Annotated in this window: 47 protein-coding genes and 2 pseudogenes (1 of these 49 running past the window's edge); 26 read left to right on the plus strand and 23 right to left on the minus strand. The window is 69.1% G+C overall.

The genetic code is table 11. The features are described from left to right. Window positions 1-88 precede the first annotated feature (88 nt). Window positions 89-970, minus strand: a pseudogene (locus ABZX12_RS34580) (IS256 family transposase); the annotation flags it as partial. Between the two features lie 222 nt (window positions 971-1,192). Further along, window positions 1,193-2,797 carry a DUF222 domain-containing protein gene (locus tag ABZX12_RS34585; RefSeq protein WP_355699650.1) on the minus strand — a complete coding sequence of 535 codons (1,605 nt, stop codon included), beginning with the start codon at window positions 2,795-2,797 and terminating at the stop codon, window positions 1,193-1,195. A gap of 409 nt (window positions 2,798-3,206) precedes the next feature. Here ABZX12_RS34585 and ABZX12_RS34590 point away from each other — a divergent pair, with 409 nt between their 5' ends. Further along, entirely contained in the window at window positions 3,207-3,626 is a 420-nt protein-coding gene (locus ABZX12_RS34590; RefSeq protein ID WP_355699651.1) for an ester cyclase, read from the plus strand. 239 nt (window positions 3,627-3,865) lie between these two features. On the opposite strand, the gene ABZX12_RS34595 is transcribed toward ABZX12_RS34590, so the two are convergent. Further along, window positions 3,866-5,260, minus strand: coding sequence for an FAD-binding oxidoreductase (locus tag ABZX12_RS34595; RefSeq protein WP_355699652.1), 1,395 nt, complete (start codon window positions 5,258-5,260; stop codon window positions 3,866-3,868). A gap of 192 nt (window positions 5,261-5,452) precedes the next feature. On the opposite strand from ABZX12_RS34595, the gene ABZX12_RS34600 reads away from it, so the two are divergent. Both ABZX12_RS34600 and ABZX12_RS34605 read left to right on the plus strand, forming a co-directional pair. Further along, window positions 5,453-6,658: a DUF2786 domain-containing protein gene (locus tag ABZX12_RS34600; RefSeq protein ID WP_355699653.1), complete on the plus strand. Its 1,206-nt coding sequence runs from the start codon at window positions 5,453-5,455 to the stop codon at window positions 6,656-6,658. Then, window positions 6,655-7,173 carry a dTDP-4-dehydrorhamnose 3,5-epimerase family protein gene (locus tag ABZX12_RS34605; RefSeq protein ID WP_355699654.1) on the plus strand — a complete coding sequence of 173 codons (519 nt, stop codon included), beginning with the start codon at window positions 6,655-6,657 and terminating at the stop codon, window positions 7,171-7,173. The genes ABZX12_RS34600 and ABZX12_RS34605 overlap by 4 nt, the downstream gene beginning before the upstream one ends. Here the strand turns inward: ABZX12_RS34605 and ABZX12_RS34610 are convergent. Continuing rightward, the gene (locus ABZX12_RS34610) at window positions 7,133-7,732 is read right to left on the minus strand and encodes a helix-turn-helix domain-containing protein (protein ID WP_355699655.1); all 600 of its coding nucleotides are present in this window, start codon (window positions 7,730-7,732) and stop codon (window positions 7,133-7,135) included. The genes ABZX12_RS34605 and ABZX12_RS34610 overlap by 41 nt on opposite strands. 125 nt (window positions 7,733-7,857) lie before the next feature. Here ABZX12_RS34610 and ABZX12_RS34615 point away from each other — a divergent pair, with 125 nt between their 5' ends. Beyond that, window positions 7,858-9,336 (plus strand): MFS transporter, encoded by a 1,479-nt coding sequence (locus ABZX12_RS34615; RefSeq protein ID WP_355699656.1) that lies wholly within the window; start codon window positions 7,858-7,860, stop codon window positions 9,334-9,336. On the opposite strand, the gene ABZX12_RS34620 is transcribed toward ABZX12_RS34615, so the two are convergent. The 4 genes from ABZX12_RS34620 to ABZX12_RS34635 all read right to left on the minus strand — a co-directional run bounded on the left by ABZX12_RS34620 (window position 9,325) and on the right by ABZX12_RS34635 (window position 15,256). Beyond that, entirely contained in the window at window positions 9,325-10,305 is a 981-nt protein-coding gene (locus ABZX12_RS34620) for a GNAT family N-acetyltransferase (RefSeq protein ID WP_355699657.1), read from the minus strand. The two genes, ABZX12_RS34615 and ABZX12_RS34620, sit on opposite strands and share 12 nt — an antisense overlap. Before the next feature lie 40 nt (window positions 10,306-10,345). Beyond that, window positions 10,346-11,383 (minus strand): alpha/beta hydrolase-fold protein, encoded by a 1,038-nt coding sequence (locus ABZX12_RS34625; protein ID WP_355699658.1) that lies wholly within the window; start codon window positions 11,381-11,383, stop codon window positions 10,346-10,348. Between the two features lie 11 nt (window positions 11,384-11,394). Then, window positions 11,395-13,059, minus strand: a complete 1,665-nt coding sequence (argS, locus tag ABZX12_RS34630) for an arginine--tRNA ligase (RefSeq protein ID WP_355699919.1) — start codon at window positions 13,057-13,059, stop codon at window positions 11,395-11,397. Between the two features lie 133 nt (window positions 13,060-13,192). After that, a complete protein-coding gene (locus ABZX12_RS34635) occupies window positions 13,193-15,256 on the minus strand; it encodes a CDP-glycerol glycerophosphotransferase family protein (protein WP_355699659.1) in 2,064 nt (687 codons plus the stop codon). Window positions 15,257-15,447: 191 nt separating this feature from the next. Between ABZX12_RS34635 and ABZX12_RS34640 the strand changes: the two genes are divergently transcribed. Continuing rightward, window positions 15,448-16,221, plus strand: coding sequence for a cell filamentation protein Fic (locus ABZX12_RS34640; RefSeq protein WP_355699660.1), 774 nt, complete (start codon window positions 15,448-15,450; stop codon window positions 16,219-16,221). Window positions 16,222-16,514: 293 nt separating this feature from the next. On the opposite strand, the gene ABZX12_RS34645 is transcribed toward ABZX12_RS34640, so the two are convergent. Further along, window positions 16,515-17,312, minus strand: a complete 798-nt coding sequence (locus tag ABZX12_RS34645; protein ID WP_355699661.1) for an HAD-IB family hydrolase — start codon at window positions 17,310-17,312, stop codon at window positions 16,515-16,517. Window positions 17,313-17,728: 416 nt separating this feature from the next. Here ABZX12_RS34645 and ABZX12_RS34650 point away from each other — a divergent pair, with 416 nt between their 5' ends. Together ABZX12_RS34650 and ABZX12_RS34655 are read left to right on the plus strand one after the other, a co-directional pair. Then, window positions 17,729-19,402: a glycoside hydrolase family 18 protein gene (locus ABZX12_RS34650; RefSeq protein WP_355699662.1), complete on the plus strand. Its 1,674-nt coding sequence runs from the start codon at window positions 17,729-17,731 to the stop codon at window positions 19,400-19,402. Window positions 19,403-19,404: 2 nt separating this feature from the next. Then, a complete protein-coding gene (locus ABZX12_RS34655) occupies window positions 19,405-20,307 on the plus strand; it encodes a helix-turn-helix domain-containing protein (RefSeq protein ID WP_355699663.1) in 903 nt (300 codons plus the stop codon). On the opposite strand, the gene ABZX12_RS34660 is transcribed toward ABZX12_RS34655, so the two are convergent. Both ABZX12_RS34660 and ABZX12_RS34665 read right to left on the minus strand, forming a co-directional pair. Then, complete coding sequence (locus ABZX12_RS34660; protein ID WP_355699664.1) at window positions 20,304-20,753, minus strand: YbaK/EbsC family protein; 450 nt, start codon at window positions 20,751-20,753, stop codon at window positions 20,304-20,306. The two genes, ABZX12_RS34655 and ABZX12_RS34660, sit on opposite strands and share 4 nt — an antisense overlap. A gap of 4 nt (window positions 20,754-20,757) precedes the next feature. Further along, a complete protein-coding gene (locus ABZX12_RS34665; protein ID WP_355699665.1) occupies window positions 20,758-21,969 on the minus strand; it encodes an MFS transporter in 1,212 nt (403 codons plus the stop codon). Between the two features lie 71 nt (window positions 21,970-22,040). Here ABZX12_RS34665 and ABZX12_RS34670 point away from each other — a divergent pair, with 71 nt between their 5' ends. Then, window positions 22,041-22,928, plus strand: a complete 888-nt coding sequence (locus tag ABZX12_RS34670; RefSeq protein WP_355699666.1) for a LysR family transcriptional regulator — start codon at window positions 22,041-22,043, stop codon at window positions 22,926-22,928. Window positions 22,929-23,007: 79 nt separating this feature from the next. Next, entirely contained in the window at window positions 23,008-23,781 is a 774-nt protein-coding gene (locus ABZX12_RS34675) for a hypothetical protein (RefSeq protein ID WP_355699667.1), read from the plus strand. A gap of 32 nt (window positions 23,782-23,813) precedes the next feature. Here the strand turns inward: ABZX12_RS34675 and ABZX12_RS34680 are convergent, their stop codons facing one another. After that, a complete protein-coding gene (locus ABZX12_RS34680; protein WP_355699668.1) occupies window positions 23,814-25,355 on the minus strand; it encodes a cellulose binding domain-containing protein in 1,542 nt (513 codons plus the stop codon). A 28-nt stretch (window positions 25,356-25,383) separates the two neighbouring features. Beyond that, the gene (locus ABZX12_RS34685; protein WP_355699669.1) at window positions 25,384-27,123 is read right to left on the minus strand and encodes a glycosyl hydrolase family 18 protein; all 1,740 of its coding nucleotides are present in this window, start codon (window positions 27,121-27,123) and stop codon (window positions 25,384-25,386) included. Window positions 27,124-27,326: 203 nt separating this feature from the next. Between ABZX12_RS34685 and ssd the strand changes: the two genes are divergently transcribed. From ssd to ABZX12_RS34710, 5 genes are all read left to right on the plus strand, one after another. Further along, the gene (gene ssd, locus ABZX12_RS34690) at window positions 27,327-28,421 is read left to right on the plus strand and encodes a septum site-determining protein Ssd (RefSeq protein ID WP_355699670.1); all 1,095 of its coding nucleotides are present in this window, start codon (window positions 27,327-27,329) and stop codon (window positions 28,419-28,421) included. Further along, window positions 28,418-29,770, plus strand: a complete 1,353-nt coding sequence (locus ABZX12_RS34695) for a TadA family conjugal transfer-associated ATPase (RefSeq protein ID WP_355699671.1) — start codon at window positions 28,418-28,420, stop codon at window positions 29,768-29,770. The genes ssd and ABZX12_RS34695 overlap by 4 nt, the downstream gene beginning before the upstream one ends. Before the next feature lie 230 nt (window positions 29,771-30,000). Then, window positions 30,001-30,669, plus strand: a complete 669-nt coding sequence (locus ABZX12_RS34700) for a type II secretion system F family protein (RefSeq protein ID WP_355699672.1) — start codon at window positions 30,001-30,003, stop codon at window positions 30,667-30,669. A gap of 130 nt (window positions 30,670-30,799) precedes the next feature. Continuing rightward, entirely contained in the window at window positions 30,800-31,516 is a 717-nt protein-coding gene (locus tag ABZX12_RS34705; RefSeq protein WP_355699673.1) for a type II secretion system F family protein, read from the plus strand. Between the two features lie 116 nt (window positions 31,517-31,632). Beyond that, entirely contained in the window at window positions 31,633-32,034 is a 402-nt protein-coding gene (locus ABZX12_RS34710; protein WP_355699674.1) for a DUF4244 domain-containing protein, read from the plus strand. 227 nt (window positions 32,035-32,261) lie between these two features. On the opposite strand, the gene ABZX12_RS34715 is transcribed toward ABZX12_RS34710, so the two are convergent. Beyond that, window positions 32,262-32,702: a hypothetical protein gene (locus tag ABZX12_RS34715; protein ID WP_355699675.1), complete on the minus strand. Its 441-nt coding sequence runs from the start codon at window positions 32,700-32,702 to the stop codon at window positions 32,262-32,264. Between the two features lie 297 nt (window positions 32,703-32,999). On the opposite strand from ABZX12_RS34715, the gene ABZX12_RS34720 reads away from it, so the two are divergent. The 4 genes from ABZX12_RS34720 (at window position 33,000) to ABZX12_RS34735 (ending at window position 34,996) form a co-directional block, all read left to right on the plus strand. After that, window positions 33,000-33,332 carry a TadE family type IV pilus minor pilin gene (locus ABZX12_RS34720; RefSeq protein WP_355699676.1) on the plus strand — a complete coding sequence of 111 codons (333 nt, stop codon included), beginning with the start codon at window positions 33,000-33,002 and terminating at the stop codon, window positions 33,330-33,332. Then, complete coding sequence (locus ABZX12_RS34725; protein WP_355699677.1) at window positions 33,329-33,733, plus strand: flp pilus-assembly TadE/G-like family protein; 405 nt, start codon at window positions 33,329-33,331, stop codon at window positions 33,731-33,733. The genes ABZX12_RS34720 and ABZX12_RS34725 overlap by 4 nt, the downstream gene beginning before the upstream one ends. A gap of 185 nt (window positions 33,734-33,918) precedes the next feature. Further along, a complete protein-coding gene (locus ABZX12_RS34730; protein WP_355699678.1) occupies window positions 33,919-34,539 on the plus strand; it encodes a response regulator transcription factor in 621 nt (206 codons plus the stop codon). A gap of 10 nt (window positions 34,540-34,549) precedes the next feature. Beyond that, a complete protein-coding gene (locus ABZX12_RS34735) occupies window positions 34,550-34,996 on the plus strand; it encodes an NYN domain-containing protein (protein ID WP_355699679.1) in 447 nt (148 codons plus the stop codon). Window positions 34,997-35,978: 982 nt separating this feature from the next. On the opposite strand, the gene ABZX12_RS34740 is transcribed toward ABZX12_RS34735, so the two are convergent. The 8 genes from ABZX12_RS34740 to ABZX12_RS34775 form a co-directional block, all read right to left on the minus strand. Further along, a complete protein-coding gene (locus ABZX12_RS34740) occupies window positions 35,979-37,226 on the minus strand; it encodes a CehA/McbA family metallohydrolase (protein WP_355699680.1) in 1,248 nt (415 codons plus the stop codon). A gap of 40 nt (window positions 37,227-37,266) precedes the next feature. Next, a complete protein-coding gene (locus tag ABZX12_RS34745; protein WP_355699681.1) occupies window positions 37,267-38,358 on the minus strand; it encodes an ABC transporter ATP-binding protein in 1,092 nt (363 codons plus the stop codon). After that, the gene (locus tag ABZX12_RS34750) at window positions 38,358-39,179 is read right to left on the minus strand and encodes a carbohydrate ABC transporter permease (RefSeq protein ID WP_355474981.1); all 822 of its coding nucleotides are present in this window, start codon (window positions 39,177-39,179) and stop codon (window positions 38,358-38,360) included. The genes ABZX12_RS34745 and ABZX12_RS34750 overlap by 1 nt, the downstream gene beginning before the upstream one ends. After that, entirely contained in the window at window positions 39,176-40,132 is a 957-nt protein-coding gene (locus ABZX12_RS34755; RefSeq protein WP_355699682.1) for a sugar ABC transporter permease, read from the minus strand. Before ABZX12_RS34755 ends, ABZX12_RS34750 begins: the two co-directional genes overlap by 4 nt. Then, the gene (locus ABZX12_RS34760) at window positions 40,132-41,559 is read right to left on the minus strand and encodes an extracellular solute-binding protein (RefSeq protein WP_355699683.1); all 1,428 of its coding nucleotides are present in this window, start codon (window positions 41,557-41,559) and stop codon (window positions 40,132-40,134) included. Before ABZX12_RS34760 ends, ABZX12_RS34755 begins: the two co-directional genes overlap by 1 nt. Window positions 41,560-42,108: 549 nt before the next feature. Beyond that, window positions 42,109-42,876: a hypothetical protein gene (locus ABZX12_RS34765; protein WP_355699684.1), complete on the minus strand. Its 768-nt coding sequence runs from the start codon at window positions 42,874-42,876 to the stop codon at window positions 42,109-42,111. 318 nt (window positions 42,877-43,194) lie between these two features. After that, a complete protein-coding gene (locus ABZX12_RS34770) occupies window positions 43,195-43,605 on the minus strand; it encodes a hypothetical protein (RefSeq protein WP_355699685.1) in 411 nt (136 codons plus the stop codon). Window positions 43,606-43,642: 37 nt separating this feature from the next. Further along, window positions 43,643-45,952 (minus strand): DEAD/DEAH box helicase, encoded by a 2,310-nt coding sequence (locus ABZX12_RS34775; RefSeq protein ID WP_355699686.1) that lies wholly within the window; start codon window positions 45,950-45,952, stop codon window positions 43,643-43,645. Window positions 45,953-46,145: 193 nt separating this feature from the next. On the opposite strand from ABZX12_RS34775, the gene ABZX12_RS34780 reads away from it, so the two are divergent. From ABZX12_RS34780 to ABZX12_RS34815, 8 genes and pseudogenes are all read left to right on the plus strand, one after another. Then, entirely contained in the window at window positions 46,146-46,475 is a 330-nt protein-coding gene (locus ABZX12_RS34780; RefSeq protein WP_355475853.1) for an STAS domain-containing protein, read from the plus strand. A gap of 237 nt (window positions 46,476-46,712) precedes the next feature. After that, window positions 46,713-49,016 (plus strand): sodium-translocating pyrophosphatase, encoded by a 2,304-nt coding sequence (locus ABZX12_RS34785; RefSeq protein ID WP_355699687.1) that lies wholly within the window; start codon window positions 46,713-46,715, stop codon window positions 49,014-49,016. Window positions 49,017-49,109: 93 nt separating this feature from the next. Continuing rightward, window positions 49,110-50,318 carry a DUF4142 domain-containing protein gene (locus ABZX12_RS34790; protein ID WP_355699688.1) on the plus strand — a complete coding sequence of 403 codons (1,209 nt, stop codon included), beginning with the start codon at window positions 49,110-49,112 and terminating at the stop codon, window positions 50,316-50,318. Between the two features lie 282 nt (window positions 50,319-50,600). Then, on the plus strand, window positions 50,601-51,593 hold the full coding sequence (locus tag ABZX12_RS34795; protein WP_355699689.1) for an ABC transporter ATP-binding protein: 993 nt from the start codon (window positions 50,601-50,603) through the stop codon (window positions 51,591-51,593). Between the two features lies 1 nt (window position 51,594). After that, complete coding sequence (locus ABZX12_RS34800; protein ID WP_355699690.1) at window positions 51,595-52,359, plus strand: ABC transporter permease; 765 nt, start codon at window positions 51,595-51,597, stop codon at window positions 52,357-52,359. Between the two features lie 188 nt (window positions 52,360-52,547). Beyond that, window positions 52,548-53,342, plus strand: a complete 795-nt coding sequence (locus ABZX12_RS34805) for a DUF2785 domain-containing protein (protein WP_355699691.1) — start codon at window positions 52,548-52,550, stop codon at window positions 53,340-53,342. Window positions 53,343-53,637: 295 nt separating this feature from the next. After that, window positions 53,638-54,942 (plus strand): cytochrome P450, encoded by a 1,305-nt coding sequence (locus ABZX12_RS34810; protein ID WP_355699692.1) that lies wholly within the window; start codon window positions 53,638-53,640, stop codon window positions 54,940-54,942. Window positions 54,943-54,958: 16 nt separating this feature from the next. Then, window positions 54,959-55,414, plus strand: a pseudogene (locus tag ABZX12_RS34815) (NUDIX hydrolase); the annotation flags it as partial. Here the strand turns inward: ABZX12_RS34815 and ABZX12_RS34820 are convergent. Beyond that, window positions 55,407-57,671, minus strand: partial view of a hypothetical protein gene (locus tag ABZX12_RS34820; protein ID WP_355699693.1) — the 3' portion only. 561 nt of this gene lie beyond the right edge of the window; 2,265 of the gene's 2,826 nt are visible here — the last part of the coding sequence; the start codon falls outside the window, past its right edge; the stop codon is at window positions 55,407-55,409. The pseudogene ABZX12_RS34815 and the gene ABZX12_RS34820 sit on opposite strands and share 8 nt — an antisense overlap.

The raw sequence follows: 57,671 nt of genomic DNA on the forward strand, positions 1-57,671 counted from the left end.
CAGTCGACAGATCAAACACAAGGCACCCAAGGGCCAGTCGTAACGCGGGTCAGACCACGATCCGGGGCGGCACCACCTCATCCTCACAGTCGTACTGGGTGTGCACGCCGGTGGCGTCGATCTGGTCGAACACCGAGTGCAGCATCGCTTTGACCCCGCCCAGGCGTGTTTGGGGCAGGTGGCCATGAGATTGGCGGTGTAGTGAGTGCGGCAACGCTGCCACGACCCGCCGGGCAGGTTGGCTCCGATCGCGTCGACCAGCCCCGCATGGGCATCGGAAGTCACCAACGCGACGCCGTTAAGGCCCGGGCGACCAGGTCCTTGAAGAAGCTGTTCCAGCCCGCCCCGGACTCCGCGGCCGAGGTGGCGACGCCGAGGATCTCGCGGAGCCTGTCGGCGTTGACGGCGGTAGCGACCATGACCGCGATCTTGATCACCCGGCCGCCCTCGCGGACCTTCATTGTCAACGCGTCCGCGGCCAGGAACGTGTAGGGCCCTTCGTTGAGGGGTCGTTCCCGAAAGTCCCGCACCAACTCGTCGAGGTCGCGGGCCATCACGCTGACCTGGGACCGGGACAGGCCGGTGATGCCCAGGGATTGCACCAGCCGGTCCATCCACCGCGTGGACACCCCGAGCAGGTAACACGTCGCCACCACGCTCGTGAGTGCCGCCTCCGCCCGCCGGCGACGTTCCAGCAGCCAGTCCGGGAAGTAGCTGCCCTCCCGGAGCTTCGGCACGGCCACGTCCAGGGTGCCGATCCGGGTATCGAGTTCACGGTGGCGGTAGCCGTTGCGGGAGTTCACCCGGCCCGGGTCACGCGTCCCGAACGCGGCACCGCACACGCTGTCGGCGTCCGCGGACAGCAGCGTAGTGATGAAGCCTTCCATCAACTCGCGCAGCAGATCGGGCTGGCCTGCTCGAGATGTTCGTGCAAGAACTCGGCAAGGTCGATACTGCAGCCAACGGTCATCGCGGTTGCCTTCTTCGAGTCGGTTGTGAGAGCTCACTCGAAGGATCACCCGACGACCGCGTTCACGTTCCCCGCGACGCTCCGGGCTCTCGCCGTACGCCACTCTGCTGGACTCGACTGTCGGAGGAGGCTGGAATCATTTGCCCTCTCCCGACCTACCGCAGCACAACAGCCTCCTGCCCGCATGCCGCGGGTAGGAGGTTGTTGTGTTGTTGGCCAGCCTCAACCGGTGGCGGCAAACGCGGCCGCCTGCTGGAGCACATCCTCGTCGGCCCGCCATCGCGACCGGTCGACGACGGTCGCCACCGCGACGCCCTCGGCCGCACGCAGGCCGACGTCGGCGGGCTCGGCGGGCTGGGTGGGCTGGGTGGGCTCGGACTCGCGTGGGTCTGGCCCGCTGCCTGGTGGCCGTGCGCGCGGAGGCGCGGTGCGTCGGGCTGTGGCGGGGGTGGGTGCGGGTTCGGCCCAGCTGGGGCGGGCGACGCGGACGATGCCGTCGAGGATGGTGAGGTGCCAGCGGCCTCTGTGGAGGTCGGTGTGGTGACGGCGGCACAGCAGGGCCAGGTTCGAGACTTTGGTGTCGCCGCCGTCGATCCAGGAGATCAGGTGGTGGGCGTCGCACATGACTGGTGGCGCCCCACAGACCACGCAGCCACGGTCACGCGCCTCCAGGGCGCGGCGCATCGCCTTGGTGACCAGCCGCACCCGGCGGCCCACATCCAGCGGCTCCGAATTCGACCCCAGTACCAGCGGGATGATGTTCGCGTCGCAGGCCAGCCGCCGGATCGTGGCCGCGGACAGCCCGCCGCTGTAGACGGTGCGCCCGACCGCGTCCGCGGTCGCGGCTTTGAGGTCGTCGAAGTCGATCGTGACCGTGATGGTCGCCTTCGCGCCGAACCCGGCCACCCGACCACCGGTCCCCGCGGCGCCCGCGGCACTGGCTGTGTCCTCGGCGCTCTCAGCCGCCGAAGCCGCGGCACCCGCGGCACCCGCGGTGCCCGTGGCGGGGCCGGTGGTGGGGCCGGTGGTGGGGCTGGGTGTGGGGCCGGTGGTGTCCCACGCGGCGGCGGCGATGCCCAGGGCGGTGGACAGGGCGTCGGCCTGGCGCTTGTCGCGTGGCCGCGGGTCGTGTTCGCCGTCGACAGTCTTGTGCGGGCGGGCGCCGGCATGCACGACTGCCCGCAACAGCTCGGCGTTCTCGTTGGCCAGGAACCCCCGGAACTTCACGCCGTTGTCCGCGGCCGACAGCGTCAACGACTCCCGTTCATACGCCTTGTGTTCTTCGGGTTCGGGGCCGTCGGAGTCCAGCAGGTCGGCGATCTCCTTCGCGGCCGTCCGCAGCTCGCCGGGCGACAGGTGACCGGCGAGCCCGACCAGTTGCTCCGCGGCCGCGTCCAGGTGCTCCACAGGCACCCGTGAGCGGACCCGGTCCAGCCCGAACACGATCGCGGCCGCCTGCGCCGGCCGCAGCAACCAGCCAGCATCAGCACCAGCACCAGCACCGCCAGCACCGCCAGCACCGTCGTCGGTCTCCTCGCAGGAGGCGGTGTCCTCGAGGGCGGCCGCCACGGCCGGGTAGTGCGGGGCGGTTTGGGCCAGGCGGAGGGTGCGGCGGGCGGCTGGGGCGTCCAGCCGGTACCGGAAGCGTAGGAGTTCGGCGGTGTCGCGGGCCCCGAGTTCTTCGGCGTACCCGGTGGACTCGATCGCGGCGATCACGCTCAGCCGGTACGCCTCCCGGCGGGCCATCTCGGCCTCCAGCTCGTCGAGAGTGGACAGCAGTTCGCTGCCGCTCATCGACCACACCGGCCGCTCGCCCAGAAGTTCCATGGCATTGACTCTAGACGGCGCCACCGACAGTTTCCGAGCCGGAATCCCCTTGTTTTGTGGGCTTTTCGTGGGCCCACACCAGCAAACACCCCAGCAGAAGGCCCCGGGCCCCCGCTCAGGGCTGGCCGAGAGAGGAGAACTCCAGCGACTGGTGAGGCGAACGAGTTCGGTGAGCCGAGAGCGGTCCGAACGGCGATAGACATCGGCGCGCGTCACCGGCCCACAAACCTGGCCACGGACGCGAACTCCCGGTCTCTCTCCTTCTTCAGCCGAGGGCTTCTAGTACTCCAGGCCGGTCTGCACGAAGACATGCTCCGGCGGCGCGACCACCGTGGCTGGGTCGGCCGGACGAGCCTGCGCCACTGCCGGGCGCTTCCCCGCTGTACGGACGAGTGGTATCGAGAGGGGCATGAACCTCTCTGAGAACAAGGCGGTCGTACAGGAGTTGGACGAGCTCGGCAACGGCACAGGTGACCTGTCCCGCCTCGACGCGCTCTGCACTCCGGACCTCGTCAACCACGCGCTTGCCCCACATATGCCGCCCGGGATCGAGGGCACCAGGCAGTTCTTGACCTCGGCTCGCCGTGACCGGCACCCAGGCCGTTGGGTGGAGTCGTTCGTCGTCGCCGAGGAGGACTTGGTCGTGCAGTTCGGCTCGCGCGAGCTGCACTGGCCCGGCGGCAGCTTCCGTGGCTTCGACCTGTCCGAGGGTGTCTGCACCAGGGACGTCGCGTTCGCGTACCGGCTGCGCGAGGGCCGGATCGCTGAGCGCTGGGCGATCCGGGACGACCTCGCGATGATCCTCCAGCTCGGTGGCCTCGGTCAGTAACCGCCCGACAGCGACGAACTGTGCCAGCGAATCCCCTAACACTCTCCGTCGCTGGACGTCGTGGCGACGCTGGACCGCACGAGCCGTTGTTCACCCGGCTCGTCAACCACGCCCGACACGGCATCCGACACCTGCTGCACTGGTCACGATGGCGACGCCGCCACCAAGACCGCGCACGCGACTGCCACCACCGCCATCAGACGGTCCAACCCGCCTGATCACGAACTACGGCCGGAGTACTAGGCGGGCTTGATGTTCGCGTTCCGGTGGAAGATGTTCTCCGGGTCGTACGTCGCCTTGATCGCGGCCAGTCGGTCGTACTTCGCGCCGTACGACGCGCGCACCCGGTCGTCCACGCCGGTGTCGCTGATCGCGTTCACGTAGCTCCCGATCCCGCGGCTCACCGGGATTGTTGCCGCCCACAACGAGCGGGCCCACTCCCGGTCGTGCTCGAGCAGTTCGGGCGTCGGGCAGACGGCGATGATGAAACCGGCGTACCCCGGCGCCCGGCTGCCGCTGAACGCGGTGGCGTCGTCGGGGACCTTCGAGTACGCGTTGTCGAGTCGGTAGAACAGCACCACCGAGCCCGGCGACTGCTTGCGCGGCACGTGCTCGGTGATCACCGCGATCGCCTCGTCGGTGAAGTCGTCGAGGTAGAAGCCCTTGTCGTAGGCGTGGAATCCCCAGCCGTTCGCCTCGTCGAGCATCTGCTGCAGCGCGAGGTACGGCATCGGGGCGGCGAACTCGAACAGCGGCGGCACCGTCGCGCGGATCTCGTCCAGGACGGCCGCGTGCTCCTCGGCCGACCCGAAGCTCGGGACGATCAGCGCGTACCCGGGCCGGAAGTGGTACTCGGCCGGCACGAACGGAGCCGGCGGTGCACTGACCGCGCCCACCACGATGTTCACCTCGGCGGGCAGCTTCGCGATCACCTCGCGGGCCATCCGCAGCACCTCGGCGCCCTGGTCGAGGTCCCAGAACATCATGCCGAACTGGATCATCGGCGCGACCTCGTGCAGCTGGAACTCGAACTGTGTCACGACGCCGAAGTTGCCGCCGCCGCCGCGGATCGCCCAGAACAGGTCGGGGTTCTCGTCGTCGGACGCGCGCAGAATGCGGCCGTCCGCGGTGACGACCTCGACCGACAGCAGGTTGTCGATACTGAGACCGAACTTCCGGCTCAGCCAGCCCATCCCGCCACCGAGCGTGAGTCCGGCGACACCGGTGTGGCTCACCATGCCGGCCGGCGTCGCCAGACCGTGCTCCTGTGCCGCCGCGTCGAGTTGACCGAGCAACGCGCCGCCGGCGGCCCGGGCCCGGCGCGCCTGCGGATCGATCGTGACCTCGTTGAACTCGCTCAGGTCGATCATCAGCCCGTCGTCGACCGAGCTCATGCCACTGATGCTGTGCGCGCCGCCACGGACCGCGATCTCCAGTCCGTGCTCACGCGCGAACAGCACAGCACGGCTGACGTCCGCCGCGCTCCGGCACCGGGCGATCACGGTCGGGTGCAGGTCCTGGTTCGCGTTCCACAGCCTGCGCGCGTCGTCGTACCCGCCGTCGTCCGGGCCGAGCACCGATCCTTCGAAGTTCTGTCGTAGATCGCCGATCCCACTGCCGGCAAGTTGAGTCATGACGAAGCCCCCCTGTGATGTCCCCTACAGGCAGGATCGTCCCGACGCGGGCTCAAAGCAACGGTCTGATGTTCTGATTCCGGTGGAACGCGTTGTCCGAATCGTCCTTCGCCTTGATCTACCGCCGGAGTTGTCCACAGATTCGGCGGACGTCGTTTGGGTCGACGGTGCGCGACTGTCAGACTCGTCCGCGTGACTGATCAGGAAATCCTCCGGCTGTTGCCGACCGCGGCGGCCGCCGTTGCCGGCGCCGACGACCGCGCGGACGCCCAGCTGGCCAGGCTGGGTGCGTACGACGAGCGCGACCAGGCGGCCGTTGATCGTTGCCTGCAAGGATTCCTGAATGCCTTGGTCCGCGGCGCCTGGGAGCGCGGCTGGGCGCCGGCGGATGTGGTCCAGCACGGCCGGCGGCAGTTGGAGGCAGCCGTCGAGCCGTTGTTGCTTGCCGCGATCTCGGCCGAGCACCAGCAGTATGCTCCCGCCGCCATCGATCCGCGCTGGCTCGACCAGCTCACCGATCTCGGCGTGCCGCAGCCGTTCGCCGAGCTGCGCCTGACCGCGTGGGCCGCGACCGCGCGGGTCGGCCGCTACCTGAGCCTGCATCACGCGCTCGCGCTTGCGGGCTTCCTGCAGACACTGCCGGTGATGGCCCGCCTGCTCCCGCTGCCCGGTGCGCCGGCCCGCCCGGCGCGCCCCGCCGTACCGGTGGACGCAAAGTTGCTGGCGCGGATCCGGGCCCTGCTCGCGAAGGCGGAAGCGACCGAGTTCCCGGACGAGGCGGAAGCGATGTCCGGGAAGGCGCAGGAGCTGATGGCCAAGTTCTCGCTGGACAGTGTGCTGGTGACGGCGGAGGAGGAGATTCCGGACGACTCGTCGGCGCGCCGGCTGTGGATCGACACGCCGTACGTCTCGGCGAAGGCGCAGCTGGTCGGCGCGGTCGCCGCGGCGAACCGCTGCCGGACCGTCGTGATCGAGGACCTGGCCGTCGTCACGATCGTCGGCGCCGAGCTCGATCTGCAGCTCACCGAGATCCTCAGCACCTCGCTGCTGGTCCAGGCGAACCGGGCGATGATTGCCGCCGGCAAGCACATCGGCCACCGCGGCGAGTCGCGGACCCGGTCGTTCCGGCAGTCGTTCCTGATGGCCTATGCGCAGCGCATCGCCGAGCGGCTCGAGCAGGCCTCCGCCGCGACCCAGGCCGCCGTGCCCGAGGCCGACGCCGGCCGGCTGCTGCCGGTGCTGGCCAAGCGGGAGGAGCAGGTGGACGCGTTGTTCACCCAGCTGTTCCCGAGGACGACGACCAGGCGGACCCGTATCACCAACGGCGCCGGGTGGCACGCGGGCCTGGCCGCCGCCGACCAGGCGCAGCTCGAGGCCCGTCGGCAGGTGCGCCGGTGAGGACCGAGGAGACGTCGATCCCGGGAGTGGTGCGTGTCGGGCTGCAGGTCCAGCCGCACGACGACGGCTGGTTCAAGGAGAACTTCCACCGCGAGAAGCTGGCCGAGCTCGGGATGGTCGTCGTCCAGCACAACGTCGCGTACTTCGAGGACGCCGGCATCGTCCGCGGGATCCACGCGGAGCCGTGGGACAAGTACCTGTCGCCGTCGTCCGGCCGGGTGTTCGCCGCGATCGTCGACCTCCGCGACAACGACTCCTTCGGCCGCGTCGAGACGTTCGAGCTCGGTCCGTCGGACGCACTCTACGTGCCGCGCGGCGTCGGCAACTCGTTCTGCACGGTGGCACCGCACACGACGTACAACTTCCTGGTGAACGAGCACTGGTCGCCGGAGCGGGTGGCGGTGGACCCGTTCGACCCGGAGCTGGCCATCGAGTGGCCGGTCCGGGAGCTCAAGTACACCGAGCGGGATGCCGCTAGCCCTTCGCTGGCTGCGCTGCGGGAGCAGCGGGCCTGAGCCCGCACAGCACGATGTCGAGCAGGCGGTGGGCCTGCTCCGGCGGGGTGTCGGCGTTGTGGGTGATGCCGCCGACGAGTCGCATGACGTCGGCCAGCTCCAGCTCGGGCCGGACGTCGCCGGTCGCCTTCGCCTTGTCCAGCAGCAGTTGCCCGGCCTCCTGCACATTCACCTTGCAGGCCTTGAAGAACGGCGATTCCTTGCCGAGGGCGTCGATCAGCTCGGTGGCCAGGCTCTTCTTGGACAGCCCGTAGCCGACGAAGCTGCGCAGCCACGCGGCCAGCGCGTCGAACGGCTCCAGCTCCCGGTCGAAGTCGTACGCCCGGTCGCAGACGGACTGGATCTCGTCCACGTAGACCGCCTCCAGCAGCGCGGTCCGGCTGGGGAACCGGCGGTAGAGCGTGCCGATGCCGACTCCGGCCCGGCGGGCGATCTCCTCGAGCGAGGTGTCGGTGCCGTGCTCGCCGAAGGTCTCCCGGGCGGCCGTCACCAGGCGGTCGTAGTTCCGGGCGGCGTCCGCACGGGTGGGCCGTGCGCACGGCAGGGGTTGCGGCGCCAAGTTCGACCTCCTCACGGGTCCGTCCAGAATATCGCTTGCAAAGCGGAGGGTGCCTCCGTATCGTATCCGGAGGAACACTCCGCTTTTCCTTCCACAACTGTAGCCCCTCCGGGGTAAGGAGCAATATGTCGGCAACATCCTCAGGCCCGGCCGGCGCCGGAACCGGCACGCCTGCGCGGCGGCCGGGGGTCGTTCTCGCAGTCATCCTGATCACCCAGCTGATGGTCATCCTCGATGCCACCGTGGTGAACATCGCCATGCCGCACATCCGGGAGGCACTGCACTTCAGCCCGTCCAGCCTGTCGTGGGTACAGAACGCCTACGCGCTCGCGTTCGGCGGTCTGCTGCTGCTCGGCGCCCGCGCCGGCGACCTGCTCGGCCGCCGCCGGGTGTTCATCACCGGTATCAGTGTCTTCACCCTCGCCTCGCTGCTCGGCGGCCTCGCCCCGAATGCCGAGCTGCTGCTCGCGGCGCGCGTCCTCCAGGGCATCGGCGGCGCCATCGCCGCGCCGGCGGCCCTGACGCTGCTGATGCTCACGTACCGCGAAGGTCCCGAGCGGATGAAGGCGCTCGGCTACTACAGCCTGATCTCCTCCGGCGGCGGCAGCGTCGGCCTGGTGCTCGGCGGCATGCTGACGGACTGGGCGTCCTGGCGCTGGGGCCTGTTCATCAACGTCCCGATCGGTATCGCCCTGGTCTTCGCGGCCCGCCGCGTGCTGACCGAGACCGCGCCGGAGACCGGCCGGTTCGACGTGGCCGGTGCGCTCACCTCGACGCTCGGCATCACCTCGCTGGTGTACGGGTTCATCCGGGTCGCCGAGGCCGGGTGGTCGTCGGCGGAGGTCCTGGTCGCGTTCGCGGCCGGTGTCGTGCTGCTGGTCTCGTTCGTGCTGATCGAGCGCCGCGTGAGCCACCCGATCGTGCCGTTGCGGTTGTTCAAGTCCGCTCAGCGGTCGGCGTCGTACCTCACCATGCTGCTCGTGGTCGGGACGATGTTCGGGATGTTCTTCTTCCTGACGCAGTACCTGCAGGGCGTGCTCGCGCTGAGCCCGCTGACGGCCGGTCTGGCGTTCCTGCCGCTCACCGGTCTGCTGTTCACCGCGTCGCGCGTCGTACCGAAGCTGGTCGCCCGGATCGACGGGGCGAAGCTGCTGGTGGCCGGGTCGACCCTGGTCACGCTCGGCACGATCTGGCTGACCCGGCTGGACGCGCACAGCACCTACCTGCACGACGTGGTCGGTCCGATGCTGCTGTTCGGAGCGGGCGCCGGGATGATCTTCATCCCGCTCGTCGGCCGGGCCATCTCGGGCGTCGCGCCGGAGGACTCGGGCGCCGCGTCCGGCATGCTGAACGTGGTCCAGCAGGTCGGCGGCGCGCTCGGCCTGGGCATCCTGGTGACCATCTTCGGTACGGCGAGCCGCAACTCGACGGCGACCGCGCCGCGGGAGGTCCTGGTCGACGGCGTACACGCAGCGTTCGTCGGGGCGCTCGTCTACGCGGCCGTCAGCCTGGCGATGATCGTGTTCACCGTCCGGCCGTGGACGTGGTTCCGCAGCGAGCCGGAGCCGGTCGAGGCCCCGGTCGTCGCGGACTCACACGTCTGACGGAAGGGGCAGCGCGTAGTCGGTGAACTTCTTGTGAGTGGTGAAGCCGAGGTTCTCGTACAGGCCGAGTGCACCGGTCGGGTTGTCGGCGTCGACGCCGAGACCGGCCCGCTGGTAGCCGGCCTGTGCGCCCTCGGCGAGCACCTTCGCGATGGTCGCCCGCGCCAGCCCGCGGCCACGGTACGCGCGCCGCGTGCCGACCTGGCCGATGTACAGCTCGCGGACGCCGGTCGCCTCGGTGTCGGCCTCCCACTCGTAGCAGTTCACGTATGCCGCGACGGTGTCGCCGTCGAGCACGAGGTACGACTGCCCGGCGCGGAACGCCCGCGAACCGATCGACCGTGAGCGCCATGTCTCCGGCTCCGGCGGCGTCCAGCCCCAATGGTCGGAGAACGCCTCGAAGTGCGCCAGCCGCAGCGCCTCCTCGTACGCCGGGTCGTAGCCCGTCAGCTGGAGCCCGTCGGCCACCGACGCCTCCGGCACCGGCTGGTCGAGCGGGCGCCGCATGTCGAAGAAGAACCGCTCGGGCTTGAAACCCAGGCCCTCGAACAGGCTGGTCGCGCTGACGTTGTCGCTGGCCGCGCCGGTGCCGACCAGGCCGGGCACCTGCGGGTGGGTGACGGCGTGCACGTCGCCGGCGCGCTGGATCAGCCAGCGCATCAGCACCGTCCCCAGGCCGCGCCGCCGCCATTCGGGGTCGATCGTGCCCTCGGTCCGCACCCGGTCGACGTCGACCACGGTGTGCGGCACGTGCAGCTGGCCGTAGCCGACCATCCGGCCGTCGGCCCACAGACTGATGCTGTCCCGGTCCAGGTCGACGTTCGGGCGGTTCACGGCCTCGGCCAGGTCCTCCGCGGCGAAGTTCTCGCCGTCCTGGTCGGCCTTCTCCTTGGCAGCCATCAACACCGCCCACGCCTCGACGTCACCCGTGTCGATCGGGCGCGCCGTGATCCCCTCCGGCCAGTTCATGGCTCGACCGTACGGCGTCCACCCGGCGACGGCACGTCAATTAGCCGAGTTGCTCGGCGAGCCAGCGCACTGCCATCGGGTAGCGGTACTCGATCCCACCGTGCGTGCCCTCGAACAACTCGAAGTGCATCCGCTCGTCCGCGAGACCGGCCTCGCGGACGGCCCGGTGGAACGCGGTGGCGCCGAGATCCAGGTAGTACTCGTCCTGCCGGCCGGCGTCGATCCAGACCGCGCGCAACGAGCGCAGCGCCTCGGCGTACTGCGGCTCCTTCACCATCTCGACCGGGTCGCGGGACAGCCAGCGCGCCCAGATGTCCGGGATGATCGCCCCGAGGTCGTCGAACGGCATCAGCACCGTGCCGTCGGGCTCGGCGGAGTACGCCGACGCGTAGCCGTACATCTCCAGCAGGTGCAGGTCCTCGTTGGTGGTCCGGCCGGTCTTGGTCGCCAGCACCTCGAAGTATTTGTCGTAGCTGCCGTCGTACTTGTCCCGCAGCGTCCGCGCCCGCTCCGGGAACTCGGGTCGGTAGCAGACGTCGAAGAGCGCGTCACCGGCGTGCGTCGCGAGCGCCCCGAACACGTCCGGGCGCAGCAGCGGCGTCACCATCGCGGTGTAGCCGCCGCTCGACTTGCCGGTGACGGCGCGGTGGTCGCGGTCGGGGATCGTCCGGTACGTCGCGTCGACCCAGGGCACGATCTCGTCGCACAGGTACGACTGGTACTGCCCGGTGCCGGGGGAGTCGAGGCACTGGCTGCCGCCGTACTTCGTCCACGAGTCGACGAACACGACGACGGCGCGCGGCAGGCTCTCGTCGGAGAACATCGCGTCCAGCAGTTCCGGGTACGGCTGCCGGAACGGGACCCGGTTGAACCACATGCCGACGTGGCCGGTGTAGCCCATCGTCACGTAGATCGCCGGGTACCGCTCGCCCGCGTTGTCCGGGTCGTCGTACCCCGGCGGCAGGTAGACCAGCACCGGCCGCTCGTGCGGATCGCCCAGCGGGTTCCCGCGGAGCAGGTCACTCGTGTACGTCGTCTGGTCCAGACGTCCCTTGAACTCGGCCGACCACGGCAGCATCGGTCCTCCACTCACATCGCATCGGGGGCCTCGATCCCCAGCAGGCCGAGTCCATCCTGCAACACCTTCCGGGTCGCGGTGCAGAGGGCGATCCGGCTTGCTCTGGTCTCGCCTTCGCTGCTCAGCACCGGGCACTGCTCGTAGAACACCGAGAGCGCCGAAGCGACGTCGTACAGATAGGTGCAGAGTCTGTGCGGCTGGAGTGTCTCGGCGACCTGTGCGACCACCGCGCCGAAGCCGGTGAGGAGGAGAGCGAGCCGCTGCTCGGCCGGGTCCTTCAGCTCGGTGACCTCACCTGACACGTCTGCTTTGGAGAGCAGTCTGGTGAGCCGGGCGTGGGCGTACTGCAGGTACGGGCCGGTGTTGCCGGTCATCGCGACCATCCGGTCCAGGTCGAACACGTAGTCGTTGCCCCGGTCGCTCGACAGGTCCGCGTACTTGACCGCACCGATCCCGACGGCTCGTGCGGTAGCTGCCCGGTCGACACCTTCCCGCCCAGCCAGCAGCGCGTCGGCCCGGGCGACCGCGCTCTCGAGCAGGTCGACGAGCTTGACCGTGCCGCCTTCTCTTGTTTTGAAGGGTTTTCCGTTCGGTCCGAGGACGGTGCCGAACGAGACGTGCTCTGCCGGTACGTCGAGCCAGTGGGCGGCCCTCGCGAGGGTGAAGATCATGTCGAAATGGAGGGCTTGCCGGTGGTCGACGACGTAGACGATCCGGTCCGCCTTCAGGGTGCGCACCCGGTGACGTACGGCGGCGAGGTCGGTTGCGCTGTAGCCGAATCCACCGTCGGACTTCCGGACGATCACCGGAAGCGGATCGCCGTCCCGGCCCTGGAACCCGGGGAGAAACGCACACACGGCGCCGTCGGACTCCGTCAGGAGACCCTGCTGCTCCAGGTCGCTGACGACGTACGGGAGGTCGTCGTTGTAGGCGCTCTCGCCGACGACGTCCTGTCTGGTCAGTGCAGAACCCAGCAAGGTATAGACCTGGTCGAAGTCGTCGAGGGACACGTCGACCATGTGCCGCCAGATCGTCCGCGTCTCCGAATCACCCGATTGCAGCGCGACGACCCGCAGCCGCGACCTGTCGGCGAAGGCTCCGTCGGCGTCGAAGTGCTTCCGGCTCCGCTCGTACAGCTGCTGCAATCCCTGCAGATCGAGGGATTGCGCGGTGATCCCCTCGTCGAGCAACTGCTCGATCATCATCCCGTACTGCGTGCCCCAGTCGCCGACGTGGTTCTGCCGGATCACGTCGTACCCGACGAACTCGAGCACCTTGCACAGCGCGTCGCCGATCACCGTCGACCGCAGATGACCGACGTGCATCTGCTTCGCGACGTTCGGCTGCGAGTAGTCGACGACGACCCGCCGGCCGTTGCTGCCGAAGGTCTCGGGCTCGTTGACCGCCTTGGCGAGCGTCTCGGGCAGCAACGTCAGATTGATGAATCCGGGGCCGGCGATCTGCGGCGGCCAACAGAGGTCGTCGAGCCGCAGCTCGGCGATCAGGCGCTCGGCGACGGACCGCGGCGGTTGGCCGAGGGCGTTGCCGATTCGCAGCGCGACATTGCTCTGGTAGTGCCCGAACTCGGGTTTGGTCGCCGACCGCAACTCCGGGTCGTACGGCGTACCGAAGGCGGCCGCGGCGGCAGCGGACAGTCTCGTGGACAGGACAGGCAGAACTGCGGACATGACGTGGTCCTTCACCGAAGATGACGCGACTGGAACAGGCTGAGGTGTTCAGACAGTGCGTCGTCGTCGCAGGCTGAAGCGCACACGCGAGGTGTGGACAGGCTTCAGGCTGATCGACATGTCAGCCATTATGCACGAAGTACGCCGAGGGGGCCGGGGACCGGTCGGCCAACGGCGTGATCGCCGGGACCTCGAGCTCGCCCAGGAACACCCGCCGGACGACGCGTTCGGCCGCGCGGCCGTCGTCGAACTCGCAGAACTTCTCCCGGAACAGGTGCCGGTGCTTGGCCGCCTCGGGCGCCGCGAACGTGCCGTTGCGCAGCGCGGCGAACAGTTCCTCGGCGGAGCGCGCGACCACGCCGGGCGGGAACTCGGCGACATCGAAGTACGTGCCGGTCCGGTCGCCGGTGAGGAGCAGGATCGGACGGTCGAGATTGGCGTAGTCGAAGGTGATCGACGAGTGGTCCGAGACCAGGACGTCGGCCGCCAGCATCAGGTCCTCGACCTGCGCCTGTCCTTCGGTGCCGAGCACACGGGCGTGCTCGCCGGCCGCGGTCGCCAGCCGGTCCGGATCGAGGTGCTCGTCGGACGCCGGCGCGGAGAGGATCACCAGGTGCGAGTCGTCGTACCCCAGTCCGGCGCGGATCGCGCGGACCTCGTCGAGGGTCGCGGTCAGCAGCCGGTCGTTGCGCGGGTAGCCGTACTCGAGCTCCTCGAAGTACGAGGGGTAGATGCGCTCCCAGATCTCCGAGGAGTACCGGTTCGAGGACAGATTGAAGTCCCAGCGGTCGACCGCGCGCATCAGCTCGTCCTTGCCCTCCACGGGCAGCGTCACCGTCGTCAGCGGCGTACCGTGCTGGGTCTGCAGGTGCACCTGCCCCTGGCGCTTGTCCAGGTCCTTCGGCCAGTTCGCGTCGCTGACGAAGTACGTCGCCTTGCCGAGCAGCTTCTCGTACGCCGGGGAGTCCGCGACGACGTACTCGACGCCCTCCGGGATCGCGCCGACGTGTTCGTCGTCGACGACCCAGACGCCGCGCAGGTGCGGCGCGAGCTCGGCAGCCTTCTCGCAGATCGCGCGCGGGTTGCCGGCGTACTGCGTGAACCGGCCCGCGGCATACGCGACCAGGTTCGGATCCAGCTTGCCGCGCCGGAGCAGCTTGCCGACGCGCTTGCGCGGGCTCGGGACCTGCAGCATCCGCGCGCTCAGCTTCAGCGTCGAGTAGGTCGCGTAGTCGTCGTGGATCAGCAGCCAGCGCTTGAACCCGCGGGCCGTCCGGTCGGTGCTGTAGCCCTCGGGCTTCCACCGCTTCGCGAACGCGTGGGCGGCGTGGAAGAACTCGGCCCGGTCCTCGGTGTCGATCCGCTCGGGCTTGGCGAGCACGGCGAGGATGTGATCGAGCGATCGGTCGAAGGCGAACCGGCGCCAGCCGGCCAGGTCCGGGTCGGACTGGATGAACGCGTGCACCCGGTCGTACTGGTCGAAGATGTCCCACTGGCGGCGGCCGCTGGTGGCGTGGATGTTGCCGCCGGTCCGGTGCTGCCGGTAGTGCACGACGACCCGGTCCAGGGTCGCGATCCGCTCGGCGGTGAGCATCGTCGAGTAGGTCCACGGCGCGTCCTCGTAGAAGCCGCTGGTGAACGCGAAACCGTGCCGGGTCAGGAACTCCCGCCGGTGCGCCTTGTTCCAGACCACCTCGAGAAAGGTCAGGAAGATCGGCCGCTCAGCCGCCGTGAACACCCCGGCGCCCTCGCGCGCGAACGCGTCGTGCCGCTGGCTGCCGAGCACCCGGCCGTCCCAGTAGATCCGCTCGTAGTCGAACATCACGATGTCCGGCTGCCGCGCGTTGTCGATCCTGGTCGCGATCGCTTCCAGAGAGCCGGGCAGGTACTCGTCGTCGGCGTCCAGGAAGAGCACGTATTCGCCGCGGCACTCCTTCAGGCCGGCGTTGCGGGCCGGGCCGAGGCCGATGTTCTCCTCCAGGTGCAGCGCCCGGACCCGCGGGTCGGCGGCGGCGTACTCGTCCAGGATCCGTCCGGAGCCGTCCGGGTCCGCGTCGTCGACCCCGATCACCTCGAAATCGGTGAACGACTGACCGAGCACCGAGTCCAGGCACGGCCGCAGCCACGCCCGCGAGCCATGGCAGGGGACCACGATGCTGAACCTGGGGACGGTGCCGAGCGCCATGCCTCCTCATCCTAGGCCGTGCCTGGTGGTCCCACGTCGTCGCGAGCAGGTGCTCGGCGCGGTAGCTCGGCGTGCTGGAGCGAAGGGCGCGATGCGGATCCATCATGTCCTTTGCTCCAGTGCGTCGAGATGCCGTGCCGAGTGCCGCGCAGTAGACGTGGGGCCGCCAGGCACGGCCGTAGGGTGCAGGTATGAGTGTTGACGTGTTCGAGCCGTTGGGTGGTCTGGAGGGGGTCGGGTCGGCGGCCCGGGCGGCACGGGACGCGGTCGACGTCCTGCTCCGGGACCGGGGCCTACGCCGGGTCGGTTCGGACATGACCGCGGAGGCGCTGCTGCGTGGTGCGCACGCGTCCGCCGCGCTGGCCGGCAGTACGGCGACACCGGACGACGTACGCCGGGGCACCGCCGACGGGCTGGCCTCCGGCGCGGTCCGGCTGACCGGCGAACTGATGACGCTGGCTCCGCAGCTCGACAAGGCCCCGGTGCAGGTCTGGACCAGACTGCACCAGTTGGCCGCGGCCGATCTGCTCTCCGAAGACCAGTTGGGTCATCTCCGGACCAGTGCGGAACCCGTACCGGACGACATTCCCGGACTGCCGCCGGCACCCGGCGCCGACGAGATGTGGGAGCGGTTGAGCGCTCTCGCGCAGAACCTCACCCGCCCGACGAAGGCGCCCGGCCTGGTCGTCGCGGCGATCGTGCACGCCGAGCTCGCCGTGCTGCGCCCGTTCCCGGCGGCGAACGGACTGGTCGCCCGGGCCGCCGAGCGCTGCCTGTTGGTTGCCCGGGGCATCGACCCGGTCGCGGTCACGGTCCCCGAGGGCGGTCACTATGTGTTGCGGGCCAGCTATGCGTCCGGCCTCACCGACTACACAGCGCGAGGACTGACGGGTGTCCGTGATTGGCTGTTGCGATCCTGCGAGGTCGTGACAAAAGGTGCCGAGCTCTCGCCGCTCGCCTCCTGAAGGCTTGCCCGGACGCTCGGCCGAACGTGCGAACGGCGCTCTCCTGGGAGAACGCCGTCGCTGGCACGTCGCCCTGGTTACCATGCGTGCACCGGTTTGCCGCCACAGGACTGGCCTGGGTCGCGCTGCCCGTTTGGGATGGGCTGGTCGCCGCGTGGGTACCTGGGTTCCCGTGCAATCTCTACCGGACCCGAAGGTCCTTTGTTGATTCCTTTGTACTCCTGAAACCCCTTTCTGGGAAGGGGATGCGGCGTGCTTCATGGAGTTGAGAAGTATGAAGCGCGCTTCAGCTTTCAGCTCGCCCGGGACCGGCGGCGGGAGGCCAGCAACAGCGCCCCCGCGGCGATCGCGGCGACCACCCCGGCCGCCAGCGCGGGACGCCGTACGCCCTGGAAACCGAGGTGCTCGGCCGGCTCGGCGAACTCCAGGATCGGCCAGCCGCGCTCGACCGCGACCCGGCGCAACGCCTTGTCCGGGTTGACCGCGTACGGGTGCCCGACGGCGGCCAGCAGGGGCTCGTCGGTGATCGAGTCCGAGTATCCGTAGGACGCGGCCAGGTCGTAACCCTCCGCCGCGGCCAGCGCCTGGATGGCGGTCGCCTTGTACGGACCGTACGCATACTCGGCGATCTCGCCGGTGTACTTGCCGTCAGCAACTACCATCCGGGTCGCGATCACCCGGTCGGCGCCGAGCATCGCGCCGATCGGCTCCACCACCTCGGCGCCCGACGACGACACGATCACCACGTCGCGGCCGGCCGCGTGGTGCTGCTCGATCAGCTCCACCGCCTCGCTGTGGATCATCGGCCGGACGATGTGGTCCAGGGTGTCGGCGACGATCGCCTTCACCGTCGACACGTCCCAGCCGGTGCACATCGCGGAGATGTACTCCCGCATCCGCTCCATCTGGTCGTGATCCGCGCCGCCGAGCAGGTAGACGAACTGGGCGTAGGCGCTGCGCAGCACAGTCCGCCGGTTGATCAGGCCGCCGGCGTAGAACGGCCGTGAGAAGGCCAGCGTGCTCGAGCGAGCCAGAATGGTCTTGTCCAGATCGAAGAATGCCGCCGATCGAGCCGTCCCAGGGTGCGCCATGGAGTCGAGGATAGAGATCGGGGCGAAACGCCGGGGGACCCGGGCTTTTGTGTGGGCCGGTATCCCGTTAGACTGGTGGGCAGTGTGACAGTGACACTGGCTGGAAGCGCTCGATCGGGCGAAACCAGCGCCTGGGTGCCACATAATCGGTTGAAATCGAACTGAGATGTGTGAGGCCCGGTCTAGGGGGGTACATACCCCCTGACAGTGGCAGACTGTCGCCTCCTGAACGGCCCCCGGCTCCTCCCCCCGAGCCCGTGGCCGAAGACGGCCCCCGGTCACCCCCCCGCCGGGGGCCGTCGCCTTTCCCGGCTCAGCCAAGTAAGCGTAAAGATTCTCGCTTTTCTGCGCGTGGGAGCGTTCTCACTTTATGTAGGGTCTTGACAATGTAATTGCGCGGTCACAGGTTGTAAGGCATGAAACCGCCTGCACACCGCCCCCAGGCAGCGGTCGTCATCAGCCTGCTCGTCGTAGTCATGGCCTTCCTGGTCCCCGGTCCCGCCTCCGCGGCCACCAACCTCGTCACGAACGCCGGCTTCGAGTCCGGCACGCTCTCCGGCTGGTCGTGCCCGGCCGGCAGTGTCACGACGACCGCCCCGCACTCCGGCGCGTACGCGCTGTCGGCGACACCGAGCGGGAGCGACATCGCCCGGTGCTCGCAGTCGATAGCAGTCCAGCCCAATACGGCGTACACGCTCTCGGCGTGGGTCAAGGGCTCGAACGTCTACCTCGGAGTCGACGGCGGTCCGTCGACGTGGACGACCAGCTCCGGCTGGAGCCAACTGACGGTGCCGTTCACCACTGGCGCCTCCAGTTCCGTCACGATCTACGTCCACAGTTGGTACGCGCTGCCGGCGTACCAGGTCGATGACGTCGTACTGGACGGGCCCGGCGGGACGCAGGACACCACGCCGCCCTCGACGCCGGGTGGCCTGACGGTCGGCAGCCCAACCTCGAACTCGCTGAAGCTGACCTGGTCCGCGGCGTCCGACGCGAACGGCATCGACCACTACGACGTCGTCCGCGACACCGGGGCGGCGCAGAGCGTCGGCAACGTGACGACCTGGACCGCTACCGGGCTGAGCGCCTCCACCGCGTACTCGTTCAAGGTGCGGGCGTGTGACCCGAGCGGCAACTGCTCGGCGTACGGCCCTGCGGTGTCCGGCACCACGTCCGAGGGCGGCACCAACCCGCCCGCTGCCCTCCCGTCGCATGTCCTCACCGGCTACTGGCAAAACTTCAACAACGGCGCGACGGTGCAGAAGATCTCCGACGTGCCGGCGGCGTACGACCTGATCGCGGTCGCCTTTGCGGACGCCGATCCGTCGAAGCCGGGCGGCATTACGTTCACACTGGACAGTGCCGGGCTCGGCGGATACACGGTCGCGCAGTTCAAGGCTGACATCGCCGCGAAGCAGGCGGCCGGGAAGAAGGTCATCCTGTCCGTCGGCGGCCAGAACGGCACCATCTCGGTGGCGGACCCCACAGCCGCGGCCAACTTCGCGTCGAGTGCGCTCTCGGTGCTGCGGACCTACGGGTTCGACGGGATCGACATCGACCTGGAGAACGGCGTCAACGCGCAGTACATGGGTGAGGCGCTGCACAGCCTGCAGAGCCAGTTCGGCAGCGGTTTGGTGATCACCATGGCGCCGCAGACGATCGACATGCAGAGCACCTCGTTCGAGTACTTCAAGCTCGCGCTGGCGATCAAGGACATCCTGACCATCGTCAACGTGCAGTACTACAACTCCGGCTCGATGAACGGCTGCGACGGCCAGGTGTACTCGCAGGGCTCGGTCGACTTCATCACCGCCCAGGCTTGCATCATGCTGCAGGGCGGGCTCCGTCCCGACCAGGTCGGTCTCGGCCTGCCGGCGTCGTCCAGGGCAGCCGGGAGCGGGTACGTCGCGCCGTCGGTCGTCAACAACGCACTGGACTGCCTGACCAAGGGCACCGGGTGCGGCAACTACAAGCCGAGCACTCCCTGGCCGTCGCTGCGCGGTGCGATGACCTGGTCGACCAACTGGGACGCGTCGAACGGCAACCAGTTCGCGACCCAGGTCGGCGGCCACGTGCATTCGCTGTCCTGATCATGCACAACTATCGACCGACTCCGTTGCTGGAGGCGCTCGGTGTCTGCTCGGAGGACGAGCAGCTCTACCGGGCGCTTCTGGCCCGCCCGGAGTCCACTGCGACCGAGCTGGCCTCGTACGTCGGCTGGCCCGCCAACCGCGTCGGCCGGCACCTGAAGTCACTGCTGTCCCTCGGCCTGGCGTCCCGTACGCCAGGCCGTCCGGCCAGGTACCTGCCCGCCGTACCGGAGGCCGCGGTCGAGCTGCTCGCGCTCCGGAAGCAGGCGGCGATCGTCGAGGCGCGGCTGGGCGCTGCGGTGCTGACGGCCGAGTTCCGTCAGCCGGACGCGTTCACGGTCGTCCGTGGCGCCGAGGCGATCGCCCAGCGCTTCTACCAGGCACAGCAGTGTGCGCAGGACGAGGTGCTCGTGCTGGACCGCGTGCCGTACGTCGCCGTCCCGCGCGGGATCACCTACCGAGCGATCTACGACATGGACTCACTGTCCCAGCCGGGCGACCTGGCGGCTGCTCGCTCGTCCGGCTGCTGCCGGATGCTGCGCGACGTACCGCTGAAGCTGGTCGTCGTCGACCGCCGTACCGCTTTGCTGCCGACGGCTCCGGACGTCGTGGTGGAGCTCGGTCAGTCAAGCCTGCTGGACGCCCTGCTGCGCCTCTTCGACCTGCTGTGGCAGCAAGCCAGCCCGCTGACGCCGTCAGTGTCCTCGGATGGTCCGTTGACCTCGGAGGACCAGCAGCTGCTCTCGCTGGCCGCTGCTGGCCTGACGGATCAAGCCATCGCCCGCCGACTGGGGGTTGCCCAACGCACAGTAGAACGCCGGATGCAGCGCATCCTGAAAGCACTGGACGCGACCACACGCTTCCAGGCAGGACTCCGAGCAGGCCAGCAAGGACTACTCGTCTAGTCGGTGACGTCAGCCACCGTGGCGTTGAGGGCCTTGGTGAGGGCTCCGGCGTCGACGGTGATCCCGACGCCGTGGTCACCGCCGCCGATGGAGATCGTGCCGGTGATCCGCTCGTCCGCGATCACCGGCCAGGCGTGCGTGCTCCCGAGCGGCGTGATCGTCCCGCGGACGTAGCCGGTGACGTCGAACGCGGTGTCCTTGTCGGGCATCGAGATCCGGTTCACGCCGAGCAGCGTGCGCAGCTTCGGCCACGCGATCTCCCGGTCGCCCGGCACCAGCACGAACCGGTAGTCGTCGTCGGACAGCCGGACGACGATCGTCTTGATCAGCCGCGCCGGCTCGATCCCGCGGGCCGCCGCGGCCTCCTCCAGTGAGTTCACCCGGCCGTGTCTGGTCACCTCGTAGGTGAGTCCCAACTGGTCGGCAGCATCCGTGGCTCTGGTCACCGGATCAGTTTTGCACCCGGCTGGGAACGTTCCGGAGCAGGACGGCGAGGATCAACGTGACGAGGAACAGCGCCCCGGCCTCCCCGGCGACTCCGGTCCACTCCGCGTGGCTCCACGCCGTACCGGCCAGGCCGCCGAAGACCGAGGACCCCAGGTAGAACGCGAAGAGGTACATACTCGACGCCCGCCCCGTTCCGACTCCGCTCGCGTGCGCCCTCGCCGGGACCCAGCCGCTGGCCACGCCGTGCACCGCGAAGAATCCCGCAGTCATCACAGCCAGCCCCAGGATGATGAGCGGTAGCGGCGCGGCCAGGGTGATCGCCACGCCGGCCAGAGTGATCAGACACCCGACCGGCACCACCTTGCGCCTGCCGTAGCGATCCGCCAACGTTCCGGCGGTGGCTGACCCGGCTGAGCCGAGCAGATAGACGCAGAACACCAGCCCGGCCGCGCCGGCGCTCATCTCGTACGGCGAACCGGACAGGCGGAAGACGGCTCCGTTGTAGACGGCGACGAACGCGCCCACCGCCGTCGCGGCGATCCCGTAGAGCGCCAGCAGCGCCGGGTCCCGCAGTACGCGGAAGAGGTCATGTGGTCGCGCGGCGGTCGGGTGGAAGTTCCGTGACGCCGGCAGGAGCAGCCAGACGACAGCGGCGCACAGTACGCCGACCAAGGCGATGCCGCCGGTAGCGAAGCGCCATCCGCCGAGGTCGGACAACCCGCCGGCGATGAGACGTCCCGCCATACCGCCGACCGCCGTACCGGCGATGTAGAGGCCGCTGGCGCGTGCGTGGCTTTCTTGGTGCACCTCTTCCCGCAGATACGCCATGGCGACGGCTGGAAGGCCGGCCATCGCGATTCCCTGCAGACCCCGCAAGGCCAGCAACAGGTGCCAGGTCGGCGCGAATGCGCTGAGCAGTGCGAAGACCGACGTCGCGGCGACCGACCAGCGCATCAGGTTGGTCCGGCCTAGGACCTCGGATGCCGGACCGGCGATCAGCAACGCCAGCCCCAGACCGAACGTCGCGAACGAGACGCTGAAGGCGCTCTGGCTGGGGGAGACATGGAAGGCGTCGACGAGCTCCGGCAGCAGTGGCTGCGTGCTGTAAAGCAGTGCGAATGTCGCCAGACCGGCCGCGAACAGTGCGACGGAGAGCTTGCGGTACTCCGGGTCGCCGGGCAGGTACCCGGTCTGGTGGGCGACGGACTGGTGCATGTCTTCGACGGTCGCACGGGATTTCCGATACGTAAAATGTCGATCCCGGCAGCAATCGATACGATTTCAGTATGCATGTCGAGGATCTGCGGTGGTTCACCGTCCTGGCGGAGACCGAGCACCTGACCGAGGCGGCCGCCGCGCTGGGCACCAGTCAGCCGAACCTGTCCCGGTCGCTGCAGCGGGTCGAGCGGGCGTTCGGCGTACCGCTGTTCGAGCGAGAGCGTCGCGGCGTACGGCTCAATCCGTACGGCCGCGTCGTGCTCGATGCCGCGCGGGCCGGAGTCACGGCGGTCGACACGGCGAAGCGACAGATCGACGCTTTGCTCGATCCGGAGTCCGGCACCGTGCGGCTGGCGTTTCTGCACTCGGTCGCGACCAGTTTGATGCCTGACCTGCTGAAGGCCTTCAGGGCAGTGGCGCCGCGCGTCGAGTTCCAGTTGCGGCAGGAGCCCGCGCACGACATCGTCCAGGATCTGGAGACGGGTGAGGCGGAAATCGCGATCGTTGCGCCGCGGCCGGACCCGTCACGCTTCGGCTGGCATCTCCTCGAGCGGCAGCGGCTTTGCCTGCATGTACCGCCCGGGCATGCGCTGGCCTCCCGGCACCGGGTGGAGCTGGAGGCGGCGCGCGACGAGGCGTTCGTCGGGCTGCAGCCGGGCTTCGGTTTCCGGCGGGTGACCGACCGGCTGTGTCGTGAGGCGGGGTTCAGCCCGCAGTTGGCGTTCGAGGCGACCGACCTGGCGACGATCGACAGTCTGGTCGGTGCCGGGCTCGGTGTGGCGATCCTGCCGGCCGGTGCGGTGCGCGGGAACGACAGCGGGGCGGTGTCCGTGCCGCTGGCCGGCGTACGGTCGCGACGGGAGATCGGGATGTCGTGGCGGCTGAGTGCGCCGTTGACACCTGCCGCGGAGCGATTCCGGGCGTTCGTACGGGCCCGTCCGGTGACGACGAGTTGACTGTGACTTCCGTAGCCTTCGTTCCATTTTCTCGGTGTCGACTTGCAGAGAGAGGGCTTTCCCCCGCACCCTTACGTGCGTGAGGAAGCGTCTGGGTTCGTTCCGGCCGAGTCGCCGGCTGCTGTTCGCGGCCGGGACCGCGGCGGCTGCGTCGACGGTCGCCGCCGGCACGGCGGAGGCCGCTCCGGGCTCCCCGGCGGCAGCCACCGCCGGACTGCTCTCACTCGGCGCCTACGGCTCCGGGGTGCTCGGCGCCTGGGAGCGCCAGGCGCGCGCGATCTCGAACGAAGGACAGATCCGCCGCACCCGGGAGACCGACGGCGTCTTCATGTTCGGCGACAGCATCGGCGTGCAGGACGGCCCGGCGCTCGCCCGGCAGCTGAACCAGCTCGGCATCACGATCGCCGTCCACAACTGGGCCGGTCGGCCGGTGACGCCGGCCGTCGACGCGCTGGACACCTGGGCGCAGGAGTACGGCCTGCCGCACCGGATCCTGATGTCGGTCGGGTCCAACGACATCTTCACGCCGCCGGCCGTGGAGGCGCAGGTCGACCGGACCATGAGCATCGTCGGTGACGAGCGGATCGTCTACTGGGTCAACGTGCAGGCGGCTCGTACCGCGCACGGCCCGGACGTGAAGGTCGCCGACCAGCGCAACAGCGCCTGGATCAACCTGCAGCTCGCCGACGCGCAGCGGCGCTACGACAACCTGCGCATCGTGCACTGGGCCGAGCACCTGGCCTCCAGCCCGAACCGGCTGGCTCGCCTGCTCCGCGACGGTCTGCACCCGTCGGTGCCCCTCGGGCAGAATGCCCGCAACGGCCTGATCATCGAGGCGATCAAGGCCGGCTGAGTGCGGCCTGCCGGCCGCACTCAGCCTCGAGGTCAGAAGCCTGCCGTGATGCGGGTGAAGTCCCAGTCACCCTGGGCGATACCACTGCAGTTGGACACCACGCCACCGCCGGCGCAGCCGCGGTCGCGGTTGACCGACCAGAACGCCAGCCGGCTGAGCCCGTTGCTCTTCGCCCAGTTGGTGATGTTCTGCCAGGTCGCGGTGGTGGTCATCTCCTGCTGGTCGGACAGACCGTTCATGCCGGAGATGCCCTGGTGCGCGTAGGCCTGCGCGGTGGTCCAGCCGAAGACGGACTTCAGCTTGTTGTTCAGGCCCTGGGACGCGCCGACCGTGTCGTTGTAGATGTTCGAGCTGCCGAAGTCGAACGGCATCAGCGTGAAGATGTCGATGTTCGCGCCGAGCGCCGCGGACCGCTCGATCAGGCGGTTGCCCCAGTAGTTCGGACCGGTCGTCGACGTACCGAAGGTCAGGATCGTCGTGATGCCGGGGTTGTTCTGCTTGACGATCTTCAGCGCGTTCAGGATGCGGTCCTGGACGACCTCGCTCTCGAACTCGTCGGAGTTCTCGATGTCGACGTCGATCGCCTTCAGGCCGTACGCGTTGATGACCTGCTGGTACGCGCCGGCCAGCGCCTCGGGCGTGCTGCAGTTCGGGCCGAGCTTGTTCCCGCTCCAGCCGCCGATCGACGGCACGATGTCGCCGCCGGCGGCGCGGATCTGGGCGATCGCGTTGGCGTCGGCGCTGCCCTGCAGCGGGCGGCTGCCGTCCCAGGCCGGGTTGCAGCCGCCGGACGACAGGATGAAGGCCATCGTGAACCACTTGATGCCGGTCGCGTTCATCACCGTCGCCGGGTTCGGCGGGTCGCCCCAGCCCATGTACAGGTACGGCGCGGCCTGCTTGGTGCCGGTGTTTCCGCCGCCGGTGCCGGTCTTGACCGAGATGGTGCCGCTCTTCGGTCCCTCACCGGCGCTGTTCGACGCGCTGACCTGGTAGCTGTACGTCGTGTTCGCGGTCAGCCCGGAGTCCGTGTACGACGTACCGGTCGGGCTGCCGACCTTCGTACCGTTGCGGTAGACGCTGTAGCTGGTAGCGCCGGACGCGGCCGACCACGTCAGGCTCACCGACGACGCTGTCGACGTACCGGACAGACCTGTGGGCGCGGCCGGGACAGTACCGCCACCGCCACCCGAGCACGAGCCGCCGTTCAGCCGGCAGGCGGCGAGGCCGGGGAAGTTGCCTGGGCTGCCGTTGAAGCCGAAGCTGACGGTCGCGCCGGGGGCTAGCGGACCGGCCCAGCTCGGCGGAGTGAACGTGTGCGTCTGGCCGCTACTGGTGTGGTTGGCGTCCCAGGTCGAGCTGACGGTATAGCCCGACGGGAAGTCCAGCGCGACGGTCCAGGTGCTGAGCGAACTGGTGGTGCCGTTGGTGATGGTCACCTTCCCCTCGAAGCCGGTGCCCCAGTCGGACACTTTCGTGAAGCTGGCAGTGACACCTGCCGCGTTGGCTGCCTGTGCGGTCAGCAGGGCGATGACTACCGCGGTGATGGCCGCGATCGCCAGAGAGATGCGTTTCATGATGCTCCGATCAGTGGGCGGTACGTGATCAGACCCGTCCCCAGAGTGCGGGGACGTTCGGCGGCTCCCAGCCGGTCAGGGACGTGTGGCCCTGGATGCACTTGTAGGTGACACCGGCATACGTCACGAGCGCACCGGTCGCGTACGTCGTGTTCGGCGCCCACGGGGTGGCCGTCGGGGGCGTGGGAGTCGGCGTCGGCGTGGGAGTTGGGGTGGGGGTCGGGGTTGGAGTGGGCGTGGGTGTCGGCGTGGGTGTGGGCGTGGGGGTGGGCGTAGGCGTAGGCGTAGGTCCGCCGGAGCAGCCCGCGGTGTCGGCGTTGACCGCGTCGACGACGTTGTTGAAGAGCGTGACACCCGGGTCGAGTGCCTCGAGCGAGTACATCATCGCGCCGGCGAGCCCGTTGCAGTGCTGGTAGTCGGCCTTGGCCTTGATCGACTGGGCGTTGTCACCGGACCAGAACGTGCCGTTGCTGTAGAACCACGACGACTTGGTGGTGTCGTCGAAGTACGTCGCCGAGGGGTTGTCGACGAAGCCCGTGAGCTCCTTGTAGAACGAGACGCCCGGCACGTTGCCGCTCAGCGCGTGCCCGTCGGCCGGTCCGGTCGCGGTCTGGTACTTGCCGTTCGCGGTGGCCGGGACGCCCTTCCATCCCCTGTAGTAGAAGGGATATCCGATGCTCAGCTTGTTGGCCGGGAACCCGCCCGGGATACCGTACGCCGCATCGCCGGTCGTCCAGGCCTTCACCGCGGAGTCGATCGAGTACTTGCCCTGACCTGGCGGTATCGGGTTGCTCGGATCGTTCGGCGCCGTGTACAGCGGGTCCTGGAAGTTCGTCGGCCCGGTGGCCTCCCAGCCGCCGTGCATGTCGTACGTCATCACGTTGTTGTAGTCGAGGTACTGCCCGATCTTGTTCGTCTCGATCGTGGCGATCTTGTCCTGGCCGGCCGGCGTCGCGGCGGTCAGGTAGTACCGCTTTCCGGTCTGGCCGCCGTACGCGTCGAGTTGCGCGCGGAACTCGGCCAGCAGCAGCGTGAAGTTCTGCTTGTCGGCCGGGCTGTAGTGGTTGCCGACGTGGCCGTTCGGCGAGCCCGGGTACTCCCAGTCGATGTCGACGCCGTCGAAGATGCCCGCCGCCGAACCGGGACCGCCGAAGCCGTCGATGACCGGCAGGTCGCCCTTGAGGAACATGTTCACGCAGGAGCTGACGAAGGCCTTGCGCTTGGCGTCGGTGGAGGCCGCGTCGGAGAAGTACTTCGAGTACGTCCAGCCCCCGATCGAGATCAGGATCTTCAGGTTCGGGTACTTCGCCTTGAGCTTCTTGAGTTGGTTGAAGTTGCCCTGGATCGGCTGGTTCCACACGTCGCCGACGCCGTCGACGCTGATGTCCGCGCCGTACGACTTGCCGTAGTCGGCGAACGCGTCACCCGCGCCGTCACCGGCGTTCGGATTGTTCTCGTCCTGCGACGCGGCCTTGTTGGCCATGAAGCAGGTGTGGTTGACCGGGTCGATGTTGGCGAACGCGTAGTTCAGGAAGTCGAGCTTCGCGCCGACCCCGGTGGTGACCATGTTCTTCGGGTAGAAGCCGTTGGCGTAGATCCCCCACTGGGTGAAGTACGCCGTCTTGACGCCGCCGCTGGTCGCCTGTGGCGCCGCGGTGGCTGCGTCGGCCGTCGTGGCGTCCGGACTCGCGAGCGAGACGCCGGCGGCGGTGATCAGGGCGGAGGCCGCGACGGCGGCCGTGGCGGCGAGCATGCGTAATCGACTCATCAGGTTCCTCCGGAGCGATGGGACGGAAGCGGTCCGGTGAAATTTAGTTAAAGACGCTTCGAAAGGAACCGTAACCGTTCCCGGCGGGTTGGTCGCGGGCTCGTCGTGGCGGGTTCCCGCTGCTGACGGAAACCCGACAAACCTTTGTCCACAGGGATCTGGTGCCGTTCCCGGAAGCCGCCGGACAACGGCATGTTCTAGGTATGGACACGAACCCACCACTCCCATCGGTGCTGATGGCAACCACCAACGAGACCCTGCTCGACGATCTGCTCCGGCTGGCCGCGGCCGCATCCGTCACGCCCATGGTCGAGGCGCACCTTCCCGGCCTGCGACGCAGTTGGCACACCTGCTCCCTGGTCGTCGTCGGCCGCGACCTGGCCGAGCCGCTGGCCCGCGTCCAGCCCGCGCACCGGCCTGGGGTCGTCGTGGTCGGCTCGACGGCGGACGGCGACGACCTCTACCGGTGCGCGTTCGACGTCGGCGCCGACGCCGTCTGCCGATTGCCCGACGACGAGCCGCTGTTGGCCGGCAAGCTGTCCGACACCTTGGACGGTGGCACTCGCGCCGCTGTCACCCTGGCGTTCGTCGGCGGCTGCGGGGGAGCAGGTTCGACGACGCTCGCCGCCGCGGTGGCCGTCCTCGGCAACCGACGCGGGCTCCGGACGATGCTGATCGACGGCGATCCGCTCGGCGGCGGGATCGAGCTCGCCCTCGGTATCGAGCGCGATCCGGGCGACCGCTGGCCGAAACTTCTGAACGCAGCGGGCCGGATCAGTGCGGCCGCGCTCCGCTCGGCACTCCCGTCGGTCGACGGCCTGTCGGTCCTGTCCTGGGACCGTTCCGACGTCACCGTCCTGCCCGCGGAAACGATGAGCTCGGTCATCGGCGCCGCCCAGCGCAGCACCGACCTGGTGGTCCTCGACCTGCCTCGCCGCGCGGATCCGGCCGTCGAGGAAGGTTTCGTCCGCTCCACCGCCACCTTGCTGGTCGTTCCTTGCGACGTCCGCTCGGTCGCCGCCGCCAAGCGTCTCGCGGGCCCGCTCCGGGCCGTCGCCGGCGACCTCCGCGTGGTCGCGCGCGACTCCCGCCCCGGTCCTTCCGCCGCCGATGTCGCGGCTCACCTCGAGTTGCCCTTGGCAACCAAGCTCGGAGTCGACCGCAGCCTGCCCGCCGCGATGGACGACGGCCACTTCCCGCTGCACGCCCGAAGCCCGCTGACTCGCGCCGCCGACACTCTGCTGGAGCTGTTCACTCCGCCTGATCCGTCCGTCCTGACCAGGCAGGTGCCCACATGACCACGACAGATGTGCCTGCGGACCTCCTCGACCGTGTCCGTGGCACCCTCGCACTCACCGGCGCCGAGCCAACGCCCGTTCACGTCGCGGCAGCCCTCCGCGCCGACGGCACCGTTTGCGGCGACGCGATGGTCCTCGCGGTCGTCACCGCTCTCCGCCGGGAGGCCCTCGGCGCCGGGCCGCTCGACAGCCTGCTCGCCGAGCCCGGCGTGACAGACATCCTCGTCAACGGCCCGGACGAGGTCTACATCGACCGCGGCCGCGGACTCGAGTTCGTCGCGATCCGCACCGGCGACGAGCCGGCCATCCGCCGCCTCGCCACCCGCCTCGCCGCCGCGGCCGGCCGCCGCCTCGACGACTCCACACCGTATGTCGATGTGCGCCTCGCCGACGGCACCCGCTTCCACGCCGTGCTCGCCCCGGTCGCCGCGCCGGGCACGTGTCTGTCCCTCCGCGTCCCGTCACGCAAGGTCTTCACCCTCGACGACCTGGTGGCCGCGGGCGCCCTCCCGCAAGCAGGCGCCGCAATCCTCCAGGACCTGCTCGACTCTCGCTTGGCCTTCCTCATCAGCGGCGGCACCGGCACCGGCAAGACCACGCTGCTCAATTCCCTCCTGTCCTTGGCGAATCCCGCCGAGCGCCTCGTCTTGGTCGAGGACGCCAACGAACTCCGCCCCGACCACCCGCACGTGGTCCGTTTGGAAGCCCGCCCACCCAACATCGAAGGCACCGGCGAGATCTCCCTCCGCGACCTGGTCCGCCAAGCCCTCCGCATGCGCCCCGACCGCCTGGTCGTCGGCGAGGTCCGAGGCCCCGAAGTGGTCGACCTCCTGACCGCTCTCAACACCGGCCACGAAGGCGGCTGCGGCACCATCCACGCCAACTCCGCCGCCGACGTCCCGGCCCGCCTGGAGGCCCTGGGTGCCCTGGCGGGCTTAACCCCCTCCGCCATCCACAGCCAAGCAGCCTCAGCCCTGCACGCCGTAATCCACCTAACCCGATCTCCCAACGGCCGCCGCCGAATCGCCGAGATCCACACCCTCACGAAACCCCCCAACGCCCCGTTGACCACCCACCCCGCGGTCACCTTCCACCCCAACAACACCCTCACCCTCCACCCCCCATCCCACCGCTTCACCCCCAAACCCCCAACCCCCACTCCCACACCCGGCTCGGCACTCACACCTACCCCCGACCCGACCCCCACTCCTGCCACCGGCCCTCCTCGCACGCCTGCCACCGGCACAGCTCTCACGCCCGCACCTGGTGCTGCTCGCACACCCGCACCCGGTGCAGCCAGCATGCCCGCCCCCGGCTCCGTTCCTACGCCCGCTGCCGGTGCCGCATGACCCCAGCCCTCGTCGCGGCCCTCCTGGCCTTCCTCACCTGCACCCTCGCCCTGCCACCCCGCCCACCAGGCCTCCACCGCCTGACAACCCGCACCACCCCATCCACCCGACGACCACCCACCCGAGCGAACCACCACCCCCAACAGCCCCATGCTCAACCGCCAGGCGTCCAACCGACCAGCCTCGAACCGTCCGCCCTCCGACCGCCGAGCCGCCACCTCCGATCCCGCTTGCCCGGAGCATGGCTCCTCGCTCCACCAACCGCCCTGGCCACCGCCCTCTTCGGCCCCCAAGCCCTCGTCTCAACCCTCGCGATCGCCGTCATCCTGGCCCTGATAGCCAGCCAACGCGCCCACCACCAACAGCAGAAGCTCATCGCAACCCGCCGCACCACCATCATCGAAGCCCTCGACGTACTCGCCGCCGACCTAACAGCCGGCCGCCCACCCATAGCCGCCCTGGAAGGCGCCGCCTCCATCAGCCCAGACTTCGAATTCGCCCACGCCGCAGCCAAACTCGGCGCCGACGTCCCCACCGCCCTCACCCGAGCAGCCACCACCCCCGGCGCCTCCAGCCTCCGAGCCCTAGCCGCAGCCTGGCGCGTCACCGAACAATCCGGCGCCGCCTTTGCCGCCCTCACCGAACGCCTCGCCGATTCCCTCCGCGCCGACGAATCCATCCACCGCCAAACCCAATCCAGCCTCGCCGGCGCCCGCTCCACCGCCCGAATCCTCGCCATCCTCCCGGCCTTCGGCATAACCATCGGCTACCTCCTGGGCGCCGACCCGCTCACCTTCCTGACCACCACCCCACCAGGCTGGCTCTGCCTACTAACAGGCCTCGCCCTAACCACGACCGGCCTCCACTGGACCACCCGAATCTCCACCCCCCATCGCTGACCCACACCCCTGCCACGCACCTACCCCGCGCCAATCCCGTCGTACTTGACCCACACCCCTGCCACCCACCTGCCCCACACCAATCCCACCGAGCCTGACCTGGGCCACTCCCGCTCCCTCGAGACATCGCATGCCCCACATCCTGGCCGCCGCAACGGCCGTTGCCATAAGCCTCTATCTCCTGACTCCGCCCCACCCCAACCTCCGCCGCCTAACCCCATCCCGCCCCCGATCCCGCCACCAACCCCCGCGATCCCAGCGCCTGGCCGCAGCCGGCGCGGCCTTAGCCGCCCTCACCATCCTCGGCGTCCCCTGGGGCCTAATCCCAAGCGCAATCGCGTACTACGCCATCCCCCGAGCCCTGTCCCGCCTCGAACCTGCCAGCACCAGACAGCGCAACGCCCGCATAGCCCGCGACCTCCCCCTCGCGATCGACCTGCTGACCGCCTGCCTCCGAGCCGGCCGTCCACCCCAACAAGCCCTCGCACTCGTAGCCGAAGCCCTACCCGGCCCCCTGGCCGACGTCTTCACAAAGATCGCCCACCACCTGGCATTGGGAGCGGACCCAACCACCGCCTGGTCCCACCTACGAGGTGAACCATCCTGCGCCCCCATGGCCCGAGCCATCTCCCGCTCACTCCGCTCCGGTGCCCCACTCTCCAAAACCCTCGACCACCTAGCGGACGAAACGCGTCGCGCCCATCACCACCTAGCCGACCAACAAGCCCGAGCCGCAGAATCCCGAGCCACCCTGCCCCTTGGCCTGTGCTTCCTCCCCGCCTTCGTCCTCCTCTCCATCGTCCCCACAATCGCCGACGCCCTCATCCCGTACCTCCTCCACCCCTGATCACACCACTCACCCCGTATCCACAACCCAAAACTCCCGTGAAAAAAGGACATCCAACAACGGCACCTTTACCAACGACTGCACGCAGCACCCCAGCCCACCCGCAGGAGGCCCAAATGTCTAAGGCAACAGCAGCCACCAGCAACAAGCCTCACCCCACCTCTCCCCAGGTCCTGACAGCTGATCCAGAGCTCGAGCTCAATACGCCGAAGAGCGCGACCGTCTGGGTCGGCGATCACGTCCACAGCCGCACCCGCCGCGAAGGCGCCTCTCGCGAAGAGGTCTGCCGACTACCCGCCAAGGCGATCCGACGCCTGGACGGCAACCCCATCCGCCATCTCCGACCCCACGCAGAACGCGGTGCCATCACAGCCGAGTACGCCGTAGCCATCGTCGCCGCCTGCGGCCTCGGCGGCGTACTGGTCGCGCTCCTCAGATCCCCAGCGATGCAAGGCGCCCTCAAAGCCATCATCAACTACGGCCTGAAGATCGCCGGCGTAGAAGGCGTACACATCTGACCCAACCGAGCCACCTGCCGGACGTTCAAATCACCCACCGAGCAGGACCGTCCTAGTCCAACCTCGGCAACGCGCGCTCAACAGCCAGCCCGCCATACGGCCCAACCACCTGCGACGTCCAGCGCTAGCAAGCGACCTCCCCCACGAGTTCCACCCTCAATCCGGCGGCCGGTCGATGCCCCCCTCCTCGACCGGCCGCCACCCCAAGGAGTCTCATGCCCCACCACTCAGACTCTTCTACCCCAGCTCCTGCCGAACCCCGTGTCGCCCGCGCCACCCACGCCACCCGCGCAGGGGGCACAGGAGGTGCCGACGGGGCCACGTCGCCCATCCGCGCGGATGGTGCCAGGGTGGCTTATCGCGCCGATCGGACCGATCGTGGCGACCCTGTCGACCGTGTCTGCCGCTCTAGCCGTCCCGAGTATCCCGGCTGCGGCAACCAGGCCACCCGCGTCATCGGCGCCACCCACGCCGACGGTGCCCACGGTGCCCACGGTGCATGCTGCGCCGATCGTGCCGGCCAGACGGATCGTGCCAACCGTGCCGACCACGCCGATCACGCCGATCACGCCGATCACGCCGACCACGCCGATCACGCCGATCACGCCGATCACGCCGACCACGCCGATCACGCCGATCACGCCGACCACGCCGACCACGCCGACCACGCCGATCGTGGCGACTATGTCAGCCGTGGCGACCGGGCCAGCTGCGCCGACCGGGCGGGAGTTGGCAGATGCGTTGACCGGGTCAGGCGGGTGGTCCTGTTCGATCGCGTCACTTGGTTCAGCTACACCGTCGACCGCGTTGACGGGGCCACGCCTGCTCAGCGTGGTGACTGTGGCGACGGTGACGGCACTGACGGGAGTGAAGGCGGAGAGGGCACGGCGCTTGGTGGGGCCAGGGTTCGTCCAGTTGGTGAGGCGAAGCCTGGTGGGTTGCGGCGGCGGGGTGAGCGGGGAGCGGTGACGGCCGAGATGGCGTTGGTGCTGCCGGTGTTGGTCTCGTTTCTGTTGTTGGGGATCTGGTCCATCGGACTGGTCGTGCTGAACATCAGATGCATCGACGCTGCCCGCGACGTCGCCCGGGCGGTCGCGCGTGGCGAGTCGGTCGATCAGGCGAAAGCGATCGGACACCGTACCGTTCCGACAGGCACGATCGTCATCACCCGCGAGGCATCAGACGTCAAAGTGGTAGTCACTGCCGTGCCCGCGCATGCCCCGCCGTTGCTCGGTGTCTTCTCTCCCGCGAGCCTCACCGCAACTGCCATCCTGCAAGCGGAGCCGGAGACCCCATGACCCGCTCTGAACGAGGCAGCGCCACGCTGCACGCCCTGTTCGCAGTCGTGCTCCTCTGCACAATGCTCACGGTGGCGATCCTCTGGACGGCCATTTCCACCGCCCGCCACAAACTCACCGCGGCGGCCGACATGACCGCGCTGAGCGCTGCCGATTCTCTCGATGCTTCCGACCCCGTCGATGCGACTGGTCAGGCTGATCCGGGCGAGCAGAAACCCACAGGCACCGGACCGCATGCAACGCCTTGCGCGACAGCAGAGCGGACGGCTGCGCTCAACAAGGTGCAGCTGACCGCGTGCTTGGTGTCGTCTGACGCGGTCACTGTTGAGGTATCGCTGCAGTTGGACCTCCGAATAACACGTCCAACTCTCAGCGCGGCCGCGCGAGCCGGCCCGGTCTGATGTCGCCTCGTCAACCACCCGTCGTGCGGCCGGTTCTCCGGTGATCGCGATCTGGTCGCAATCTGGTAGAGATGCCGCGTTGATGTGGACGACGTACGGACCGGCGCTCCATGATCTGGAACCGAGTACTGCTCATGTTCCCGGACGTACTTCCCCGGCGCCCGGACGCTACCTCGGAGGCTCGTTTGCCCGACCCGATTCGGCTGCTGCTGGTTGACGACCAGATCCTCAGCCGAGGTTTGCTTCGCAGCGGTCTGGAGCGTGAGCGCGATCTGGAGATCGTTGCCGAGCTCAACCGATCTGACGACGTCGTGGGTGCCGCCAAACGGCACCGGGCGAACGTCGCGCTGCTCGACGCGGCCGGTCCGGGCAACGACAGCATCACTGTCACCACCAAGTTGCGTACGTCGATGCCGGAGTGCCGGGTCGTCATGCTCACGACGTACGGGCGGCCGGTGCACATGCGCCGCGGGCTGGATGCCGGTGCGAAAGGGTTCGCCTTGAAGGGCAGTCCGGTGCCGCAGTTGGCTGATGCGGTACGGCGGGTGCACCTGGGCCTCCGGGTGGTCGACGCGAACCTCGCGGCCGACAGCCTCCGCTACTCCGAGACCCCGCTCAACGCCGATGAGACAGACACTCTTCGCGCGGCGCGAGACGGTGGATCGGTCGCGCTGATGGCACAGAAGCTCGACGTGTCCGAGCGTGTCGTCCGTACTCGACTCTGGTCGGCGATCGGCAAGACCGGTGCGCACACTCGATCCGACGCCGTCGACATCGCGGAACGAAACGGCTGGCTTCTCGACTAGGCGGTCGTCAATGGTCTGCGGGGACGGGCAGACTGGGGTGGTGGATGACGGTCGGAGCCGAGTTGTCGTGGTCGATGCTGCGAACGTGGTTGGGTCGCGGCCGGACGGATGGTGGCGGGATCGGGTCGGCGCGGCTCGGCGGTTGTTGACGCGGCTCGCTGCCTTGCAGGAGGAGTTGCCGGACACCGACGTAGTCGTGGTGTTGGAGGGGGCTGCATGCCGGGCGGTGTCTGGGGAGGGGGCGCCCGATACGGGTCGTGTTCGGGTGGTGCTTGCTTCGGGGGCCGGTGACGACACGATCGTGAGCGTTACCGCGGAGGTCGTCGGGCAGACGCATCACCCGGCGGTCACCGTCGTCACTGCGGACCGCGAGCTCCGGCAATGTGTCGAACCCTCCGGTGCGACCACCACCGGTCCGCGCTGGCTCCTCGATCAGCTGGACGCGCTACCCGAGTAGGGGACGCTCGTTCATGCGTGCGGCAACAACCTGACCCAACACAAGGCAAGACCTCGCCGTGGAAGACCGGCCTGTGCACGGACAGGCGCAGGCCGAGCTGCTGTTGCAGAAGTTGATTTGCCCTGTGCGGCCTCGCCGGGCGGGATTCGTCAGGTCGACCACCGCAAGCACCGAACCCGTCGCCGACCTGACATCACCGCCGCATACGGGGCCGCCCGCGGCTGCACGCCTCTCGCGACGCATGCTCGGCACCGCGTATGCCGTATCGCGTGTGCCGCACCACGTATGCGGGGCTGCGCTGCCGTCGTGCCGGTGCGGTCGTACCCGCGCTGGCCTGACCATGCGACCCGCCTGGATTGGGTGCGCGTGTCGGCGCGGTCCTGCGGGGGTGGGCGTGCCTCGTCGTATCTGTGCCGTCGTGCCCCTGCTGGTCGGGCTGCGCTGACCCGCCTGGATTGGGTGTATGTGCCGGCGCGGCTCTGCGGGTGTGGGCTGTCTCGTCCTACTTGTGCCGTCGCACATGCGTTGGTCGGGCTGTGCCGACCAACCTGGGTTGGGTGTTTGTGCTGGCGCGGTCCTGCGGGTGTGGGCTTGCCTCGTCGTATCTGTGCCGTCGTGCCCGTGCTGGTCGGGCTGCGCTGACCCGCCTGGATTGGGTGTATGTGCCGGGCTGCTTTGCCCGACCTACGTGGTCGGTCGGCGCTGTGCTGGGTGTTTCCAGGTGGGCGTGTGCGGGGCCGGTTGTGCCGACTGGGGTGTGTCGCTCCCCGAGCTGTGTGTGCCGCTCGTCTGCGTCGGCCGCTTGAGCTGCGGGTGCCGGCCGGTGCATCTTCATCTGTGGCGGGGCTGCGTGTGCCTCGTGAGGCTGGCGCGTGTCTGGCTGTTGGTGCCGGGATGTCGTGCCACCTCTGTGCGCCGGGCAGCCTGCTCGGTCGCCTGTGTGGCGCGCGTCTGCCGACCTGTCTGAGTTGGCGAGTGGCGCTTAGGCGCAGGTGGAGAGGAGTTGGCCGGTGTGGGTTATGAGGAGGTGGGGGCCGGGGGTGGCGGGGAGGTGGGTTCTGGGGGTGGGGACGGGGTGGCGGGTGCCGTCGGGGGAGATGAGGAGAGTGTTGGGGGCGTCCAGGGCGATGAGTTCGTCGTCGGCTCGGATGAGGACGGGGGCGGTGTAGGACCAGGAGAGGGCGGTGCGGCCGGCGGCTAGGGCTTGCAGGGTGGCGGTGGGGAGTTCGTCGGGGCCATCGGCGTTGGCGTCCACGGCGATCCAGGTGGTGGGGGAGCCGGGTGGCATGAGGGACGTGGGGTTGTGCCAGTCGCTGCCGCCGATGGGGGTGGTGTTCTCGAGGCCCCACGCCTGCCACCAGGCGACAGGGCCGCCCCAGGTCTGGTCGAGCCAGGACGAGTGCCAGATCTCGGCGAGTGGCGGGTGTTCGGGGAGCGGGTGGCGCCAGGAGCAGTCGCCGCCGAGCGGGTGGTTGATGGAGAGGAGACCGCCGCGCCGGGCGACTTCCGAGACCCACGTGGCGGCCGGCCGGCGGAAGTCGATCGGGCCGATCTCGCCGAACGCGTTGGCGTGGCCGGTGTCGGTGGTGACTTCCTGGCCGGGGATGAGGCCGATGCCGAAGCGCTTGCTGAGTGACGGGAGTTCGGGGTGGTGGGCGACGGTGTTGTGGTCGGTGACGGCGAGGACGTCGAGTCCGGCCGACACACCGAGCGCGGCAAGGTTGGCGATCGGGGTAGAGCCGTCCGAGTGCAGCGAGTGCGCGTGGAAGTCGCCGGCGATCCATTTCAGGCCGGACGAGGCGGGCAGCGTACGGCGCGGTGGTCGCGGCGGTACGGCGATCGCGGCCGAGGCGTCGGCGTACTCGGTGAGGCCGGGGATGGCGGCGACCGGGCCGGTGACTGCCTCGACGAGGAGTTCGACGCCTTCGACCGGCACTCGGTGCAGGCCGAGGACGACCCACCAGGTGCCTGCTTCGAGCTCGCCCGGAACGTAGCCCGGAGTGGCGGCCGACGGTGTGATCGCGAAAGTGGTGCGGGCACCGCCGGACCAGCCTCGCCAGCCGGCCGCGCCCTCGCAGCCGATGTCGATGACGGCACCCTCGACCGGCGGGATCGTGAGCGTGACGAGCAGGCCGGGGCAGTCGGCCGGGATGTCGACGGGCAGTGAATGCCAGACCGACTCGGCGCGGTCGTCGAGTGTCCATCGCCGGCGGTACGACGTGACGGCCATCAGGTGATCTCCCTGCTTTCGAACGAGCTGTGCGGCAGCATCAGACGACGGCGGCCGGCTCGGCGGCCAGGAGTTCGCCGGTGTCCTGCGTGTAGAGCAGGACACGAGAAGCCGGCGCGGTCAGCGCGACGGGCGCGCCGGGAGCCGGCTCGGTCTCTTCCGGGACCGTCACGCCGATGAGGGTGCCGGCACAGTCGACGGTGACGAGTGACTGGGTGCCGAGGTTCTCGGCGACGACGACCTCGCCGCGGAGTGCGGGCCCACTGACGTCGCCGGTGGCCAGCGTCAGGTACTCGGGCCGGATGCCGACCGTGACCTCGGCATCCGTCGGAGTGGACGAGGTGGCCGCAGGCAACGATCCGCCGGCCACCGACACGGTGCCGTCGCCGAGCACCTTGCCCGGGAGCAGGTTCATCGGCGTCGACCCGATGAAGTTCGCCACGAAGGTGTTGGCGGGACGGGCGAAGACCTCACGAGGCGATCCGAGCTGCCGGAGCTTGCCTGACTCCATGACGGCGATGCGGTCGGCGAGCGCCAGCGCTTCGGCCTGGTCGTGGGTGACGAAGACCGTGGTGATGCCGAGGTCGCGCTGGAGCTTCTTCAGGAACGTCCGCGCCTCGAGCCGGAGCCGCGCGTCGAGGTTCGACAGCGGCTCGTCGAGCAGCAGGACCTTGCCTTCGGACGCGATCGCGCGGGCCAGCGCGACGCGCTGCTGCTGACCGCCGGACAGCTGCCCGGGCTTGCGCTCGAGGAGCCCGTCCAGCGACAGCTCGCCCGCGGTCCGCGACGCGACATCGGCGCGCGTGGCCGCGGCGACCCGGCGGACCTTCAAGGGATAGGTGATGTTCTCGGACACGCTCATGTGCGGAAAGAGCGCGTAGTCCTGGAACACCATCGCCACACCGCGCTTGCCGGGCTCCGTACGAGTCACGTCCGCAGCGTCGATCCGCACCGTGCCCTCGGTCGCGGTCTCCAGGCCGGCGATCGTCCGCAGCAGCGTGGTCTTCCCGCAACCGGACGGGCCGAGGAGGGCGAAGAACTCGCCGTCGGCCACGTGCAGGTCCAGCCCGTCCACGGCGCGGACGCCGTTCGGGTAGACGGTCGCGAGGCCTTCGATGTCGATGCCCGCCATCAGCTCTTGATCCCTCCGTGGAAACGGAACCCGTAACGCGAGTTCACCAGCAGGTACAGCACGACGACCGGGATCGAGAACAGCAGCGAGAACACCGGCAGTACCTGCAAGTTCACGCTGCCGCCTTCGTCGGTGAGGGTCTGCATCAGCACCGCACCAGGCTGCTTGTCGATCGACCGGATGAGTAGGAAGGGCACCAGGAAGTTGCCCCAGGAGTTGACGAACGCCCACACCATGATGGTCGCCAGCCCGGGGCGTGCGACCGGGAGGACGACGTCGCGCAGGATCTGGCCGGTCGACGCACCGAAGACCCGCGCCGACTCCTCGTACGACTTCGGCACCGCGTCGACGAAGTCCTTCAGGATGAAGATCGCCGCCGGCAACAGCCCGCCGGTCATCACCAGCGCGACACCGAACCGGGAGTCGATCAGTCCGAGCTGGAACATCATCACGAAGATCGGCACCATCGCCGCCGTCCCGGTGACGACCGACGACAGCAGCAGCAACCCGTACAGCAGGGCGTCGCGCCCCGGGATGCGGACCCGGGACAGCGCGTACGACGCCAGCGCCGCGAACGCGGTCACCGCGACGGCGGTCGTCACGCAGATCAGCAACGAGTTGACCATCGAGTGCATCGCGTACGGGTGGTCCAGCGTTTTCCGGACGTTCTCCAGTGTCCAGTCCGGCCAGTGCACGCCGAGACCCGGCGACGCGTCGAACGGTGCCGACGCGATCCACAGCATGGGTACGGCGAAGAACAGCGTGATCGCGCAGATCAGGACGTAGAAGCCGATCCGGCGCAGCACAAAAGACGTCGTCACGAGCGCCTCCGCAACAGCCGCAGATAGACCAGTGAGACCAGCAGGTTCGCGATCAGCAACAGGAACGAGATGGCCGACGAATACCCGAGCTCACCGCCCTGCAACGCCACGTTGTAGATGTAGACCGGCACGGTCTCCGACTCGTGATTCGGTCCGCCCTTCGTGAGCAGGAACGGCGAGAAGTCGTTCGCCGTCCACAGCGAGATCAGCAGCGTGTTGGTCAGCACGTGCCCGCGGATGTGCGGGAACACCACGTCCCGCAGCGTCTGCCAGCCCGACGCTCCGACCATCCGCGCCGATTCCAGTTGCGACGGCGGCACGGCCTGCAGCGCCGACGAATAGAGCATCATCGAGAACGCCGTACCTCGCCACGTGTTGAAGACCACCAGGCATGCCATCGGGTAGTCGATCAGCCACGCGGTCCCCGGCGTGCCCAGCAGGCTGTTCAGAGTGCCGCCGTCGCGGTCGTAGAACGCGACCCACAGGTACGCGACCACGGTCGACGGCAGGATCCATGCGAGCAGGACGAACGCCTCGACGGTCCGGCGTACGGCGGGACGCGTGCGGCGCATCACCCACGCGAGCGTGAAGCCGAGCACGTTCTGCCCGATGATCGCGGAGCCGAGCACGAACAGCAGCGTCAGCCACAACGCGTTGTGGAACAGGGCGTCGTTCAACGCCTTCGTGTAGTTCGACAAGCCCACGATCGACGGCGACACGGCCTCGACGCCGGTCAGCCGGTAGTTCGTGATGCCGATGTAGATGGTCCATAGCGCGGGGAAGATCAGGAACGCGCCGATCAGCAGCATTGCGGGCGCGACGAAGCCGAGCGCCCGGCCGACGCCGAGGCCCGCGACGTCGCGCGCGGGTCCCCGGCCACCGCCTGATCGACGGCCCGATCCACGTCCCGGCACCGGCTCGGCGGGCACCGGAGGTGCGGAAGCGGAAGCCATCAGTTGCCGGCGACCTTGTCCTTGCCGCCGGCCGCAGTCTCGACGGCCTTCTGGTAGGCCCGAGCGGCCGCGTCCGTCGACTTGCCGCCGACGACGTCGGCCGTGGCCTGCTGCAGCGCGGCCGAGACCTTCGGGTACTCCGCCAGTCCGGGGCGGTACTGCGTGAGCGGGAGGACCTTCTCGGCGACGAAGCTCAGCATCGGGTCACTGGCGAGGACCTCGCTGTTGACGTCGCTGCGCTGAGTGATCTTGGCGGCGCCGTCGAGCGAGGCCTTCACCATGTCGGCGGAGTTCATGAACTGCAGGAACTCCCAGGCCTGCTGCGGAAACTTGGTGTTCGGGTTGATCACCGTCGCGCCGCCGCCCGACATCGAGACGAAGTCCTGTCCCTTCACGCCTGCACCCGGCAGAGCGGCCGGGATCAGGGCGTAGCCGACGGCCGTGTCGCGGTCGGCCATCTTGGCGACGCCCGCCTTGGGCTCCACCACGCTGCGCCAGAAGTAGTCGCCCTCCAGCAGGATGCCGATCTTGTTCGCGGCGAACTCGGCGAAGGACTTGTCCCGGCCCTTGGCCTCGCGCTGCAGCACCGGGTCACCGAGCCCTGTGCTGTAGATCTTGCGGTAGAAGTCCAGCATCTGGCGCAGCTTCGGGGTGTCGCCCAGCCACTTGCCGTCGGAGTTCACGGTCGCGCCGGTGCCCACCAGCAGCGGCAGCACGCCCTGCATGGTGGTTGCCTCGCCCATCGCGGTCCCGGCGTTGATCTGGATCGGCGTCACACCGGCGATCTTCTTCAGCGCCTGACCTGCGGAGATGATGTCGTCCCAGGACTTCGGCTGCCAGTCAGCGGGCAGCCCGGCCTGCTGGAACAGCTTCTTGTTGAAGTACAGCACGCGGCCGTCGGTGCCGCCGGGGACGCCGTACCGCTGGCCGTTGTAGCTGCCGAGCGCTTGGACCGACTCCGGGATCTGCTTCCAGCCGTCCCAGTCGTCCACGTTGGCGGCGTCGCCGACGGTGTCGGTGAGCGGCTTGATGTAGTTCGCCTGGGCGAACTCGCCGACCCAGATGCCGTCGATCTGGAACAGGTCCGGCCCGGCCTTGTTCGACAGGTCGAGCGACAGCTTCTGCTTGTAGACCTCGTCGTCGGAGCCGTCGCCCTGGAACTTGACCGTGACCTCGACGCCCTTGCCCTTCTGGTCGGCGACGAACTTCGGGATCAGCACGTCCTCGACGAAGGTCGCGCCGGCGCTGCTCTTTCCGCCCTTGACCGAGTTCGAACCGAAGGTCAGCTCGACCTTCTTGGCGTCGGCGTTCCGGTTCGCGTCTTGGTCGCCGCTGCCGGAGTCGGACGAGCCGAGGCATCCGGTGAGCAGGGCGAGGGCCGCGGCGCCGAGGACGCCGGCGGTGGTCAACCGCGAGAGAGATCGCATCAGGGCTCCTAGCAGAAGTGGTCCAGCAGCGTGCCGGTCAAACATTGGCACTCTCCGGCGACTATGTGAAGACTTTTTCCCAACCCGGAGGCGAACGTTGTCAGGGGCTACAGGCAACCAACCGCGAACTGTCAAGTCGGGATCCCGTGGCGGTCGTTGCGGAACAGTTAAAGGATGCTCAAGGTTGTGTGGCAACACGTAGTTGTCTAGATACAGAGGGTGATCAGTGGAGCTACTGTTCTTGCCGATCGCTTCAGCGGATCGGAGGTGAAACACGTGAGACTGCTTCATGGAGTCGCTTGCCTTGTCGACGACCTGCTCTGCCACTGCTGGTGCTGGTGGTGACTCTCGTCGTGACCGCGGCCGCGCGGTGACGACGCCGGGCTCCCGCTGACGCGCAAGCAGCGGGCATCCCCGGAACTCATCCCCGAGCACCGCCTGGCCGACCGAGAGCGACGGCACAAGAGACAAGGAGAGAGAAACGGCCGGCCCCGACTATGTCGGGGCCGGCCGTCCTCTCGTTGGCTGGTGGCTGGTGTCCTCCTCGGCTCAGCTCTGGGCCAGTTGCATCATCTGCTTCGGCAGCACCGTCATCTGGGCCGGGATCGGGACCTGCGGCCTGAGCAGCGACAGCAGGCTGGCGGCCGCACCCGCGATCGGCAGCGGCAGGGCAAGGCCCAGCGACGCCAGCAGCGCGTTCACGAGTGCCAGCACCGCGCCCAGGATGTCCAGGCTCGGCACCGGAAGGCCGCTCCAGGCCTGGATCGGCGTGCCCGCGGCGCTCATCGTGCCGGTCGGCTGCGCCTGCTTGGCCTTCCCCTTGCCAAGCAGCGACGTCAGGGCGAGCCCACTGGCGGCGTTCGCGAACGTCCCGGTGTCCTCGTCGTAGTTCCACTTCTGGCCGTCGCCGTCACGGCAGGGCAGGACCAGTAGTGGAGCGGACGCCGGAACCTTGGCCAGGTCCGCACCGCTGTCCAGGCAGGCTCCGGTCGCGGCAAGGGCGCCACCGACGCTCTTGCTCATCGCGACCTGCAGTTGGCCGGACTCGGTGTAGATCCACTCCTGGGTCTTGCCCTCCTTGCCCGGCGCACACGCCATCATGACCGCCATCGGGACCTTGTCGGCCGCGACGAACGTCAGGCAGTAGCGGGTGTCGGAGCGGGTGGCGATCTGTTGTGCCACGCCCACGGTGACGCCGGGTGCCGTCGAACCACGGGGTGCCGGGTTCGCGGCCTGGGCCGGTACGGCGGTGGCGATCGCCACGCTGACCGCGAGCACCACCACGCCGGTGCGACTGAACAGCTTTCGGATGATCAAGACAACCTCCAGAGGTCGTGCCATCGCTTGGCGTCAGGTCGTCGGGACCCCGTGGCGCGAGCCGGAACGCCGGCAGTGACTCAGCGCGACGTTGACGCCACAACAAGTAAGGCACAGGTGTGACCGGGGAGGTTATGCCGATCTCGCGAAACTTGATGTCAATGGCAACTAACTGCCAGGCAGACGTCGTTGCGCAAGGCATTTACATCGGGATGCGAGGCCGCTGTTCCGCCGTTGTGAGCTGTTCGAGATCTTACGGCAATCCGCTGCGATTCCGGGAGCGCACCGCGTTGGAAGATGCCGTAGGCAACAGAGTTGTCAGTGCGGCTGCTTGGTGTCCCTGGGGTCCGGCGCGAGCTCCTGCTCGGTCGCCAGGCGCTCGTCGGCGGGCGCCTCCGGCGAACCCTCGAGGCGCGGCGGGACATCGGCAGCGGCGTCACTTTCCGTGATCTCTCCGCCGACGGTGTTACTCGGCGTGCTCGCCGCCTGGGCGCGCAGCTCGCGCATCTCCTTGCGGCGCCGCCAGCCGCGACCGAGTCCCTTCTTCGTCAGCCACAGGCCCGCGATCAGCGCGGCACCGGCCACCGCACCGAGGAAGAAGATCGTCGGCACCGAGACGCCGAAGTCGACGCCGAACACCTCCATCGTCGTCGAGGCGGTGGACGACACCGAGACACCCAGGCCGAACAGCACGGCCAGAACGATCAGAACAACTCCGAGGACGACCATGACACGCTGCCTCTCCGTCCGGAGACCGCCGGACTCGTCAGGCCTCACTGCTCAGTAATGCGGAGAGCAGCGCCACCGCGCCGCTCTTGTCGAGTGGGTTGTTCTGGTTCCCACACTTGGGCGACTGTACGCACGAAGGGCATCCGTCCGTACATTCACAGTGTGCAATCGCCTCGCGTGTCGCGGTCAACCACTCGCGCGCCGCGGCGTACCCGTGCTCGGCGAATCCGGCGCCACCGGGGTGACCGTCGTACACGAAGACCGTCAACCGGCCGGTGTCGGCGTGCCGGGCGGTGGAGACGCCGCCGATGTCCCAGCGGTCGCAGGTCGCGAACAGCGGGAGGAGCCCGATCGACGCGTGCTCGGCCGCGTGGGCCGCGCCCGGTACGTCCGCCAGCCCGAGCGCCTCGACGGCGGAGTCGGGCATCGTCCACCACACCGCCTTGGTTCGCAGGGTGCGCTCGGGCAGGTCCAGCGGCTGCTCGTCGAGTACGTCGCCGGTCGCGATCAGCTTGCGCTGGTACGAGATGACCTGACTCGTCACCTGGACCCAGCCGCGCGACAACTCCGCCGTCCCCCAGGTGCACGTCTCCTCGGTCGCGAGGATGCTGATCTCGGTCACGTCCCGCGCGAAGGTCGTGTAGTCGGGCGAGGCGGGCTCGACGACCGCGGCGTGCTCCTCGAGGTCCAGCGATCGCACCAGGTACGACTCGCCCGCGTGCACGTAGACGGCGCCCTCGTGCACCGACGCATGCGCGGAGCCGCCGTCGACCGTGCCGAGCAGGCGACCGGTCCGGTCCTCGACGATCTGCACCGTCTTGCCGCCGGCGGACCGGATGTCGATGGCGTCGACGGCGCGCTCCCGGCGCGTCCAGAACCACCCGTGCGGGCGCTCCCGCAGCGCACCCTGCCGTACGAGTTGCGCGATCACCTGCGCTGTCGTCTCGCCGAAGGTCTCGAAATCGTCGGGCGTCAGCGGTAGCTCCTGGGCGGCGGCGCACAGTTGGGGTCCGAGCACGTACGGGTTCTCCGGGTTGAACACGGTGGCTTCGACGGGGCGGCCGAAGATGGCGCCCGGGTGGCGCACCAGGTAGGTGTCCAGTGGGTCGTCCCGCGCGATCAGGAGTGCCAGCGCGTCCCCGCCGGCGCGCCCGGCGCGACCGGCCTGCTGCCACAGCGAGGCGCGAGTGCCGGGCCAGCCTGACAGCAGCACGGCATCCAGTCCCGCGATGTCGATGCCCAACTCGAGAGCATTGGTCGCCGCGACGCCGGTGAGCTCGCCGCTCTGCAACATGCCCTCGAGCCGCCGCCGCTCCTCTGGCAGATACCCGGCCCGGTACGCCGACACCTGTTCCGTCAGCGCCGGGTCGACCTCAGCCAGGTTCTCCCGGGCTGTCATCGCCACCGTCTCGGCTCCACGGCGCGAGCGGACGAACGCGACCGTGCGGACACCCGTGACCACCAGGTCGGTCAGCAGGTCGGCCACCTCGGCTGTGGCGGACCGTCGTACCGGTGCGCCGTTCTCGCCGTGCAGGGCGGTCAGTGGCGGCTCCCAGAGACCGAAGGCGATGCCGCCGCGTGGAGAGCCGTCCTCGACCACCTCCACCATCGGCAGCCCGGTCAGGCGCTCACCTGACAGCGCCGGCTCGGCCACTGTCGCCGAGGCGCAGACGAAGATCGGATTGGCGCCGTACTGCGCGCAAACCCGCCGCAGCCGCCGCAGTACGCCGGCGACGTGCGCACCGAAGACGCCGCGGTAGTGGTGACACTCGTCGACCACGACGTACTGCAGGCAGCCCAGGAACCGCGCCCAGCGTTGATGGTTCGGCAGGACCGACCGGTGCAGCATGTCCGGGTTGCTGAGCACGTACGTCGCGTGGTCGCGCGCCCAGTCCCGCTCGGTCCGCTCCGAGTCGCCGTCCAGCGTCGTGGCCCGCAGACCCGGCACGGTGTACGCCGAGACCGCGCGCAACTGGTCGTGGGCGAGCGCCTTGGTCGGAGACAGGTAGAGCACCGACGCCGTACGACGGTGTGGCGACGCGGCCTGCGCGATGCTCAACGTGGCGAAGGCCGGCAGCAGGTACCCGAGCGACTTGCCGGATGCCGTCCCGGTCGCCACGACGACGTGCCTGCCCGAATACGCCGCCTCGGCGGTCGCGACCTGATGGGTCCAAGGGGCCGCGATGCCGGCGTCCCGCAACTGGTCGAGCACCTCGGACGGCACCCACCGCGGCCAATCACACGTTTGTCCCGGCCGTGGCGGCACCGCCTCGACATGCGTCAACCGGTCGTCACGACCGGCGGCCAGGCGCTTCAGGACGGCAGCCGCCTCACCACCTGCACGCATACGGTGAGCGTAGTGCCCTGCACGGACAAGGGCTTGCCGCTGAGAGTCCGCTGAGAATGCACGCGCGGATGCACGTGGCTTTTTCCGGAGGGGAATCGACTTCGGGTGGGCGAGATGAAAGAGTTTTCGGCAACGGGTCTTCTCACGGTCCGTACATGGTTGAATGCAGCAGTTCATGGGATCGGAGGCCGAAGTGGATCTGTCGCTGACCGCGCGCGCCGAGGGCGGGCGAACCGTCATCGAGGTTGCGGGGGAGATCGACGTCTACACCGCACCGAAGCTCAGGGAGAAGATCGCCACGCTCGTCGAAGAAGGCGTCTACGACATCGTCATCGACCTGGAACGCGTGGAGTTCCTGGACTCCACCGGTCTCGGTGTCCTCGTCGGCGGCCTGAAGCGGGTGCGCACCCACGACGGATCCCTGTCCCTGGTCTGCACCCAGGAGCGGCTGCTGAAGATCTTCCGGATCACCGGCCTGACCAAGGTCTTCGACATCCACCCGGACGTCGCCTCGGCGATCTGATGAAGCGAAACGGTGTCCGCCACGCTACTTTCGGTGATTGTTCCGCCCAGGTTCCGGCAGGGGTCTTGCCGGGCCGACCCGGTATGGCGTAGACCACCCTGTCGTCAGGTCTGGTCGGGAACCCGTTAGAGTAACCCACCGCGCCAGCCCATTGGCGCTGTGTCGTATTTCCCCAACCCTTCGGTTGCGGCAGACGGGGGCCGTCAAGCCTGGATGGGTTGCCTACAAGGAGGACGGATGTCCGCGCTGCTTGCTCCACAAGCGGTGGATCTTTCGTCGAGCAACACCACACTGGTGATCGTTGTCGGGGTGATCGCGATTCTCGCGGTCGTCATCGCGATGGTCTTCCGGGGCCAGGTGCTTGCCGCGAACGATGGCACCGAGAACATGAAGACGATCGCCGCGGCGGTTCAGGAAGGCGCCTCGGCGTACCTGAACCGGCAGTTCCGGACATTGTCGATCTTCGCCGTGGTCGCGTTCCTGTTGCTGTTCCTGCTGCCGGCCCACACCGACGGCGGCAACGAGACCACGCTGAAGATCTTCCGCTCGGTGTTCTTCCTGGTCGGCGCGGGCTTCTCCGCCGCGATCGGCTACCTCGGCATGTGGCTCGCGACGCGCGCCAACGTCCGGGTCGCCGCGGCCGCCCGGGACGAGGGCCGCAACCCGGCGATGCGGGTCGCGTTCCGCACCGGCGGCACCGTGGGCATGGCGACCGTGGGCTTCGGCCTGTTCGGCGCCGCGCTCGTCGTGCTGCTGTTCAAGGGCGACGCTCCGACCGTGCTCGAGGGCTTCGGTTTCGGCGCCGCGATGCTCGCGATGTTCATGCGGGTCGGCGGCGGTATCTTCACCAAGGCCGCCGACGTCGGCGCCGACCTGGTCGGCAAGGTCGAGCAGAACATCCCCGAGGACGACCCGCGGAACGCCGCGACGATCGCCGACAACGTCGGTGACAACGTCGGCGACTGCGCCGGTATGGCGGCCGACCTGTTCGAGTCGTACGCCGTGATGCTGGTGGCCTCGCTGATCCTGGGCAAGGCCGCGTTCGGCGAGCAGGGCCTGATCTTCCCGCTGATCGTGCCGGCCATCGGCGCGGTCACCGCCGTCATCGGCGTCTTCCTGACCCGTCCGCGGACCGGCGAGAACGGCCTGCGGACGATCAACCGGGCGTTCTACATCTCCGCGGTGATCTCCGGTGTGCTGTGCGCGGTGGCGGCGTTCGTCTACCTGCCGAGCAGCTTCAAGGACCTGACCGGCGCGAGCGAGTCGATCGCCGCGACCGACGGCGACCCGCGACTGATCGCGACCATCTCGGTCATCATCGGTATCGTCCTGGCGGCCGTCATCCTGGCACTGACCGGGTACTTCACCGGCACCGAGGACAAGCCGGTCAAGGACGTCGGCAAGTCGTCGCTGACCGGTGCCGCCACGGTGATCCTGTCCGGTATCTCGGTCGGCTTCGAGTCCGCCGTCTACACCGCCGTGGTGATAGCGGCGGCCGTGTACGGCGCCTTCCTGGTCGGCGGCTCCGGTGTGGTCGCGCTGTTCGCGATCGCGCTGGCCGGTTGCGGTCTGCTCACCACCGTCGGCGTCATCGTCGCGATGGACACCTTCGGCCCGGTCTCCGACAACGCGCAGGGCATCGCCGAGATGTCCGGTGACGTGGACGGCGAGGCGGCCCAGATCCTCACCGAGCTGGACGCCGTCGGCAACACCACCAAGGCGATCACCAAGGGCATCGCGATCGCCACGGCCGTGCTGGCCGCGACCGCGCTGTTCGGTTCCTACACCGACGCGATCCGCTCCTCGCTGGGCGACCAGTACGCCAAGTTCGAGGCCGACGCCCTGGTCTTCAACCCGGGCACGCTGGTCGGTCTGATCCTCGGTGCCGCGGTCGTGTTCATGTTCTCGGGTCTGGCCATCAACGCCGTCGGCCGCGCCGCCGGTGCGGTCGTCTACGAGGTCCGCCGGCAGTTCCGCGACATCGCCGGGATCATGGAGGGCACCGCCCGTCCGGAGTACGGCAAGGTCGTCGACATCTGCACCCGCGACTCGCTGCGGGAGCTGGCGACGCCGGGTCTGCTGGCGCTGACCGCGCCGATCGCCGTCGGCTTCGGCCTCGGCGCCCCGGCGCTGGCCGGCTACCTGGCCGGTGCGATCGGCGCCGGCACGCTGATGGCGGTCTTCCTGGCCAACTCCGGTGGTGCCTGGGACAACGCCAAGAAGCTGGTCGAGGACGGCAACCACGGCGGCAAGGGTTCGCCCGCGCACGAGGCCACCGTCATCGGTGACACCGTCGGCGACCCGTTCAAGGACACCGCCGGTCCGGCCATCAACCCGCTGATCAAGGTGATGAACCTGGTCTCGGTGCTGATCGCTCCGGCGGTCGTCGGGATGTCGGCGATCGGCGACGACACCAACACCGCGCTGCGGATCATCATCGCGGTCGTGGCCGTGGTGATCCTGGCCGCCGCCGTGTTCGTCTCCAAGCGCCGGGAGTCGGTCATCGCCGACACGCCGGCCGAGGTGAACGCCGCCGCCTGATTCGCGGTACCTTCCGAAGCGGCCCGCCGGCCTGTCCGGCGGGCCGTTTCGCATGTCTGGACCCGGGGCCGTCGGCTCTTCTACTGTCGTCCTGTGAGGATTGCCCGGGTGCCCGCGCTGCTGCTCCTGGTTGCGGTGGGCGTGCTCGGCGCGCTGCAGCCGGCGAACGCCGCGACGCCGCAACCGGATGTGGCGTACCTCAACGCCGCGCACCAGATCAACCTCACGATCATCGAGTCCGCCCGCGCCGCGACGACCAAGGGCAAGACCGCCTGCGTACGACGGGTCGCCGCGCAGCTCGACCGCGACCACAGCAAGCTCTCGGCGCAGGAGCTCGACGTTGCCACGCGTCTCAACATCCTGCTGCCGACAGAGCCCTCCCCGACGCAGCGCCAGCAACTCAACGCTGTCGCGGCCAAGGCCGGCACCGCCGGGTACGACGCTGCCTGGCTGGCCCTGCAGCGGCAGGAGCATCAGCAGTACCTGGCGCTCGTCAACGGTGAGCTGCCGATCAGCGCGTCGCCGGCCGTCGAGTCACTCGCAGACGGTGCCAAGCCCGTGCTCCAGATGCATCAGCGTCTGGTGGCAGGTACCTGCAAGACGGGCACCACCACCACTCCGGTGGTGCCAACCGGCGACGGCGGCCAGCACGCGGACGCGGAGAAGGCTCGTGCCCGGGCCGCGGTGATCCTGCTCGGCATCGGACTGGTGCTGCTGCTGGTCGGCAAGTCGATCTCCGTACGGCGACGTCTGGCCGGCGTCATCGCACTGGGGGCCGGTCTGGTCATGCTGTTCGGCGGACAGCCCGCCAACACGGGCAAAGTCCCGGCCGCGGGGAAGACGGCCGCGGAACGAGAGGCCGCCGTACCACCTGTCCGGCTGAAGCTGCCCGGTGTCCTGGAGGCAGCGGTGCAGCCGGTCGGGACCGGCGCCAACGGCCAGCTGCAGGTGCCCAAGTCCAGTGCGGACGTCGGCTGGTGGGCCGCCGGTGCGGCACCGGGCGCTGACGGCGGCACAGTGCTGCTCGCGGGACATGTGGACACCACTCGCGGGCGTGGTGTGTTCGCGGCGCTGTCCGAGGTGCCGGTCGGCACCACCGTCGGCGTGACGAGCGGCGACGGCGAGGAGCACTGGTACCGCATCGTGGCGCGCCGGACGTACAAGCAGGAGGCCCTGCCCGCCGACCTGTTCCAAGGCGCGGCGAAGCCCCGGCTGGCGCTCGTGACCTGCACCGGTTCGTACGACCGTGCGGCGCGCCGCTACAGCCAGAACCTCGTGCTCTACGGCGTTCCGGTCGACTGATCTTTTGGTAGTGACTTCCAGCAACGGTCGACCGAAGTACGCCCGCCGTCGACTTTCGGCTGATGTGCTCCCCCGCGGGATGGGGGATCGTCGGGGTCGTGGTCAGGGAATTAACCGATAGCAGCCGTTCGGGCGCCGGCGGCAGAATCAACCCACGGGTGGACACACCGGATCCGCCCGGGGTCCGATGCTCAGCACCGTGTGGGCCTCGATACTGATCTCATCACGACACATCCCGCCCGACCGGGGACGATTTCACGCCATCTGACGAGGAGCACGGCGATGATCGAGGCAAAGGGCCTCACCAAGCGATACGGCACGACAGTTGCCGTTGACAACCTGTCTTTCGAGGTGAAACCCGGCAAGGTGACCGGCTTCCTCGGCCCGAACGGGGCCGGCAAGTCGACCACCATGCGGATGATCCTCGGGCTCGACACCCCGACGTCCGGCGAGGTCACGATCGACGGGCAGCGGTACCGTGACCTGCACCGGCCGCTGACCAAGGTCGGCGCGCTGCTGGACGCCAAGTGGGTGCACCCGAACCGCTCGGCGCGCGCCCACCTGACCTGGATGGCCGCGTCCAACAAGTTGCCGAAGTCATCGGTCGACAAGGTGCTCGAGATGGTCGGCCTGACGTCGGTCGCGAACAAGCGGGCCGGCGCCTTCTCGCTGGGCATGTCGCAGCGGCTCGGGATCGCCGGCGCGCTGCTCGGCGATCCGGAGGTGCTGCTGTTCGACGAGCCGGTGAACGGTCTCGACCCGGAGGGCATCGTCTGGATCCGGACGTTCATGCACCGGCTGGCCGACGAGGGCCGGACCGTGCTGGTCTCCAGCCACCTGCTGTCCGAGATGGCGCTCACCGCCGAGGAACTGGTCGTCATCGGCCGCGGCAAGCTGATCGCGCAGAGCAGCACCCAGGAGTTCGTCGACCGCGCCAGCGGTACCACGGTGAAGGTGCGGACGCCGCAGCTCGACCAGTTCGCCGCCGTGCTGAGCCAGCAGCAGCTGGCCACCCGGATCGAGGACGTCGACGACCAGGGCAAGGTGCTGTTCGTCGAAGGCGACCTGACCACCGACCAGGTCGGCGAGGCGGCCGCCGCGCACGGCATCGTGCTGCACGAGCTGACGCTGCAGCGCGGTTCGCTGGAACAGGCATTCATGCAGATGACCGGTGACTCGGTCGAGTACCACGCGCACGAGGAGATCGCCGCTGTGACCTCGCTCGACGCCCCCGACGCCGCCGAGGTGGCCGCGGGTCCGAAGGAGGACAACTGACATGTCGGTGATCGCAGTCGAGCGCATCAAGCTCTTCTCCACCCGCTCACCGTGGTGGTGCATGGTGATCGCGGCCGTGCTGACCGTCGGCTTCGCCGCGCTGACCACCGGCTTCCTGAAGGGCGCCGAGGAACAGCAGGCGACGATCTTCATCACCCAGCCGGGCGCCCAGCTCAGCCAGATGGTGATGATGGTGATGGCCGCGCTGGCCGTCACCACCGAGTACCGTTTCGGCACCATCCGGACCAGTTTCCAGGCCGTCCCGCAGCGCGCCGCGCTGCTGCTCGGCAAGACCGCGGTGGTCGCGTTCCTGGCCGGCGTCGTCGGGCTGATCGCGTCATTCGGCGCCTGGGGTATCGGGAGCCTGTTCGCCGGCAACGCGGACCTGGCGATCGACACCGCGGCCGAGTGGCGGCTGCTGGCCGGTCAGGGCCTGATCTTCGCGATCTCCGCGGTCTTCGCGGTGGCGGTCGGCATCCTGATCCGGCAGAGCGCCGGTGCGATCGCGATCCTGATCCTGTGGCCGCTGCTGGTCGAGAACCTGCTCAACCTGATCCCGAAGGTCGGCGACGACCTGGCCAAGTGGGCGCCGTTCGCGAACGGCAGCTCATTCCTCAACCAGGGCCAGGACTTCGGCCTCGCGGGGCAGGGGGCGGGCGGCAGCGACTTCGCGCTCGGACCCTGGTGGTCCTTGCTGTACTTCGCCGGCTGGGCGGCGGCGCTGATGGCGATCGCGTTGTTCTCGGCGAGCAAGCGCGACGCGTGACCGCGTTGCTTTCACAGTCCACCCCGGTCGGAGGTTGAGGGGCCCTTGACCGGGGCAGGGGCCCGGCCGGGCTGAGGGGTCCTGGCCGCGACGGCCCGTGGTACATCCGGTCTCCGGATGGACCGCGGGCCGTTTCCCTTTCGGTCCTGGGGTGGCCCGTGGCCCGGCAAACGTCTACCGTGCCGCGCATGACCGATTGGGCTCAGGTGCGCGACACCGGTGACGCGGTTCCCGAAGGACGGCCGCTGGGCGAGTTGGTGGCCGAGCTGGCCGGGATGCTGCGGTCGCCGGATCCCGTCGTCCGGGACCGGCACGCGTACTCCGTGCTGGCGACCTGGATCGGGCGTGGCGTGCTGTCCGCGGACGAGTTGCGGGCGCTCGGCGACCTGATGGTGCCGCGGTTCGGCGACCCGGAGATCCAGGCGCGGACGTTCGCTCCGCTGATCCTGGACTCGATCGTGTCGGCCGGGGTCTTCGAGCCGAGCTGGGTGCCGCCGTTCGAGCGCTGGTACGTCGGCGAGGAGGACCTGCGCGGGTACGACGAGAAGCTCGGCTGGCTGCACGCGGTCGCGCACGGTGCGGACCTGCTCGGGACGCTCGGGCTGCACGAGGCGGTCGAGCCGGTGCAGATGCTGCGGCTCGGGATCGGGCGGCTGCTGACGCCGACGTCGTACGTGCTGCGCGACATGGAGGACGACCGCCTCGGCTACGCGCTCGCGGCCACGCTGACCCGCTCCGACCTGAGCGGCAGCGACGCCACGGACTGGCTGGACCCGGCGATCCGGGCGCTGTCGAACCCGCCGGCCGAAGGCATCACACCCGAGGTGACGAACACGATCCGGACGCTGCGGGTGGTGTACGTCCTGGCCGATCACGGTCTGCGGGTGGGAGATGCGAAGAAACTCACACAGGTCCCGCAACGCGAGCAGGTCAAGACAAAGTTGGCCGACGTGCTCCGGATCGTGACTCCGTACTACCTCTGAGCGTCCAGGCAACGATCTGCCGACGGATCGCGCATCCGACTTTCGTCGCTGGTTTCCCTGAAAACTCCCTGAGCGACGCCATGTCACGGTCCAGGGCGCAGTACAGGTGGGTTCCGGTGGCAACGGGGCCTCTGTGCATGACAATGTCTCTGCTGGCATGCCATGGCCCCCTCCCATGGTGGTGCCAACGCCACTACCGGAGTAGTGCCAACACCATCAGATCTGGTCCCCCCGCGAGGTTAGCTTTTACCGACAAGAGCCTGGGGGCGCAGTTGAGAGAGGGCGCGGAGAAGTCATGGTTGCGACATACCTGAAGCGTTGGGTCGGCAGCCGGATCCTCAACAGGTCCACCCGCAAGGGTGGTCTCGACCTGTCGAAGATGCGGATGTTTCCCAGCTCGGTCTCGATGCCGCTGCGCCGGCACGGGGTGGACCCGGTGCCGGAGCTGGCCGCGGTCCGGGAGACCGAGCCGGTGCACAAGCTGGCGCACCTGTTCGGGCTGAACGTTTGGGTGGTCAGCGGGCACGCCGAGGCGAAGTACGTGCTCTCCAACGAAGAGGACTACAGCCACGACATCCGGCCGCTGGTCGGCTCGGACCCGAACAAGCCGTCGGAGGGGATCGGCGGCCTCGGCTTCACCGACCCGCCGGACCACACCCGGCTGCGGAAGCTGCTGACGCCGGAGTTCACCAAGCGCCGGCTGGCCCGGCTGGAGCCGGCGATCGAGAAGATCGTCAACGACCAGCTGGACCTGATGGAGGCCAAAGGGCCGGTCGCCGACATCGTGTCCGACTTCGCGTTCAACGTGCCGTTCCTGCTGATCGCGGACCTGCTCGGCGTGGAGGAGCAGGACCGTGACCGGTTCCGGGCGCTCGGTCCGGCCCGGTTCGACATGTCCGGCGGCGGTATCGGGCTGTTCGGGTCGGCGTCGGAATCGCGGGAGTTCCTGTTCGAGATCGTCCGGAAGCAGCGGGTGAACCCCGGCGACGGGCTGATCGGGTCGATCATCCGCGCCCAGGGCGACGGGCTCGACGACGTCGAGCTCGGCGGACTGGCCGACGGCGTGTTCCTCGGCGGGTACGAGACGTCGGCCAGCATGCTCGCGCTCGGGACGCTGGTGCTGCTGCGCGACCCGGAGAACTTCGAGCGGATCCGCAACGAGCCCGGCGCCGTCGACGGGATCGTCGAGGAGCTGCTGCGGTACCTGACCGTGGTGCAGGTCGCGTTCCCGCGGTTCGCCCGGCACGACCACGAGCTGTTCGGGCACCAGGTGAAGAAGGGCGACCTGGTCGCGGTGTCGCTGTCCGGCGCGGACCGGGACAAGGTGGTCTTCGGGTCGGACGCCGAGGACTTCTACCCGCGTCGTACGGTGTCCGCCGCGCATCTCGCCTTCGGCCACGGCATGCACCGCTGCGTCGGCGCCGAACTCGCCCGGATGGAGCTCCGCGCCGCGTTCACCGCGCTCGCGCACCGCTTCCCCGACCTGGCCCTGGCCGTCCCCGAGGAGCAGCTCCGCTTCCGCGACTTCTCGATCGTCTACGGCGTCGAGTCCCTGCCGGTCCAGCTACACCGCGCCACCACCGAACAAGCCGCCGGCTGACGGCGTCAGGTCCTTCGTGGACCTGCCGACGAAGCGGATGGCGGCCGGGGTCCTGTTCCGGGCGGTGGACGGACGGGTCCTGCTCGTCGAGCCGTCGTACAAGCCGAACTGGGAGATCCCCGGCGGGATCGTCGAGGCCGACGAGTCGCCGTGGGCCGGAGCGGCGCGCGAGCTGCGCGAGGAGCTCGGCTGCGAGCGCCCGGTGGGGAGGATGCTGGTCGTCGATCACGTGCACGCGTACGACGGCAGGCCCGACGGGATGATCTTCGTCTTCGACGGCGGTGTCGTGACGGACGCCGACGTCGCGGCCTTCAGCTTCGCCGACGGCGAGATCCTGTCGGCCGGCCTGTACACGCCGGCTGAGGTTCGCACGCTCGGCAAGCCGTTGCTCGCGGACCGTCTCGAGGCCGCCGTCGAAGCGGTCGAGGAGGGCGTCGTCGTGCTCTGCGAGCACGGCCAGCGGGTCAGGTGACCTGGTTGCGCAGCGCCAGCAGTTGCTCGAAGCGGCTGGCGAGGGTGGGGTTGTGGGTGCGCAGGCGGGTCAGGTCGCTGCGGGCCTCGAGTTGGTGTGTGAGCAGGATGCCGCGGCTCTGGTCGAGGAGCTCGACGGCGCGGGCGCGAAGCTCGCCGGCGACTGCCGGATCGCTCGCCGCGTCGGCCAGTTGGAGGGCGGCGGCCGCGGCGTCCGGGCCGAGCGCGGTGAACTGGCGGAGGCCGTGTTCCTGGTCGGCGCGGTCCAGCGAGCGTGGAGCCACGAGCGGAAGCTGGGCGATCGCCGCCGCGTACGCTTCCAGCGCCTCTGCCCAGTCCTGCACCTCGGCCGCCAGCGCACCCCACGCGAAGGCCGCCTGGCAGCGCCCGATCGGCGGGTGTGACGTCTCGCCGACGATGGCCCGGTACTCGGCGAATGCCGATGTCAGCGTCTCGTGGTCGCCGGTACGCCGGTAACGCTGGACCAGACTGTGCGCCAGGTTCGTCCGGCTCCCCGCCCGGAACGCGGGCCCGGCCGTCGGCGCGGCGAGAACTTCGTGATGGACGGCGATCGCGGCGTCGAGATCCGCGAGATCCCCGTCGCGGCCGTACCGGTCGGTCAACGCGATCGCGAGGTTCGACCGGAACACCGGCAGCCGGTTGTTGTCCGGCCTGGATTCCCGCACCGCGCGCTGGAGGATCTCGACCAACTCGTCCACCAGCGCCGGCTCGTGGGTCGTTTCGTATTGGGTTCGCACGGCGAGCGCAAGGTTGCTGAGGTGGCCGGGATCGACGGTACCGGCCGCAGTCCCGAGCTCGACGGAGCGTCGGAGGTCGGCGATCGCGCTCTCCAGGAGCCCGGCGTCCTGGTCGCGCATACTCCGCTCCCACCGCGCGTTGCCGAGCATGTTGAGCCGTGCGGCCAGGAACGCGCTGCCAGGCTCGGCGGCCGCCGCTGACCGGCGCAGCAGTTCGATCGCGTCGTCCAGGCTGGCGAGGTGCCCGGTCCGCTCGTAGCGCAGCCGCAGGCTGAAACCCACGGCGACCTGCGCACGACTCAGCGGCTCCGGCTGGTCGGTGAGCTCGTCGATCGCCCGCAGACCGGCTTCGATGGAGCGGTCCAGGTCGGTGACCTCGCTGTACGCCTCGAACCGCAGGCGCAGCGCCTCGCACAGCGTCGTCAGTGCGGTGCTGGTCGCCGCCGTGCCGGCTTCGGCCGAGGCGATGATCCGGTCGAGGGCGGCGTCGTCGGGCGTCTCGACGTACCGCAGCAACTGGGCGTCGGCGTGGTCGGCCTCCAGAGCAGCCAGATCGCCGGCCAGCGCGTCGGCTTCCGGGTGCGACGGCGCGATCCGGCCGATGCAGTCCCGGACGAGGTCGACGGCTTCCTGGAGTACGGCGGAGCGGTCGGCGGTGACCCGGCCGGAGCCGAGCGCTCTGACGACGGCGCGGACGACCGAGGGCAGCTCGACCGAATCGGAGGGGGTGACCTCGAGCGCCGCGCGGCCTTCGCTGATCGCTTCGGCCAGGACAGCAGCGTCCCTCGTCAGCTCGTGCTGCTTGACGAGGGCCGTGACGACGACCGCGCGCCGGACGTGGAATTCGGGTGCCGACGGCGCCGTCGCAGCGACGACACGTCGCGCCAGTGCGACCGCCTCCGCAGCTTCGGACTCGTCGCTCGCCGCTACCCGCAGCGCGTCGGCGAGCGCCATCAGCCGCCGGACGTGGTCCGGGTCCTCCGGATCGGTCTCGGCGACCGCCTGCCGCAGCGTCTGCACGGCCTCGGCGAGCACCGCGGGCTCGGGCGCGAGTGTGTGTACGACGCGTTGTGCGTTCCCGAGGATCTGCAGCGCGCGTCCGCGGTCGGCGGCGGGGACGGCGCCGACCGCCCGCCGTGCATGGTCGACGGCCTCGTGCGCGACCGCTGTGTCCTGGTCGGCGCGGGCGCGGTGAGTCAGGGCATGGGCGAGGTTGAGCAGCGCGGATCCGTTCGCCGGCTCCTGAGCCACCGCCCACCGGGCAGTGGCGATCGCGTCGTCGAGCAGCTCCCGCCGGCCGGTGCGTTCGTACCCCATCTGCACCAGATACGCGAGGAATGCGGCCTGGGACGGCCGGTCCGTCGTGGCCAGCCGGAACGCGCAGCGTTGCAGGTCGACCGCGGCCTGCAGGTTTTCCAGTGAGCCGTCCCGCTCCCACGCCGTGTAGACCTGGGACGCCTGATCGTGGAGCAGCCCGTCGCGCCCGAGCAGGTACCCCGA

The sequence above is a fragment of the Kribbella sp. NPDC003505 genome, from assembly GCF_040610875.1.
In the GTDB taxonomy this organism is placed as follows: Bacteria; Actinomycetota; Actinomycetes; order Propionibacteriales; family Kribbellaceae; genus Kribbella.

Excerpts from the sequence above, each read along its gene's own strand:
- ABZX12_RS34810 (WP_355699692.1), top strand. The coding sequence starts at position 53,638 with ATGGTTGCGACATACCTGAAGCGTTGGGTCGGCAGCCGGATCCTCAAC.
- ssd (WP_355699670.1), top strand. The coding sequence starts at position 27,327 with ATGGACACGAACCCACCACTCCCATCGGTGCTGATGGCAACCACCAAC.
- ABZX12_RS34705 (WP_355699673.1), top strand. The coding sequence starts at position 30,800 with ATGCCCCACATCCTGGCCGCCGCAACGGCCGTTGCCATAAGCCTCTAT.
- ABZX12_RS34695 (WP_355699671.1), top strand. The coding sequence starts at position 28,418 with ATGACCACGACAGATGTGCCTGCGGACCTCCTCGACCGTGTCCGTGGC.
- ABZX12_RS34680 (WP_355699668.1), bottom strand. The coding sequence starts at position 25,355 with ATGAAACGCATCTCTCTGGCGATCGCGGCCATCACCGCGGTAGTCATC.
- ABZX12_RS34635 (WP_355699659.1), bottom strand. The coding sequence starts at position 15,256 with ATGGCGCTCGGCACCGTCCCCAGGTTCAGCATCGTGGTCCCCTGCCAT.
- ABZX12_RS34800 (WP_355699690.1), top strand. The coding sequence starts at position 51,595 with ATGTCGGTGATCGCAGTCGAGCGCATCAAGCTCTTCTCCACCCGCTCA.
- ABZX12_RS34795 (WP_355699689.1), top strand. The coding sequence starts at position 50,601 with ATGATCGAGGCAAAGGGCCTCACCAAGCGATACGGCACGACAGTTGCC.
- ABZX12_RS34770 (WP_355699685.1), bottom strand. The coding sequence starts at position 43,605 with ATGGTCGTCCTCGGAGTTGTTCTGATCGTTCTGGCCGTGCTGTTCGGC.
- ABZX12_RS34755 (WP_355699682.1), bottom strand. The coding sequence starts at position 40,132 with ATGGCTTCCGCTTCCGCACCTCCGGTGCCCGCCGAGCCGGTGCCGGGA.
- ABZX12_RS34805 (WP_355699691.1), top strand. The coding sequence starts at position 52,548 with ATGACCGATTGGGCTCAGGTGCGCGACACCGGTGACGCGGTTCCCGAA.
- ABZX12_RS34585 (WP_355699650.1), bottom strand. The coding sequence starts at position 2,797 with ATGGAACTTCTGGGCGAGCGGCCGGTGTGGTCGATGAGCGGCAGCGAA.
- ABZX12_RS34645 (WP_355699661.1), bottom strand. The coding sequence starts at position 17,312 with ATGGCGCACCCTGGGACGGCTCGATCGGCGGCATTCTTCGATCTGGAC.
- ABZX12_RS34590 (WP_355699651.1), top strand. The coding sequence starts at position 3,207 with ATGAACCTCTCTGAGAACAAGGCGGTCGTACAGGAGTTGGACGAGCTC.
- ABZX12_RS34760 (WP_355699683.1), bottom strand. The coding sequence starts at position 41,559 with ATGCGATCTCTCTCGCGGTTGACCACCGCCGGCGTCCTCGGCGCCGCG.
- ABZX12_RS34685 (WP_355699669.1), bottom strand. The coding sequence starts at position 27,123 with ATGAGTCGATTACGCATGCTCGCCGCCACGGCCGCCGTCGCGGCCTCC.
- ABZX12_RS34650 (WP_355699662.1), top strand. The coding sequence starts at position 17,729 with ATGAAACCGCCTGCACACCGCCCCCAGGCAGCGGTCGTCATCAGCCTG.
- ABZX12_RS34785 (WP_355699687.1), top strand. The coding sequence starts at position 46,713 with ATGTCCGCGCTGCTTGCTCCACAAGCGGTGGATCTTTCGTCGAGCAAC.
- ABZX12_RS34625 (WP_355699658.1), bottom strand. The coding sequence starts at position 11,383 with ATGCTGCCGTGGTCGGCCGAGTTCAAGGGACGTCTGGACCAGACGACG.
- ABZX12_RS34740 (WP_355699680.1), bottom strand. The coding sequence starts at position 37,226 with ATGGCCGTCACGTCGTACCGCCGGCGATGGACACTCGACGACCGCGCC.
- ABZX12_RS34775 (WP_355699686.1), bottom strand. The coding sequence starts at position 45,952 with ATGCGTGCAGGTGGTGAGGCGGCTGCCGTCCTGAAGCGCCTGGCCGCC.
- ABZX12_RS34665 (WP_355699665.1), bottom strand. The coding sequence starts at position 21,969 with ATGCACCAGTCCGTCGCCCACCAGACCGGGTACCTGCCCGGCGACCCG.
- ABZX12_RS34640 (WP_355699660.1), top strand. The coding sequence starts at position 15,448 with ATGAGTGTTGACGTGTTCGAGCCGTTGGGTGGTCTGGAGGGGGTCGGG.
- ABZX12_RS34735 (WP_355699679.1), top strand. The coding sequence starts at position 34,550 with ATGGTCTGCGGGGACGGGCAGACTGGGGTGGTGGATGACGGTCGGAGC.
- ABZX12_RS34710 (WP_355699674.1), top strand. The coding sequence starts at position 31,633 with ATGTCTAAGGCAACAGCAGCCACCAGCAACAAGCCTCACCCCACCTCT.
- ABZX12_RS34655 (WP_355699663.1), top strand. The coding sequence starts at position 19,405 with ATGCACAACTATCGACCGACTCCGTTGCTGGAGGCGCTCGGTGTCTGC.
- ABZX12_RS34745 (WP_355699681.1), bottom strand. The coding sequence starts at position 38,358 with ATGGCGGGCATCGACATCGAAGGCCTCGCGACCGTCTACCCGAACGGC.
- ABZX12_RS34615 (WP_355699656.1), top strand. The coding sequence starts at position 7,858 with ATGTCGGCAACATCCTCAGGCCCGGCCGGCGCCGGAACCGGCACGCCT.
- ABZX12_RS34725 (WP_355699677.1), top strand. The coding sequence starts at position 33,329 with ATGACCCGCTCTGAACGAGGCAGCGCCACGCTGCACGCCCTGTTCGCA.
- ABZX12_RS34670 (WP_355699666.1), top strand. The coding sequence starts at position 22,041 with ATGCATGTCGAGGATCTGCGGTGGTTCACCGTCCTGGCGGAGACCGAG.
- ABZX12_RS34620 (WP_355699657.1), bottom strand. The coding sequence starts at position 10,305 with ATGAACTGGCCGGAGGGGATCACGGCGCGCCCGATCGACACGGGTGAC.
- ABZX12_RS34595 (WP_355699652.1), bottom strand. The coding sequence starts at position 5,260 with ATGACTCAACTTGCCGGCAGTGGGATCGGCGATCTACGACAGAACTTC.